Annotated in this window: 56 protein-coding genes and 2 other annotated features (1 of these 58 running past the window's edge); of the genes, 6 read left to right on the top strand and 50 right to left on the bottom strand. The window is 42.0% G+C overall.

The annotated features are described in order from the left end of the window. Positions 1-144: 144 nt before the first annotated feature. From ACH0BF_RS09800 to ACH0BF_RS09825, 6 genes are all read right to left on the bottom strand, one after another. Positions 145-573, bottom strand: coding sequence for an RDD family protein (locus ACH0BF_RS09800; protein ID WP_120033645.1), 429 nt, complete (start codon positions 571-573; stop codon positions 145-147). Between the two features lie 24 nt (positions 574-597). Further along, positions 598-2004: a M48 family metallopeptidase gene (locus ACH0BF_RS09805; RefSeq protein WP_120033647.1), complete on the bottom strand. Its 1407-nt coding sequence runs from the start codon at positions 2002-2004 to the stop codon at positions 598-600. 232 nt (positions 2005-2236) lie between these two features. After that, positions 2237-2485, bottom strand: a complete 249-nt coding sequence (locus tag ACH0BF_RS09810) for a hypothetical protein (RefSeq protein WP_120033649.1) — start codon at positions 2483-2485, stop codon at positions 2237-2239. Positions 2486-2573: 88 nt separating this feature from the next. Further along, positions 2574-3110 carry an MFS transporter gene (locus ACH0BF_RS09815; RefSeq protein WP_120033651.1) on the bottom strand — a complete coding sequence of 179 codons (537 nt, stop codon included), beginning with the start codon at positions 3108-3110 and terminating at the stop codon, positions 2574-2576. Then, positions 3107-4543: an FAD-binding oxidoreductase gene (locus ACH0BF_RS09820; RefSeq protein WP_340852980.1), complete on the bottom strand. Its 1437-nt coding sequence runs from the start codon at positions 4541-4543 to the stop codon at positions 3107-3109. The genes ACH0BF_RS09815 and ACH0BF_RS09820 overlap by 4 nt, the downstream gene beginning before the upstream one ends. A gap of 256 nt (positions 4544-4799) precedes the next feature. After that, the gene (locus ACH0BF_RS09825; protein ID WP_259455587.1) at positions 4800-6272 is read right to left on the bottom strand and encodes an N-acetylmuramoyl-L-alanine amidase; all 1473 of its coding nucleotides are present in this window, start codon (positions 6270-6272) and stop codon (positions 4800-4802) included. Positions 6273-6524: 252 nt separating this feature from the next. On the opposite strand from ACH0BF_RS09825, the gene ACH0BF_RS09830 reads away from it, so the two are divergent. Beyond that, positions 6525-6668 (top strand): acid-soluble spore protein N, encoded by a 144-nt coding sequence (locus ACH0BF_RS09830; protein WP_120033657.1) that lies wholly within the window; start codon positions 6525-6527, stop codon positions 6666-6668. Between the two features lie 55 nt (positions 6669-6723). On the opposite strand, the gene ACH0BF_RS09835 is transcribed toward ACH0BF_RS09830, so the two are convergent. Continuing rightward, positions 6724-7542 carry a squalene/phytoene synthase family protein gene (locus tag ACH0BF_RS09835; RefSeq protein WP_120033659.1) on the bottom strand — a complete coding sequence of 273 codons (819 nt, stop codon included), beginning with the start codon at positions 7540-7542 and terminating at the stop codon, positions 6724-6726. 570 nt (positions 7543-8112) lie between these two features. Here ACH0BF_RS09835 and ACH0BF_RS09840 point away from each other — a divergent pair. Further along, complete coding sequence (locus ACH0BF_RS09840) at positions 8113-9129, top strand: AI-2E family transporter (RefSeq protein WP_120033661.1); 1017 nt, start codon at positions 8113-8115, stop codon at positions 9127-9129. 268 nt (positions 9130-9397) lie between these two features. After that, on the top strand, positions 9398-10879 hold the full coding sequence (locus ACH0BF_RS09845; RefSeq protein ID WP_120033664.1) for an amino acid permease: 1482 nt from the start codon (positions 9398-9400) through the stop codon (positions 10877-10879). Positions 10880-10936: 57 nt separating this feature from the next. Here the strand turns inward: ACH0BF_RS09845 and ACH0BF_RS09850 are convergent, their stop codons facing one another. From ACH0BF_RS09850 to ACH0BF_RS09890, 9 genes are all read right to left on the bottom strand, one after another. After that, positions 10937-11458: a hypothetical protein gene (locus tag ACH0BF_RS09850; RefSeq protein WP_406909331.1), complete on the bottom strand. Its 522-nt coding sequence runs from the start codon at positions 11456-11458 to the stop codon at positions 10937-10939. Between the two features lie 103 nt (positions 11459-11561). Next, a complete protein-coding gene (locus ACH0BF_RS09855) occupies positions 11562-12770 on the bottom strand; it encodes a S1C family serine protease (protein ID WP_406909332.1) in 1209 nt (402 codons plus the stop codon). 206 nt (positions 12771-12976) lie between these two features. Beyond that, positions 12977-13189, bottom strand: a complete 213-nt coding sequence (locus tag ACH0BF_RS09860; protein WP_120033671.1) for a hypothetical protein — start codon at positions 13187-13189, stop codon at positions 12977-12979. 229 nt (positions 13190-13418) lie between these two features. After that, positions 13419-14834 carry a sensor histidine kinase gene (locus ACH0BF_RS09865; RefSeq protein ID WP_340852970.1) on the bottom strand — a complete coding sequence of 472 codons (1416 nt, stop codon included), beginning with the start codon at positions 14832-14834 and terminating at the stop codon, positions 13419-13421. Then, positions 14824-15498 carry a response regulator transcription factor gene (locus ACH0BF_RS09870; protein ID WP_340852969.1) on the bottom strand — a complete coding sequence of 225 codons (675 nt, stop codon included), beginning with the start codon at positions 15496-15498 and terminating at the stop codon, positions 14824-14826. Before ACH0BF_RS09870 ends, ACH0BF_RS09865 begins: the two co-directional genes overlap by 11 nt. Before the next feature lie 77 nt (positions 15499-15575). After that, positions 15576-16082, bottom strand: coding sequence for a DUF1648 domain-containing protein (locus tag ACH0BF_RS09875; RefSeq protein WP_340852966.1), 507 nt, complete (start codon positions 16080-16082; stop codon positions 15576-15578). Positions 16083-16320: 238 nt separating this feature from the next. Continuing rightward, positions 16321-16638 (bottom strand): hypothetical protein, encoded by a 318-nt coding sequence (locus ACH0BF_RS09880; RefSeq protein ID WP_120033677.1) that lies wholly within the window; start codon positions 16636-16638, stop codon positions 16321-16323. A 130-nt stretch (positions 16639-16768) separates the two neighbouring features. Continuing rightward, entirely contained in the window at positions 16769-18487 is a 1719-nt protein-coding gene (cysI, locus tag ACH0BF_RS09885; protein ID WP_406909333.1) for an assimilatory sulfite reductase (NADPH) hemoprotein subunit, read from the bottom strand. Between the two features lie 25 nt (positions 18488-18512). Then, complete coding sequence (locus ACH0BF_RS09890) at positions 18513-20333, bottom strand: assimilatory sulfite reductase (NADPH) flavoprotein subunit (RefSeq protein WP_340852964.1); 1821 nt, start codon at positions 20331-20333, stop codon at positions 18513-18515. Positions 20334-20696: 363 nt separating this feature from the next. Between ACH0BF_RS09890 and ACH0BF_RS09895 the strand changes: the two genes are divergently transcribed. Continuing rightward, positions 20697-21134, top strand: a complete 438-nt coding sequence (locus tag ACH0BF_RS09895; RefSeq protein ID WP_120033681.1) for a YueI family protein — start codon at positions 20697-20699, stop codon at positions 21132-21134. A gap of 146 nt (positions 21135-21280) precedes the next feature. Here the strand turns inward: ACH0BF_RS09895 and ACH0BF_RS09900 are convergent, their stop codons facing one another. The 5 genes from ACH0BF_RS09900 to ACH0BF_RS09920 form a co-directional block, all read right to left on the bottom strand. After that, positions 21281-21532, bottom strand: a complete 252-nt coding sequence (locus ACH0BF_RS09900) for a hypothetical protein (protein WP_340852961.1) — start codon at positions 21530-21532, stop codon at positions 21281-21283. Positions 21533-21570: 38 nt separating this feature from the next. Beyond that, the gene (locus ACH0BF_RS09905; RefSeq protein WP_406909334.1) at positions 21571-22656 is read right to left on the bottom strand and encodes a M42 family metallopeptidase; all 1086 of its coding nucleotides are present in this window, start codon (positions 22654-22656) and stop codon (positions 21571-21573) included. A 76-nt stretch (positions 22657-22732) separates the two neighbouring features. After that, positions 22733-23221, bottom strand: coding sequence for a dUTP diphosphatase (locus ACH0BF_RS09910; protein ID WP_340852960.1), 489 nt, complete (start codon positions 23219-23221; stop codon positions 22733-22735). A gap of 14 nt (positions 23222-23235) precedes the next feature. After that, positions 23236-23493 carry a DUF1294 domain-containing protein gene (locus tag ACH0BF_RS09915; protein ID WP_120033689.1) on the bottom strand — a complete coding sequence of 86 codons (258 nt, stop codon included), beginning with the start codon at positions 23491-23493 and terminating at the stop codon, positions 23236-23238. 79 nt (positions 23494-23572) lie between these two features. Then, on the bottom strand, positions 23573-25024 hold the full coding sequence (locus tag ACH0BF_RS09920) for an aldehyde dehydrogenase family protein (protein WP_406909335.1): 1452 nt from the start codon (positions 25022-25024) through the stop codon (positions 23573-23575). Between the two features lie 84 nt (positions 25025-25108). Between ACH0BF_RS09920 and ACH0BF_RS09925 the strand changes: the two genes are divergently transcribed. Next, a complete protein-coding gene (locus ACH0BF_RS09925; protein WP_142927218.1) occupies positions 25109-25402 on the top strand; it encodes a hypothetical protein in 294 nt (97 codons plus the stop codon). A 71-nt stretch (positions 25403-25473) separates the two neighbouring features. On the opposite strand, the gene rplT is transcribed toward ACH0BF_RS09925, so the two are convergent. The 21 genes from rplT to ACH0BF_RS10030 all read right to left on the bottom strand — a co-directional run bounded on the left by rplT (position 25474) and on the right by ACH0BF_RS10030 (position 46449). After that, entirely contained in the window at positions 25474-25833 is a 360-nt protein-coding gene (gene rplT, locus ACH0BF_RS09930; protein ID WP_120033696.1) for a 50S ribosomal protein L20, read from the bottom strand. A 32-nt stretch (positions 25834-25865) separates the two neighbouring features. Further along, a complete protein-coding gene (gene rpmI, locus ACH0BF_RS09935; protein ID WP_041097707.1) occupies positions 25866-26066 on the bottom strand; it encodes a 50S ribosomal protein L35 in 201 nt (66 codons plus the stop codon). 23 nt (positions 26067-26089) lie between these two features. Beyond that, on the bottom strand, positions 26090-26608 hold the full coding sequence (gene infC / locus ACH0BF_RS09940) for a translation initiation factor IF-3 (RefSeq protein WP_082028145.1): 519 nt from the start codon (positions 26606-26608) through the stop codon (positions 26090-26092). 72 nt (positions 26609-26680) lie between these two features. Next, positions 26681-26813, bottom strand: a sequence feature (ribosomal protein L20 leader region). Positions 26814-26932: 119 nt separating this feature from the next. Further along, positions 26933-28873, bottom strand: coding sequence for a threonine--tRNA ligase (gene thrS / locus ACH0BF_RS09945; protein ID WP_340852948.1), 1941 nt, complete (start codon positions 28871-28873; stop codon positions 26933-26935). A gap of 54 nt (positions 28874-28927) precedes the next feature. Next, positions 28928-29153: a binding site (T-box leader), on the bottom strand. Between the two features lie 63 nt (positions 29154-29216). After that, positions 29217-30149, bottom strand: coding sequence for a primosomal protein DnaI (dnaI, locus tag ACH0BF_RS09950; RefSeq protein ID WP_120033700.1), 933 nt, complete (start codon positions 30147-30149; stop codon positions 29217-29219). Continuing rightward, positions 30136-31536 (bottom strand): replication initiation and membrane attachment family protein, encoded by a 1401-nt coding sequence (locus tag ACH0BF_RS09955; RefSeq protein ID WP_340852946.1) that lies wholly within the window; start codon positions 31534-31536, stop codon positions 30136-30138. The genes dnaI and ACH0BF_RS09955 overlap by 14 nt, the downstream gene beginning before the upstream one ends. An 85-nt stretch (positions 31537-31621) precedes the next feature. Then, entirely contained in the window at positions 31622-32080 is a 459-nt protein-coding gene (gene nrdR / locus ACH0BF_RS09960; protein WP_120033702.1) for a transcriptional regulator NrdR, read from the bottom strand. A gap of 116 nt (positions 32081-32196) precedes the next feature. Further along, positions 32197-32574, bottom strand: a complete 378-nt coding sequence (speD, locus tag ACH0BF_RS09965) for an adenosylmethionine decarboxylase (RefSeq protein WP_120033704.1) — start codon at positions 32572-32574, stop codon at positions 32197-32199. A 285-nt stretch (positions 32575-32859) separates the two neighbouring features. Continuing rightward, positions 32860-33888 (bottom strand): glyceraldehyde-3-phosphate dehydrogenase, encoded by a 1029-nt coding sequence (locus ACH0BF_RS09970; RefSeq protein ID WP_340852944.1) that lies wholly within the window; start codon positions 33886-33888, stop codon positions 32860-32862. 203 nt (positions 33889-34091) lie between these two features. After that, a complete protein-coding gene (locus tag ACH0BF_RS09975; RefSeq protein WP_406909337.1) occupies positions 34092-34406 on the bottom strand; it encodes a DUF2178 domain-containing protein in 315 nt (104 codons plus the stop codon). Further along, entirely contained in the window at positions 34399-34608 is a 210-nt protein-coding gene (locus tag ACH0BF_RS09980) for a helix-turn-helix transcriptional regulator (RefSeq protein ID WP_120033711.1), read from the bottom strand. The genes ACH0BF_RS09975 and ACH0BF_RS09980 overlap by 8 nt, the downstream gene beginning before the upstream one ends. 130 nt (positions 34609-34738) lie before the next feature. Then, on the bottom strand, positions 34739-35341 hold the full coding sequence (coaE, locus tag ACH0BF_RS09985; RefSeq protein ID WP_120033713.1) for a dephospho-CoA kinase: 603 nt from the start codon (positions 35339-35341) through the stop codon (positions 34739-34741). 19 nt (positions 35342-35360) lie between these two features. Then, positions 35361-35993: a sporulation membrane protein YtaF gene (ytaF, locus tag ACH0BF_RS09990; RefSeq protein ID WP_120033715.1), complete on the bottom strand. Its 633-nt coding sequence runs from the start codon at positions 35991-35993 to the stop codon at positions 35361-35363. A gap of 69 nt (positions 35994-36062) precedes the next feature. Continuing rightward, positions 36063-36896: a DNA-formamidopyrimidine glycosylase gene (gene mutM, locus ACH0BF_RS09995; RefSeq protein WP_120033717.1), complete on the bottom strand. Its 834-nt coding sequence runs from the start codon at positions 36894-36896 to the stop codon at positions 36063-36065. Between the two features lie 30 nt (positions 36897-36926). Next, on the bottom strand, positions 36927-39554 hold the full coding sequence (gene polA / locus ACH0BF_RS10000; RefSeq protein ID WP_340852941.1) for a DNA polymerase I: 2628 nt from the start codon (positions 39552-39554) through the stop codon (positions 36927-36929). After that, positions 39529-41325, bottom strand: a complete 1797-nt coding sequence (pnpS, locus tag ACH0BF_RS10005) for a two-component system histidine kinase PnpS (protein ID WP_120033721.1) — start codon at positions 41323-41325, stop codon at positions 39529-39531. The genes polA and pnpS overlap by 26 nt, the downstream gene beginning before the upstream one ends. Then, positions 41322-42035, bottom strand: a complete 714-nt coding sequence (locus tag ACH0BF_RS10010) for a response regulator (RefSeq protein ID WP_340852937.1) — start codon at positions 42033-42035, stop codon at positions 41322-41324. Before ACH0BF_RS10010 ends, pnpS begins: the two co-directional genes overlap by 4 nt. Positions 42036-42198: 163 nt before the next feature. Beyond that, on the bottom strand, positions 42199-43137 hold the full coding sequence (gene mdh, locus ACH0BF_RS10015; protein ID WP_120033725.1) for a malate dehydrogenase: 939 nt from the start codon (positions 43135-43137) through the stop codon (positions 42199-42201). 82 nt (positions 43138-43219) lie between these two features. Next, positions 43220-44509, bottom strand: coding sequence for an NADP-dependent isocitrate dehydrogenase (gene icd / locus ACH0BF_RS10020; protein WP_406909364.1), 1290 nt, complete (start codon positions 44507-44509; stop codon positions 43220-43222). 86 nt (positions 44510-44595) lie between these two features. Then, complete coding sequence (gene citZ / locus ACH0BF_RS10025; protein WP_120033730.1) at positions 44596-45714, bottom strand: citrate synthase; 1119 nt, start codon at positions 45712-45714, stop codon at positions 44596-44598. A 279-nt stretch (positions 45715-45993) separates the two neighbouring features. Beyond that, positions 45994-46449 (bottom strand): DUF441 domain-containing protein, encoded by a 456-nt coding sequence (locus tag ACH0BF_RS10030; RefSeq protein ID WP_120033732.1) that lies wholly within the window; start codon positions 46447-46449, stop codon positions 45994-45996. 106 nt (positions 46450-46555) lie between these two features. Between ACH0BF_RS10030 and ytvI the strand changes: the two genes are divergently transcribed. Further along, positions 46556-47686 (top strand): sporulation integral membrane protein YtvI, encoded by a 1131-nt coding sequence (gene ytvI / locus ACH0BF_RS10035; RefSeq protein ID WP_120033734.1) that lies wholly within the window; start codon positions 46556-46558, stop codon positions 47684-47686. Positions 47687-47715: 29 nt separating this feature from the next. Here ytvI and ACH0BF_RS10040 read toward each other — a convergent pair whose 3' ends face one another. The 8 genes from ACH0BF_RS10040 to dnaE form a co-directional block, all read right to left on the bottom strand. Then, complete coding sequence (locus ACH0BF_RS10040; protein WP_120033736.1) at positions 47716-48102, bottom strand: FxsA family protein; 387 nt, start codon at positions 48100-48102, stop codon at positions 47716-47718. Between the two features lie 170 nt (positions 48103-48272). Next, a complete protein-coding gene (gene pyk, locus ACH0BF_RS10045; protein ID WP_120033739.1) occupies positions 48273-50033 on the bottom strand; it encodes a pyruvate kinase in 1761 nt (586 codons plus the stop codon). 28 nt (positions 50034-50061) lie between these two features. Then, positions 50062-51021 carry a 6-phosphofructokinase gene (gene pfkA / locus ACH0BF_RS10050; RefSeq protein ID WP_340852929.1) on the bottom strand — a complete coding sequence of 320 codons (960 nt, stop codon included), beginning with the start codon at positions 51019-51021 and terminating at the stop codon, positions 50062-50064. Between the two features lie 241 nt (positions 51022-51262). Beyond that, positions 51263-52213, bottom strand: coding sequence for an acetyl-CoA carboxylase carboxyl transferase subunit alpha (accA, locus tag ACH0BF_RS10055; RefSeq protein WP_120033743.1), 951 nt, complete (start codon positions 52211-52213; stop codon positions 51263-51265). Further along, entirely contained in the window at positions 52210-53082 is an 873-nt protein-coding gene (gene accD, locus ACH0BF_RS10060) for an acetyl-CoA carboxylase, carboxyltransferase subunit beta (protein WP_120033745.1), read from the bottom strand. The genes accA and accD overlap by 4 nt, the downstream gene beginning before the upstream one ends. Before the next feature lie 76 nt (positions 53083-53158). Next, positions 53159-53767, bottom strand: coding sequence for a FadR/GntR family transcriptional regulator (locus ACH0BF_RS10065; protein WP_340852924.1), 609 nt, complete (start codon positions 53765-53767; stop codon positions 53159-53161). A 4-nt stretch (positions 53768-53771) separates the two neighbouring features. Further along, positions 53772-55010: an NADP-dependent malic enzyme gene (gene ystJ, locus ACH0BF_RS10070; protein WP_120033750.1), complete on the bottom strand. Its 1239-nt coding sequence runs from the start codon at positions 55008-55010 to the stop codon at positions 53772-53774. A 106-nt stretch (positions 55011-55116) separates the two neighbouring features. Continuing rightward, a protein-coding gene (gene dnaE, locus ACH0BF_RS10075) for a DNA polymerase III subunit alpha (RefSeq protein ID WP_406909339.1) crosses the window boundary here: on the bottom strand, positions 55117-57671 show its 3' portion. It continues 799 nt past the right edge of the window; the window shows 2555 of its 3354 coding nt (coding positions 800-3354); the start codon falls outside the window, past its right edge; its stop codon occupies positions 55117-55119.

Raw genomic sequence — 57671 nt, forward strand, 5'->3', positions numbered from 1 at the left:
ACAGCCCCCATTCACAAGCAAAATAAAAAGGACTGTAGACAAACTCTAGAATTTCATTGAGTTTGTCTACAGTCTGAGCTATCTCTGAAAAGAGATAGCTTTTTATATACTTTTAAAGCGGACGTTTGCTCCTGAACCCAGCTCTTAGAGCGAGATGTTTTCTTCTATTTGAATGTCTTCAGTGGTTACATACGTGCCGGCAATAAAATCATGGATGGCGCGCTTGTCATCCCGCAAGCCGACCATGAAGGCGCTGATAATAAGGCCAATACCTAAAGTTAATACGTAAACAAGGCCGGCGACAATTGTTCTCAGCAACATAGCACCGATTCCTAGTTTTCCCCCATTTACTTTGGCGATACGGACGCCCATAATTTTTTTCCCCACCGTATAGCCGGACCAGACAACAGGGATAATTAAAGCGTATACGAGATTCAATATATTCGTAAACGTATCGCCATCCCAATCTCCTGTAATAAAATAACTAATAATGGATAAAGGAACCCCAATAATAAGTGCATCTAACAAATTGGCAGCTAATCTTCTCCAAAACCCTGCTGGTTGTCTAATCATTGAATGCTCTCTCCTTTTTTGTGATTAACTTTCTCTCTTTAATAATTCAATTATATTACGATTGCCTGTCTCAATTGCATACATTAATGCCGTCATGTTGCCGCTGTCTCTATACGTTGGATCAGCTCCTAGTTTTAATAGAGCCGCCACTGTAGATTCATCTTCGCTAAAAACAGCGTGCACTAAAGGAGTCGTCTCATCTTCTCCCTCACTTTGATAATTCGGATCTCCTCCTGCTTTTGCCAGACGTTGCACCATCTCTGCATTCCCTTGCTCGGCCGCCTTTGTAAAAGGAGTCATGCCATAATAGTCTTCCTGGTTAGGGTCTGCTCCAGCTTTTAGCAACTCATCGACCATTTCTTTATTATTATCAAGCACAGCCCAATGAAGCGGCGTATATCCTTGATTATCCATCGTGTGAACATCTTCACCTTTTGTAATAAAAGCAGCAACTGCAGCTGTATCTCCCTTTACCGTTGCTTCAATAATTGGCGGAATAGGCTCTGCATGAGCTTCCTCTTCTTCATAATTTTCATAGTCATCGGAAGCGATAAATTCATCAAATTTCTCGAAAGCATATATCATACCAGCCACAAATAAACCGAAAATCAGGGCAATCACTGGTATCCAGAGCCAAACGACCTTCGATGCTTTTCTTACAATAACTGTTCCCTCAGGCTCATTAAAGAACAAAGCAATCTCATTTATTCGTTTCGGCAAAGGCGGATGAGTAGAAAGAATCTCACTCAGCCAGACGAAAAAACCCGCTTCATGATTGATTTGATCTAAATATTCATCTCTATTCACCTGTTCGTAAAGCGTCTTACCGACCGCAAGGATAGTTAAACTCTTTTTAGCCGCCTCCCTATTATCTATATAATATGCAGCGTACCGGTCACATGTGTATTCACAAGCCCGTAAGTATAATTCAGCGATGCCCGGAATCCACATAGCAGGCAGAATAAACATTGTTTTTGACAGGTGATTTCGCTTAATGTGAGCCAATTCATGCGCGATAACAAACGTTAATTCATCACTATTTTGTTTCTCTGACAGTTCAAAAATCTCAGAGTATAATACAACCATGCTCCGTCCAAAAAAACGGGTGGCAAATGCATTCAATACGCCCTGAGACTCTAGGACATATACGTCAGGCACATGTGAAATCTCCATTTTTCGGCATAGTTCTTTTACTTGCTCATATACTTGCGGAAATTGTTTCTCTGTCAACTTGACAGCATTCGTCCGTATATACCCAATCGATAGGGCGTGCAAAAATAGCGAAATGGCCATCAAGACTAAAATAATTACAATACCCACAATAGAAATGATTAAACTGACATACGCAATAAGGCTTATAAGAAGAACAAACCAAAAATATTTTTGCTCATTTTTGTGGATGAGGCTTTTAAGTGGTACATCTTGATTCATTAGATTGTCGTAACTCCTTTATTTATCATCATCTTAGAATAACAGTGAAGGGAAGAATATACTATAGGAATATAGTGGTATATTTGGTTATAATATAGAAGAAAGGCAGACAATAAGTCTGTACTCACCATGGATAATCAGGCTCACTGCTATTCGTTTCAAACTATTTAAATAGTTTGATGAACACACGACTAATTCACTAGAGAGACAGAGCCATTCTGCCTCTGCACTTTTATAAGCAGAACGAGGAGTTGGTGAAGAATAAACGCTGATTCCTGTATTCCTTGCCAATATGATTGCCCGCATCATGTGGAGAGGATGACTGACAATGGCAAAGCTGGGCATCCCTTGTCTCCTTCGCAGGCTCTTTGCACTGCTTAAGATCTTCTTCAGCACTTCTTGATTGTTCATCAATTAAGATAGCTGCAGGGTGCCCATTATGCCCCAGCACATACTCACCCACCGCTTCTGCCTCGTCCATAACAGTGTGACTTCTTCTTCCAGCGGTAAGAACAATAGCCATTACACCATTGTTTTCATACAGCCAAACAGCAGAATGCCTTAATCACTTAGCTCATGTCTTTTTTTAACAAAATCATCCCGCTGATCACATAGACAAGGGATGCCAAGTAAAAGATCGTTCCGATCGTGAGGAAGTCAACGATATATCCCGTTAAAATGACCGCCACAGCTGCCCCAATCGACGTCCATGTATGATAACTGCCAATTTGCTTTCCTGCTGTCTCCTTCATAACGTGACGGGCAAGTGCTGTTTTTTCCGTATTTTTCTGCAAAGCACCGAGCAGACCCATGACAATTTGCAGAATATATACTTGCCATGCTTCGGTAACAAGCGGAAAAAACAATAGAGTAACAGCCGTCCCCCATGTATACGTAACAAGCAGCACTTTATCGCCTAGCTGATCAGCCATTTTTCCAATCATCGGATAAGCTAGAGCAGAAGTTAAGGCAAATAAGCCATAGGCCCAGCCAAATTGAGCATAGCTGTCGCCCACATTTCTCAATAGCAGAACATAAAAAGGAAAAATCATGCTGCCAGCCATTATCATTAAGCTTTGTGACAATATAAACCGTTGAAAATTCATTGGCCATACTCCCTGTAAAAAAAGTTCATGAAGCGCTCATCCGGATCATATTTTCTTTTCATGCGAAAAAACTCTTTGCTATGCGGATAAGCAGTATCAAACTGGTCCTTCGTTGGGTAGGAATAATAAGGCAAGTAATAACTGCCGTTATGCTGAAGGGTAATATCGATCATCTTACGGATAACTTCTTCCGTTTGCTTCATATCCTTTGAAGACCTCCCCTGATTAATGAGCAGAACAAGGGCAAACATATCTGCTTTCGCATAAGACAAGACAGCTTGTTCATCTTTTCCTACATAGCGGACGGTAATATTGAGCAAATTAAAATCCTTTTCATTTTCAAGAACATTCCGCAAATCATCAATATAGTCTGCAAATTCACTGACAGGAACAAAATATTCCTGAAGCACCTCTGTCCGACTGCTGCTTTCATACTCCATAAAAGCTGTTTCTGATCTCATCACATTATTTCTCGTTTCCAGCTTCCCATTTCCCTTTTTCATATACGTTCGCTGCAGTTCCCAAAATTTATCTTTCCCCCAGTCACTGTATCGGGATAAGCCAAGAAGTAATTTTGGTGCTGCAATGATCCGATCCTCTTTTAACTGATTATAAGCAGTCAATTTATGTTCATCTTTAGCATTTGTCCAGTCTGTTACATACATTTCTCGTAAAAAGGTGTCAGGTGCAACCGAAATGCGGGCAAGATGCATTTTAACTTGCGAGCTATTTACAGCGTTTTGAAAATAGGAAGAATATTGGCTGTAATCTATCACTCTTGTATGTGTTTCATACAGCTCATCCTTTGCTAATGAAAACGTAACATCGAGAATGATCCCAAATAGACCATAGCCTCCGATAACAAGTGGAAACAGCTCCTTATTTTCTTCTCTGCTCACGTTGATAATCTCACCTGCAGCAGTTAGCAGCCGAAACGATTCCACTGTATCAATTAATGAACCATAATGGATATCTCGGCCGTGGACATTGACACTCAACGACCCGCCAATTGTAAAAATATTTTGCGACTGCATGACTTTGACAGAGAGCCCGTATGGATTAATTCGTCGTTGAATATCATCCCATGTAGCTCCAGCTTGAACAGTAATCGTTTGCCTTTTCGGATCAAACTGAAGAATTTTATTGTACTTTTTCATATCAATGATCGTTCCACCAGGATAATAGGTATGACCTCCCTGGCTATGCTGCATGCCAGCAATAGAGAGTTTATCACCTGTTCGATTTGCCCGTCGAACCATCTCTTGGAGTTGCTTCTCCCCTTCTGCCTGCTCGATGCTTTTCACTGCCGTTGGCAACAATTGACCAGCATCACTTGCAATTGGCTGTGAGAATTGTTGCCCGTGCCAATAAACAGATCCTGTAAAAAGAAGCGTATATCCAATTAAAAAAGAAGCCATTGCTTTTTTCTTCATAAATAACGTCTCCTGAAAAAATATCTATATTTATCTTATCATAATCATTGGCATTATTTTTCTATCAGTGTAAAAAATGGAATCATTTGCTTAATATAGATGGATGACTTTTTAGTAACCCATTTAAAATGCCCCTTTAGAAACTTAATTAGGACATAACGGGCAAAAACGGATGAGTCTGGCTATGAAAATCCTCACAAAAAAGACGCCCTCTAAAAGCAAGATTTGTGAGCTTTCAGAGAGCGTCTTTTCAATATTATTTTGCTACGTTATAAAGAGAATCGACTTGATAACCTTTTTCTTTATAGTAATCTAGAATGCCAAGATAGATAGCTTTAGACGCAGCTGTACGCCAATAGTCTGATTTTAGCTTTTCATTATCTTTTGCGTTATCAATGAAACCAAGTTCAGCTAGAGCGGCTGGCATGCTATTATACTTAATCACATAATAATTAGCTGTTTTTACTCCACGGTTCTTCAACTGTAAAGCATCTACCATGCGCTTCTGAATTTTAGTCGCCAGCAGCTTACTGTCAGATACGTAAGGATTAGTTGCTGCTGCTGAATAGTAATACGTTTCCGTACCGTTGCCCGCTCCGTTGCTGGCATTCGCATGGATGCTGACAAATACATTGCCCTTTTTACTTTTAGCAAACGCCGTGCGGTCTGGTAGTGATGGGAACGTGTTACCTGTGCGAGTCATATACACTTTAAACGGTGTTTTTTTCAATAGTTCATTTGTTTTCAGTCCCGTATCTAAGACCACATCTTTTTCCTTGAGGCCGAATCCAGAAGCTCCAGGATCACTGCCGCCGTGGCCAGGATCAAGAACGATAATTTGATTAGCTAAACGCGGATCTACGTTGTCGATTACCCCAGGTTTCTCATCATTATCCTGGTTATTGTCTTTATCCGGTGTTGCTGGCTGATCCGTTGTGTTGCCTGGTTTCTCTGTATTGCTCAGATAGCTTTTATGAACAAATCCGATTATATTTTCTGATTTGATATACATCCAGCTCCCGATTTCATGGCTGCCGAGTACTTTGACACCCTTCTGTAATGAGCCGCTCTTTTGATAGCTTGTAGATGGGCCTGTACGTACATTTAAATTATTGGTGTTTACCCAAAATGTTTTTGTAAAGGTGGCCGTGTTTTTTATACGGAATTCAGGATTAATGGCACGTGCAAGAAAAACAGAGAAGTCTGCACGGATAATTTGCTCATTCGCTCCAAATGTACCATCTTCCATACCGCTTGCAATTCCACGGGACATTAAAGCGTTCGCTGCACCCGAAAGGCTTCCGCCAAACTCATAACCAAATGCTTTTGAGAGCATAACGGCCATTTCGCCACGTGTTACCTCTTTCTGTGGGAGAAACCTTCCACCGTCATAGCCTGATAGAATGCCTTTATCTACCGCTGATTGAATATACCCTGAAGAAAAATTGCTTGCTGATACATCTTTAAAGACGGTTTCACGTTTTGCTCCATCTAATTGCAAGGCACGTGCGATAAAAGTAGCTGCTTCTTGGCGGGTCACCACTTTCTCGGCAGCAAATATAGTTGCTGATGAACCATTTGCAATTCCTCCCTCAGCCAAGTAATTGACTTCTTTTAACGCCCGATTAGGTACATCGGTAAAGCCGCTCGCCTGGGCTGTCGTATGAAATCCAAAAAGAGGAATAATTAAGAAAAAGGCAAACGCCATAAAAATAGAACTCTTCTTCACAAGTTTGTCTCCCTTCACAAATTTTACCATTTTATTCTAGCATACAAATATACTTCTAAACATACAATTTTCGACTCTTATTGTACTTTTCGGTAATAAAGGGCTAATTATGTAGCTTTATTGTATCTTTGTAACAACAAAAACATCTTTGTAATGTTTTTGAAACAAAATATTTCGAAGGGAGGAAAATAGGAGAAAAATAAATTATTTCTCTTTACTTTGGCAAACCTATCTATCGAAAGGAGGGATATTATGAGTAAGCCTAAAACAAGCAGAAATCACTTTGCTTCCAATGAGACCGGTTCACCTCCAACTTCCTTTGAGGGCAACAAAGGAAAGAAAATGCAGGACACATCAGGAAAACATGCCCAAGTTATCCAAACAAAAGGGGAATAACTGCCTCTCATCAAAAAAAGGCAAAAAGCTGTGGAAACAGCTTTTTGCCTTGATCCTATTTCTCTATGACTTGACTCACCATTTCTGTTACCTCTGCTCTGCTCATTTTTTCTTTTCCTTTTTCTAAAGCATGGAGCGTCCCATGAGCAAGAGCGAGGGGGATTTTGCAAAAATTAAGAATAGAGCCGGATTTAATCCCTTCTATATAAACATCAGCTAAAGCCAAATTGCGCTTAGCATAATTGAACATATCTTCCAATTCCCAACCCTCAGGGAAGAAGCTTACTCCCCGTTCTCGATCTTCCGTATGGTTGCGAAGAATATTAACAGACTGTAATCCGCGTCCGTAAGCAATCGCTAATTGTTTGTCGGTTTCTGTGCCATCGTGCCATTTCCATATATCGGAGAGCATGACTCCAACAAGGCCGGCCACATAAAAAGTATAGTCGTCCAAATCTTTCTCGTCCTTTACTTTCCATCCCTTCATTGCCCAATCTGCCATGCCCTTGGCCATGATCGAAGTAGCACTTAGAACAGTGTCTACAACTGTTGCCGGACAGTACTTGATCCAATCACCAAGCCGTAAAGTAACCTCTGGCAGCAAGGCTTTATATGGCTCGACAATAGACTCGAACTTTTCAGTATTAAACGATCCTTTCAAAATCTGGCTGATAGAGTTTAGCAGGCTGTTTTTCGATGCTGGCTCAAGTTCCGGATGGTCTTCAATCTCATCGATTGCTCTCATGCATAAATAAGCTGAAGCCACGGCTTCCTGCACCCCTGGTGCAAGCTGACTGATCGGAATAAAGAATGTCCTGCTCGTCTCCTTTAGCACATTGATTGCATCTCTTTGTAAATGATTCATTTCGCTCATCTGTTGCTGCCTCCCACTATTTTCGCGGTCCTACGCTAAATATTCTCAAAAACCGATGTTATTTTCACTCATAACAATATTCTAACATAAAAGACCCACTTCTCATTACATTTGATTTTAGAGAAAAAAAGTTTAGTATAAAGTTTTTGCAAGCTGACAAGTGAACAATTGACTAAAAAGTCACTTTCTGCCCGTCCTTCTATTTTATCTATTATAATCGTCCCGGTAATTGAAAAATAGTCACATGCAGAATATGACTAAAAAACGTCATTTTCTGGTTGCTTTAAGAAGGAACTCTGGCCCCCCCTTACTCAATAAACATACAATAGATCATTTTCTTTTCTACTGTTTTAAGCTATGGTCTCTAAAAGAAAAAACGAGACAACTCCTGTTAACATACACTATTGATACATATATCTGATACGGCAGCCTTGTTAATTATTCCTATATGAAAAAAACCTCTTTAAATACTTGTAAACTTCCCCCCGCGAGTTGATAATGAAATAGAAAGAACAGAATGTAATTGGCTGTATTGAAAGGTGAGAAACTTGCTAAGGAGTCATAGTAGAGATGGATGAGATAAAAGGGTTTTTCCAAAAAAAAAGCGTTAAACGTATTATTATTGCCGGTTTGATTATTTTGATTTTATTTGCAATGAGAAGCATGATTAATTTACTCCTTCTTACATTTATTTTTGCCTTCTTAATGGACCGTCTCGTAGAATTTGCAGCTAGGCGCATCCCATTAAACCGCAGGCTTCTCGTTTTATTGATGTATTCCCTCATCGTGGGTCTATTAACATTTGGACTCGTGAAATACCTGCCGATTATTACGATAGAGATCGGCCAGTTAATTAAGCGCATCACCGCTTTTTATGCCCAGCCTCACGATAATGTTTTTATGAATTACATTGAAAAAGTCATCTCTAGTGATCAAATTAATGCTTACTTAGAGAATGGCGTATCTTTCTTGCTCAAATCATTCAGCGATATTAGCAAGACGAGCATTGATGTATTCATTTCCTTAATCTTAAGCTTGTTTTTCCTTTTAGAAAAACCGCGCTTACAAGAGTTCACCAAAAAATTTAAAGACAGTAAAATTGCTCCTTTTTATTATGAAATTGAATTTTTCGGAAAAAAGTTCACACGTACCTTTGGAAAAGTGATTGAGGCACAATTTATTATTGCCTTTATTAATTGCTTATTATCCGTGATCGCACTGTCGATTATGGGATTTCAGCAAATCTTCGGATTGGCGATAATGATTTTCTTTCTGGGACTTATCCCCGTTGCCGGTGTCATTATTTCACTCGTCCCTCTCTGTTTAATTGCCTATACGATTGGCGGTTTTATTAAAGTCGTCTACGTAATAATAGCCATCGCTATTATTCATGCAATCGAGGCTTATATTTTAAATCCAAAGCTGATGTCCTCAAAAACCGATCTGCCCGTTTTCTACACGTTCGTTGTCCTCCTTTTCTCGGAGCATTTCTTCGGTGTATGGGGGTTAATTATCGGGATTCCGGTCTTTGTTTTCTTGCTTGATGTTTTGGAAGTGACAAATAAAGAAGCCACCCGTTTGTCATAATATGTTTAACAGCTTTTTATTCTCCCCTCTCACCAAATGAGAGGGGATTTTTCATAAAGTTATCTATCAATTCATTTTTCACATAGTAAAAATACAACATTTTCCGACAAAAAAATACAAAAAACCTCTTTCTTTTTTACTCTTTTCGATTTATGATATGTATACGCTTTCAACATTTTGATGTTTACTACTTCTCTTAGCGGTGGTATTTAAGATAAAGCATAGTTACCATGCAACATTTGTATTTAATCATCTTGGAGGTAGAACTATGAGCAATCAATCATTACAAAATGGTAGCATTGGCCAAAACGGCGAATTAAAGAAAGGATTAAAAGCAAGACATTTAACGATGATCTCGCTGGGCGGCTCAATTGGTACCGGTCTTTTTTTGGGCAGCGGTTTTTCTATTTATTCAGCAGGCCCTGGTGGCGCCTTGCTTGCCTATCTTATTATTGGCGTGATGGTCTATTTTATTATGACCAGTCTGGCAGAGCTAGCAGCTCTTATGCCAACAAGTGGTGCATTCAGCACATACGCCACTAAATTTATCGATCCCTCTCTTGGCTTTGCACTAGGTTGGAATTACTGGTACAGCTGGGCGATTACGCTTGCCGCTGAGTTATCTGCCTCCACCCTCGTTATGAAATTTTGGTTTCCAAATAGTCCATCCTGGTTGTGGAGTGGTTTATTTCTATTATTAATATTTGGCTTAAATATATTGTCCGTTAAAGGTTATGGGGAAGGGGAATATTGGTTTTCTTTTATTAAGGTTACTACAATCATTATCTTTATTATTGTTGGCTTCCTTATGATCTTTGGTATTATGAATGGCGGCGATTCCGTTGGATTCAAAAACTTTACTATTGGTGATGCTCCTTTTCACGGAGGATTTCTAGCCATGTTTGGTGTGTTTCTAGCAGCAGGTTTTTCTTTCCAAGGAACTGAAATCGTCGGTGTCGCAGCAGGGGAAAGTGAAAACCCGCGCGAAAATGTGCCCAAAGCGACACGAACTATTTTTTGGAGAATTTTATTATTTTACGTGCTTGCCATTTTAGTCATCGGGTTAATCATTCCTTATACAAATGAAAATCTTAAAAGTGATGACATTATGGTAAGCCCATTTACGTTAGTATTTGAAAAGGCTGGTCTTGCTTTTGCAGCTTCCCTAATGAACGCGGTCATTTTGACAGCTGTATTGTCTGCAGGGAACTCAAGCTTATACGCCTCAACTCGGATTTTATACGCTATGGCAAAAGAAGGACAAGCCCCTCGGCTTTTTGGAGTGTTAAATAAAAGAGGCATTCCAGTTGCGGCCCTTGTAGCAACTGCATTAGTAGGTTTACTAGCTTTTCTTGCTTCCATCTTTGGAGACGGTGTCATTTATATTTGGCTTCTAAATTCTGCTGGCGTCACCGGTTTTATTTTCTGGTTAGGGATTGCAGCAAGCCATTATCGTTTTAGAAAAGCATTTTTAGCTCAAGGGTATTCACTTGATCAGCTTCCTTATCGGGCAAAGTGGTATCCATTGGGGCCAATTCTCGCATTCAGCATCTGTCTTGTCGTATTATTGGCACAGAACTATCAAGCCTTTCTTGGTGATCATATCGACTGGACGAATGTAGTTTCTTCCTATCTCGGTATTCCGTTATTCCTAATCGTCTGGTTTAGCTATAAATTCATCAAAAAAACAAAAGTCGTTCCTTTAACAGAATGCGAAATTACTATGGATGAAGATCCACAAGTTAAATAAGCTAAAAAAGAACCGTCTGGAGAATCTCCAGGCGGTTCTTCACATAGTATTTACTTATCAGTTCAGTTTGTGTTTCTCAAAGGGAAGATGATCGACTCCTAATTCCGCTAACTGCTCCTTTGCTTTGGCAATAAGGGCTTCCGCTTTTTTCTTCGTTGCTTCATCCAAATTGGCAAACAGGTCTCCCTTGTCTCCTCTTTCCGGCATCTTCACCCCTAGTTTTTCAAGCTGCACATGGGCCTCTTCACGAGTAATCGTTCCCGCTCGTTCCTTTTCCATAATGGCTTCGGTTTTTTTCTTCGTTGCTTGATCCAGGTTGGCAAACAGGTCTCCCTTGTCTCCTCTTTCCGGTATCTTCACGCCTAGCTCAACTAAATCAGATTTAAGTTGATCCATGATCATTTTTACTTTTTTCTCCGTTGTGTGATCTTCCGAAGCTTTTGCATTTGTTCCCTGCTGAACCGTAGACACCGATGAGGATGAATTGGTAGCAGCCAATACTGATGCTCCTGCTCCTCCTAAGATGCTTAAAGATAAAGCTCCTGTCATTACGTAACTGAATACTTTGTTTTTCTTCATTATAAATTCCTCCTTTATGAATGGGGCTGACACAACATTTACTTTATCCGTCAATAGTGAAAAGATGGTGAAAATTCAATGGGACGACTACTTTTTCGCTACTTTATTTTTCATTAAGCTTTAAGGTTATGCTCATTTGCTGGCCATTCCGATACAATCCTACTTTAATCTTTTCTCCTACTTCCGCTTTGGAATAGAGATATTTTCGAAAGTCGCTTGTATCGCTAACCTTCGTCCCATTGACTGACTGGATCACATCTTTAGCCTGAAGGCCAGCTGCTGCTGCGGGTGAAGAGGTCTCTATCACGGCAATTACTATTCCTTCCTTTACATCTGCAGGTAGATCAAGCTGGCTTTGCAGTACAGTAGCAGGAAGATCACCGACATCCTGCAGGCTAACCCCGAGATACGGTCTTTTCACTTTTCCATCTTTCAGTAGATGATCAATAATTGGAACCACATCTTCACTTGGAATAGCAAACCCTAATCCTTCCACGCCGCTTTCTGCAATTTTCATGCTATTAATACCGACAACTTGTCCAGAACTATTAATTAAGGCGCCACCACTGTTGCCAGGATTAATAGCGGCATCTGTTTGAATAACATTTAAATCCCACTGTCCCTCTGATGTAGAGACAGGTATAGTTCTATCCTTCCCGCTCACAATCCCCTGTGTTACTGAACTTGCCAAGTCGAGGCCAAGCGGATTGCCGATTGCGGCTACTTGTTCACCGAGCTTAAGCTTCGATGATTCACCAAAGCTGGCTACTTTGGTGATAATGCTGCTGTCTGTTTTAAGAACGGCTAAGTCTGTCAATGGATCGGTTCCGACAATTTCCGCTGTCGCTTTCTTTCCATTATTAAGCACTATTTCTACCTTATCTGCTCCTTCAACGACATGGTTGTTTGTCACGATAAAGGCATTAGCACCAGACTTTTTAAAGACAACTCCAGAACCAGTACCAGCCTCTTGCTCATTTTCTCCGATATTTCCATTTTCCTGAAAAAAGCTTGCTGACTGTTGTTGAAGATTCACTACGCCCACGACGGCTTCATTGATTGTATCAATCGCACTGACCAAGCTGGTAGAGGAAGCCGCTGTTGGCTGTATATTTAGGTCAGAACCAGCAGCTTGATCATTCTCCACAACAGCGGCCTTCTCTTTATCCACAGCCGGCACCTCTCCATTTACTCCAAGAATTGGCGATAAATATAAGACTGCAACCCCACCGGCAATGGCACCGGTAAACGAAGTCATCAGCGGCTGAAGTATCCCTTTTCTCTTGTTTTTTTCATTTGTCTCATCATACATATCTACTCTCTCCTTTTCACTGTCCTCTTTTTTTACCTATTACTGATGTTAAAAAACAATGGTGAAAAGACGGTGAAAAGATAAAAATAAATAAATTACATAGGAAGGATGGTTGGGAAGGTCAACGGGGGGAAAATTAGGGGTGTATGCATCTTTAAAAGCCGTATAGGATGAATCACTATACGGCTTTCATAAAGGAAAAAAATCTACTCTATTTCTTTAGATTGGCCGGCATCTTTAAGCAGTTCGCTAAGCCTTTCATTCCTTTCCCGATCAAGCTTTAGCTTTGCATTCATAAACTTAATCACTTGTATAGCGAAATAAATGCCGAATCCAACAAGGATTATATTAATAACTATAGGTAGAAGAGTAAGAAAAACAATCATCCCTTCCGACGCAAACAATGCATTATTGAACATCAAATACCTCCAGTAATTGGATGAATCATCCTTATTTAATATGCCAATTCCAATTTTATCAATTTTATTTTCTAAAAGCTAAAAAATTACCTATTAAATACTGAATAAAGAGCGCTCACTTGAAGGAGAATGGTCTAAACCAAAGGAGAGCTCATTGCTCTAAATGCTAGAGTAGTAGAGAAACACATAAAACAGGGAGATTCTTGTAGAACCTCCGTTTAAATTAATTCTATGATGAAAAATGCTTCTCGTTCTCCTCCTCGGCACGTATTGGCAGGCGCACGGTGAATACACTCCCTTGCTCAGGCTTGCTATCCACCTCAATAGAGCCTCCATGAGTAGAGACAATCCACTTAGCAATGGCGAGCCCTAGCCCATAGCCTCCCATCGATCTTGATCTTGATTTGTCAGAACGGTAAAAGCGATCAAAGATACGATCATAATCATCAGAAGGAATACCGATACCTGTGTCTTCTACAATTATAGTCAGCTCCTTTTTCTGCCCCTTTAAGAGAAGAGAAATTTCACCTCCGTCTGGCGTATATTTAATTGCGTTATCAAGCAAAATGTAGAGAAGCTGAGTAAGCCTTTCGCTATCACCGTTCACCTGGATGGATGGAGACGCCTCAAAATGCAGCCTGATTTGCTTTGCCTGGGCGAGTGACTGAACAGATCCAACCACTTTTTCAGCAGTCTTGAAAAAATCGAACGTCTCTTGCTGTCTTTCCATCATTCCCGAATCTGTGCGGGCAAGTGTCAATAAATCACTCACTAGCTTCGTCATTCGTTTCACTTCAGTCTTCATATTGACGAGCAACTTACGAGCAAATGGATCTTCGTTCATTGAATCCGTCATTTCCATAGCATTAATTGATGACAGCATAATGCTCAATGGTGTGCGCAATTCATGTGAAGCATCACCGACAAATTCCTGTTGACGGGCAAATGCCTTAGAGATTGGAATCATCGCCTTCTTTGACATATACCGACTAATAAACAAAGCAATGCCAAAAAACAAAACAGCTAACAAAGTAAGAATAACAAGGAGCCATTTAAATAAATGATAAGCAAATGAAATATCTTTTCCGATATACAGCATCCCAATAAACTGTCCGTTATAAAAAAGCGGCCGTCCATCAATCATCAACTTGACTGTTTGCGAATCTCCTATGCGATGCGGGCCTTTTCCTATTTCTTCTCTTTTCGGAAAAGTGATCTGTAGTGTTTCTTCACGGACGTCATTTTTTCTCGGAATCCAACCTTGTAAAAGCTGCAATAAATCCGGGCGAATCTGAGGAATGGTTTCCTGTCCCATAATAAGGTCTCCATCTGTATCCACTACATAATAAAAAAACTGATCGACTCCAGCTAAAACAATTTGTTGACTTTCAAGGCCTTGCAATTCTTTTATCGCATTGTCTGCCAAATAATCTAAAATAATTCTCGATTCGTGGTGAGTTAGCTCTCCAAGCTCTTTTTTTTGGTCCTCTAAAACAATTATATATACTAGAAAATAAACAATAATAACGAATAACGAGAGAAACAATACCATTAAACCGCTATAGAAAAAAGTAAGCCGAGATTGTGTATTCTTAAAGATATCAGCTTGTTGATGTTTCCGCCGCAAAAAACTCTTATTTTTCAACTTTGTAACCAACCCCTCTAATGCTATGAAGGAGGTGCTGTTTTCCTACGATGTCTAGCTTTTTCCGCAGCAGCTTCACGGTTGCATCTATCGTTTTTGTAGATACGTCCGCATCGTATCCCCAGATCCGGTCTAAAATCACTTCACGCGGCAACACCTGCCCTTTGTTTTGAACAAGCAAGTCTAACAATTGAAATTCACGCGGGCTTAACTGAATACTTTCATCACCATAGTGAATCATTTGGCTCGTTCTGTTAAGAAGAAGGTCCTGAATCGCTAATGTTTCTTCCAAGATTGGCGCATAATTTCTTCGGGATAGCGCTCGCAGCCGTGCAAGTAATTCATCTATTTCAAACGGCTTGATGAGATAATCATCTGCACCCGAATCAAGCCCTTCCACCCGATCTTCCACTGTATCCTTCGCTGTCAACATGAGTATCGCTCCCGAATAACCCTCTTTTCGTAAACGGCGGCATACGTCTATTCCGCTTCCATTTGGCATCATCCAATCGAGTATTAATACATCATAATGGGAAGCAGCTGCATAGTCATAAGCGTCCTCCCCCTCCTTTACCCACTCTACCCGGTAGCCTCCTTTTTTCTTTAGCATAAAAGCAACTAATTCGCCAAGCTGCTCATCATCTTCAGCTAAGAGGATATTCATGTTGTCTCCTCCTTTCTCTTCTCTTTTTATGCTAATCCCTTTTAATGAAAAACAAGTGAAAATGGCGCCTATCTTTCTTACAGTTCATTGCCCCATTTTCTTATTTTACGGTTTCGATAAAGAAATACACCAAGCGTGCCAAATAGAACAACTAGAAAGACAGGCAGTTCAAAATAGCCTAATCCTACTTCCTTTCCATATGACCATTGAACACTTTGCCAACTAGTATAGATAAGAAAAAGAATAATCTCCGTTTTAATGGTATTTAGCATAAGTCTAGTATTAGCAAACATTTGGTCCTTATTTTCCTCTGTTAGATGAGGAATGTTATAAAGACTCGGCTTTCGTTCCAAAACTGTCATACCTGCCCAAAGAATAAAAGTGATGAAGGGAAGAAACCAGATCATCCCTTTGCTTCCCCAGCCGTCCGCTTCTCCTTTGGCATTAAAATGAATGGGTACTTGTTCAGGCAATTGGCTCCATTGTGTAAACAAATAGATGACATTAGCAAGGATAAATAGCAGCGAAACAACAGTAGAGACTTTTTCAAACATTGTTTTGGCTAATTGGTTGTTATCAGTCATTTACTTCCTCCTTTGTCATGCTCATTCTCGGATGCTTAAAACCGTATCTAGCTTAGCTTATTTTGTTACAATCCGTTTTTCTTCATAAAATGATAGCCGCTGTCTGCTGCATTCTTGACAACAAGGTGACACTATTCATTTCTTTTTTCTAAACAACCTGTCCATCCTACAAAGTGCTTATCAGTTAACAATCCGCAATCAACATTCTTCTTTCCGGATTTTTTATTCCTTTTTCTTTTCATGTCTTTTTCATTCTTAAAAACAGCTCTTCAATCATTGGCCAGTTTTTTACCCATGTAAACAGCCGGACAATATGGAAAGGTGCCACCATCACCACAATGAGAAGGGTGAGAAAAAATACAGCCATGCTCACAAATTTCACATATCCTGTTTCCTGATAAGTCATTGCTTTCAAACTGACAAAAGCGCCAACGAGCAAAAAAATCATTCCGACAGCAAACAAATACTCCACAAAGTTGCTTAAAATAAAAGAGAGACCGACAAATAACATCCCTATAAAAGAAAAGATGACAGATGACAAACTATAGATTTGCATATTTTCTCCTTTTTTATTAATTGTACCAATTATTCCGCCTCATGGGTATCACACAACAAAGCAGGATGCCCAGACGGCATCCTGCTTTGTTTTAAAAATTTTATAACGTGCGGATTTTGCATTTTTTCTGTCAAGCGTGGAAATCAGTACCGGAATGAACTTCTTTAACGATGCCAGCCCGAATCACATAATCTCCAAAGCGTTCGCCTTCCTGACGCTCTTTAGCATATTGAGAGAGAATCGGACGAAGCAACGCCAAAATCTCTTTTTCCCCAACATTTTCTTTATAAAGCTTACTCAGGCGGTTTCCTGAAAAACCGGCTCCTAAATACATATTATACTTTCCAGGAGATTTGCCGATAAAGGCAATTTCAGCCAGAGCTGGACGAGCGCAACCATTCGGACATCCCGTCATACGGATCGTGATCTCTTCTTCATGCAAACCGCTCTCTTCTACAATGTCCTCAATTTTTTCAAGTAAACTAGGAAGATAACGTTCTGCTTCCGCCATGGCGAGGCCACACGTTGGAAGAGCCACACAGGCCATTGAATTTCTGCGTAATGCTGAATAATGCTTGCCGTCTGTAAGTCCGTATTTCTTAATCAGCTCCACAATTTGATCTTTTTTCTCATTCGACACATTAGCAATGACAAGATTTTGGTTCGGCGTCAAACGGAAATCACCCGTATGAACTTTAGCAATTTCTCTTAAGCCGGTCATGAGTGGATATCCCTCTATATCAGCTACACGGCCATTTTGAATGAATAAGGTAAAATGCCAGCTTCCATCGCTTCCTTCTACCCATCCATAGCGATCCCCATTATGATTAAAGTGGAAAGAATGTGCCTCTTCAAGCTCCCACCCTAATCGTTTATGAAGCTCTTGTTTAATAGATTCCAGTCCCAATCTGTCAACTGTATACTTAAAGCGGGCATACTTTCTAACAGAGCGGTCACCGTAATCACGTTGAATAGTGATTACTTTTTCAGCTACGTCAAGAATCTTTTCCGGCGTACAGAAGCCAATCACTCTAGCCAGCTGCGGATATGTGTTTTTGTCGCCGTGGGTCATCCCCATTCCGCCGCCAATCGCCACGTTGAATCCAGCTAGTTTTCCCTCTTCTACCACTGCCACAAAACCAAGATCCTGGGAGAAGACATCTACATCGTTGGAAGGCGGAACCGCGATGCCGATCTTGAATTTTCGGGGTAAATAAAGCGCTCCATACATCGGTTCTACTTCTTCTTCCGGAGTGCCTGCCACTTTTTCCTCATCAAGCCAGATTTCATGGTACGCTCTCGTACGCGGCGAAAGGTATTCGCTCAATTTTCGTGACCACTCATACACTTCTGAATGAATTTCGGACTGATAAGGATTAGGGTTGCACATAACATTTCGATTCACATCTCCACAAGCGGCTAATGTATCCATTAGCACTGCGTTAATTTCCTGGATGCTTTTCTTCATGTTCCACTTTAGAATTCCATGCATTTGAAATGCTTGGCGAGTCGTTAATTTAAGTGTGCCATTGCCATATTTTTGAGCAATGTCATCCATGGCAAGCCACTGTTCTGCTGTTGCCACTCCACCTGGCGCACGCACGCGCACCATAAATTGATAAGCGGGCTCAAGCTTCTGGCGCTCCCGTTCATTTCGTAAATCCCTGTCATCTTGCAAATAGCTGCCGTGGAATTTCATCAGTCGATTATCATCATCAGGAATGCCTGCGGTAATGGGATCTGCCAACGTTTCTGCAAGTGTGCCACGCAAGTAATCGCTCTCTCTTTTTATTCGTTCGACATCACTTGGAGGACCTTCTGGCGCCTTTAATACTTTCTCTTCGATCATTTTCCTAACTCCTTCCCCTCAAGGCTTAATATACATCGCGCTGATAACGCTTTTGTTGCTGCATCTCAGCAAGATAAGCCTCTGCTTGCTCCCGGCTTCTGCCGCCTTCCTGTTCAATAATTTGAATCAGTGTTTCATGGACGTCATGCGCCATATTTTTTTCATCGCCGCAAATATAAATGACTGCTCCTTCTTCAAGCCATTGATAAAGCTCTTTGCTCTGTTCTAGCATGCGATGTTGGACATAGACTTTTTCCTCTGTATCACGTGAGAAAGCAACGTCCATTTTCGTTAGAACGTCTTTTTTGAGCCATTGCTGCCACTCTGTTTGATAGAGAAAATCCGTTACAAAATGCTGATCACCGAAGAATAACCATGTTTTCCCTTGAGCAGCCAGCTCCTCTCGTTCTTGTAAAAACGATCTGAATGGAGCTGCTCCTGTGCCAGGTCCAATCATAATAATCGGTGTATCCGGGTTTGCTGGCAGCTTAAAGTTTTGATTGCGTTGAATATAAACTGGCAAATAATCCCCAGGCTGAACCCGTTCAGCACATTGTATGGAGCATACGCCCTTACGGCTGCGTCCGTTACTATCGTATCTGACGGTTCCAATCGTCAAGTGTACTTCATCAGGATTCGCTCTTAAGCTGCTGGCAATGGAATAAAGCCGGGCCGGCATTTTACGCAAAATCGAAACAAATGCGCTAGCTGTTATGCCTTCAAAGCTAAAATCTTGGATTAGATCAAGCAGATCCCGTCCTTCAATGTAAGTTCGTAGGTCTTCCTCTTGTCCTGGTGCTACTAGCTGCTGCAGTTGATGATCTGAAGTAAGTTCAGCTGCTTTTTGAATAAGCGGCTTCGTCAGCACTGTGATCTCATAATAAGAGAGGAGTGAATCACGCAATGAACGTGTTTCTCCTTGCTTGTTCAGCGTGACCACTTCATCAGGATTCCAATTCATTTTCCCGATGATTAAATCAACCAGCTCCGGATCATTTTCAGGATAAATACCTAAGCTGTCTCCCGGTTCAAACTCAAGATTTGACCCTTCAAGCGATAGTTCAATGTGTCTCGTTTCTTTATTTGAACCGCGTCCATTTAAATTAATATTTTCAAGAACCTCGGCCTTAAAAGGATTCGTCCGTGAGTAGACCGACTGGCCTGCCGATGTTCCCGCTCCTATTGAAGCAAGTGGAGAAACAGCTTCCTCAGCTTTTGCTTCACCTAAACTGCTTAGGACGCCTTCCAGCCACTCGGCAGCAGGTTCATCATAATCCAAATCACAATCAAAGCGCGGATAAAGGCGCTGACCGCCCAATTCCTCTAAACGTTTGTCGAAATCTTTCCCAGTCTTACAGAAAAATTCATACGAGCTATCGCCTAAGGATAGGACAGAGAAACGTAAATCCTTCAGCTGGGGAGCCCGTCTTCCATGAAGAAATTCATGGAATGAAAGGGCGTTATCCGGTGGGTCTCCTTCTCCATGAGTACTTACCAAGAGCAGAAGATTTTGAACTTTTTTAATATTATTTGCTTTAAATTCATTCATTGGAGCAAGAGTTACTTGGAATCCACGTTCTTTTAGCTTAGCTGCTACATTCTCAGCAAGCCCCTGGGCGTTGCCTGTCTGAGAACCAAAAAGAACAGTCACTTCCTTAGACAGGGCCGAACCATTTTGTTGAGGGACAAGTTCGCTTCCTGTCACTTGTGGCAAAACAGTACCAGCCATTCCGGCAAGATATCCGCTCAACCACATTTTTTGGGGTTCCGTCAGCGTTGATAAAAGACGATTAAGGAGCTCCGACTGCTCCTGACTAAAAGGACTGTTCATTACTTGAAGTTGCAATGATATCCACCTCACAAAGGAATATAGATGATCAATCATTTAGCCTCGAAGGATAAATGATTGTATTCGCCACAATCAGAAAAGCGACAAAAGGAATGAGCAAAACAATTTCCTTTTTTTTGACGCGGCTATGTACTAGTAAAAAGAAGCCATATCAGCGTCTTAATGATTAAGTTTTATAATATATTCATTAATCCTATATGTCAAGTAGGTTTTATGTCCGCACCTTGTGGTTTTCTCCAATTATTTTGACTTTTTTGCCTTTCAATGCTACACGTTAGAAAATGAATAACTCGATCACTCCCCAATTTAAAGATAGGCGCATATTCTTTATTATATTATTAAAATACAAGGAGTTAGATGATGACTAAAAAAAGTGTAGAGGATATTTTACAAGAAGGGATGTACGGCAAAAAAGAAATTAACCCAGAGGAGCGGCGGAAGTTTCTTGGCACATTGAGAGAAAGAATAATAGCTGCACTCCGGCAGAGCCAGGTAAGGGAAGCGGAGGTTTATCCGGAGTTCATTGAGTTGATAAAGAAACATCCGCAGGCAAAACTGTACTTAAACGGCTCCATTGACATTACTTATTTAAAGAAATATATTACCGCTGCCGAAAAGCACAGGATCGATTATACGATCGTCATTAACAAAACCCATGATACAGACATCGGGCTAGTTTTTGCTTATGACTATGCTATCGATAAAGAGGAGATTTATCTTTCTAGACCGCAAAAGCAACAAAAAAGCGTAAAAAAAAATAAGCTTGCCTCCTTTTTTAATTGGCTGAGGCGCAAATAACAAGCTTCTTATACAAATTTAGGCGTATCCATAAAAAAGCTGTCATGAAAACACATGACAGCTTTTTTGCTTGAGAACAGGGTTAAATAGTTTTACTGGGCCGCTTTAACAGATTAATGAACCGCTTCCTCTAAAATACGAGCCACTCAGTCCGGTTTACGTGCTGGGCGAGCGCCTTCCGCTTTTCTTTGTCCAGCTGCAGCGACCATCGGCTCGAGGTCACAAGCCCATCCAATCAGAAGGTTAAAGAACAAACTTCTGGCTGGCTCGTCTTGTGCTTGTCGCCGATAAACGGCCGCTTCCGCTTTTCTTATTGTCCAGCTGCTGGCGCTAGCGCGTACGGCGGTTTCGGTCTCTCTGTCGGAGTCTAAAAAACGCCTCCTTGTCGAGCCCTCCAACCTCCTATCGCGCTGGGCGAGCGCCTTCCGCTTTTCTATTAGTCAAACTTAATTTTGTCGACGGTTTCCTGATCCAATCGCAGGATGACTTCGCCGATAAGTTTGACAGCATTTTCGTAATCGTCACGGTGAAGCATCGCTGCGTGTGAGTGGATGTAGCGGGTAGCAATCGTAATGGACAAACTTGGTACTCCGCCTGAGGTCACATGAATCGCACCTGAATCTGTTCCGCCACCTGCCATTGCATCAAATTGATAAGGAATATTTAATTCATCCGCTACATCTGTTACGAAATCACGTAACCCTTTATGGGAAACCATGGAGGCGTCATACAGAATAATCTGTGGACCATCGCCCATTTTGCTCATCGCCTCTTTGCTGGAGACTCCTGGCGTATCACCAGCGATGCCCACATCCACGCCAAATGCAATATCCGGCTGAATGGCTTGAGCAGATGTTTTCGCTCCACGCAATCCTACTTCTTCCTGTACAGTTCCAACGCCATATACTGTGTTTTTATGTTGTTTGCCTTTAACATATTTCATGACATCAATAGCAATCGCACAACCGATACGGTTATCCCACGCTTTGGCAAGCAGCATTTTTTCATTGTTCATTACCGTGAATTCAAAATAAGGCACGACCATGTCGCCCGGACGCACACCCCATTCTTGTGCTTCCTCTTTGCTGGAGGCACCAATGTCGATAAACATATCCTTGATATCTACCGGCTTTTTACGCGCTTCAGGAGATAAGATATGAGGTGGTTTAGAACCGATGACTCCCGTAATGTCACCTTTTCTCGTCACAATGGTCACGCGCTGGGCAAGCATGACCTGACTCCACCATCCGCCGACTGTTTGAAAGCGGAGAAACCCCTTGTCATCAATTTGTGTGATCATGAAGCCAACTTCATCCAAGTGGCCGGCAACCATAATCTTTGGTCCGTTCTGTGCACCCGACTTTTTGGCAATTAAACTGCCGAGATTATCTGTCGTTACTTCATCCGCGAACGGCGCTATGTATTTTTTCATAACGGCGCGGGCTTCACGCTCATTTCCAGCAATCCCTTTAGCGTCCGTTAAATCTTTGAGCATCGATAATGTTTCGTCCATTTTCGCCATACATCATTCCTCCTATAAAAAATATGGATCCGTTTTCATTATACGTATTTTTTCAGATATATACAAAAATTACCGCTTAATATCCTTGCTGTTGCCGCTCGTAGTTCACTTCATTTTTCGAAACATATGCTTTTTCCACTTCTTCCGCCGAGAATCCGAGCAGGCCGCCCAGTGTAAAGTACTCTTGAAGCATTTGCTGATATGCCTCCGCTGATTTTTCCTGCTTGAATGATTGAACAGCCTCATAGACGAGTAGAAACTGGTCGGTTATTGAGCCTTCCGCTTGTTTATCCTCTGCAGTTGCCTCTTGCTCTAAAGAACATGTCAGGCCAAGTGATAAAATAAAGTGCACGCCATCCACAAATTCCTCCAAGATCACTTCACGTGCACTTGGTTTTTTTAGACTCCAAAATTTAAAACAGCGTGTCTCATTGGCAAGTTCGCCAATTTCAACAAGCAAAGCAAGTACCTTTTTATCGAACAAGTCCGCTTCTTGTAGGCCATGCTCCGCTTCAATATATCCATCGAGCGCCCGCTGCATGCGGAACAACTTAGCTAAATCCATCTTTCTTCCTCCATTCATGAAAAGTAAATAAGCAGGCTGAGGTCAATAAGCGCTAAGACAGGCATCCCATACTTAAACGAAGGATGCTTCGTCTTGTGACGATGTGTCTGCATGGCTACCCAACTGCCGATCGCTCCTCCAATAAGCGCCAACAGCCACAGTGTACTCTCGCGTGTCCGCCATTTTCCCTGCCTCGCTTTTCGCTTGTCATTTCCCATTGCAATATAGCTAATTAGGTTAATAAGAACAAAATAAATAAGCACACCCTTCACTCCTCTCTGTTAGTTTAACAAAAAAGTCCGGACAGAGTGAGGATGTGCATGGAAGAAAGATCATTTTTATATGGTCACATTAAAACGGATATTCTCTTGCCTTTGTTTGAACGGATATCCACTTTGTTGTCGTAAATTCATGAAGAGCCCATTCTCCGCCATATCGGCCCAACCCGGAAGCTTTTTCACCGCCAAAGGCAACGATCGGCTCATCATTCACTCCCTGGTCATTCACGTGAATCATTCCGGTCACTACTCTTTTTGCCACTTCTACTCCGTGTTCAATCGATCCAGCGTGCACCGCGCCACTCAGTCCATACTCGCTGTCATTAGCGACTTGGATTGCTTCTTCTTCATTTTCCACTACAATAATGCCTACCGCTGGGCCAAATATTTCCTCTTGAGCAATCGGCATATCATTTGTTACATCTGTAAGGATCGTAGGGGCAAATACACTTCCTTTCACCTCTCCCTGCAGAGCATATTTAGCTCCCTTGGCCAAGCTTTCGTCAATTAGCCTTTGAATGCGCTCTACTTGCTTATGGTTAATAAGAGGACCTACCACGACCTCTTTATCTTTCGGGTTTCCATATTTAATTTGCGACGCTTTATCTACAAATTCTTTTAAAAATGCTTCATAGACAGGTCTCTCCACAATAATCCGGTTTAAAGACATACATATTTGCCCGCTGTTGAGAAACTTGCCAAAGGCTGCAGAGCCAGCTGCTTTCCCAATATCGGCATCTTTTAATACAATCATTGCATTATTGCCACCTAATTCCAAGGCAACACGCTTAAGATGCCTTCCGCATAATTCTCCAATATGACGGCCCACAGAAGTAGAACCTGTAAATGAAATAATCCGCGGAATTGGATGTTCAACAAAAGCATCTTTAATTTCTGAAGAACTAGAAACAGTAATGTTTAACAATCCTTTCGGGATGCCTGCTTCTTCAAAAATTTCTCCCATAAAGAGGCCGCCTGAAATCATTGTTTGCAAATCAGGCTTCAGGACTACTCCATTTCCTGCTGCTAAAGCGGGAGCAAGTGAACGCATCGTTAAATGAAATGGAAAGTTAAAAGGACTAATAATACCAACGACTCCTGCGGGATTCTGATAAATCCTGTTTTCTTTTCCAGGGATCACAGAGGGCATAATTCTACCTTGCATACGAACAGGAAAGGTAACCGCCTCTTTCATAATCCCAATCGCTGCATCTACTTCAATATTTGCTTTTGTATAAGAGGCTCCATTTTCCTCCACTAAAATATGAACGATTTCTTCTCTTCTTGCTTTTACTAACTCGACGGCTTTTTCAATGACGGCTGCCTTTTGATAAGGATTGACCTGTTCCCACTCTTTTTGCGCCTTCTCTGCCGCACGATATGCTTCATCGATATCTTCTTTGTTAGCCAATCGAATTTCTGCTAATGTTTCATCATTGTAAGGGTTTTTATCTGCGTAGACCGTTTGGCTGTTTCCTTCTTTCCATTCTCCACCGATAAGTTGTTTGTCCCAGTTTTTGTACATCTCATCCCATCCTTTTTCCTTGTTGTCTGCTTATGCTCTTCCTTGCATATTAACTATTTTGGCCGTTCTTTAAGATTTTTATTTTTGTTCACTTATTGCCTTGTGTATAACGAAAGTAAGACGGGAGAACAATACAAAGAAGAACGAACGGAAGCAGGTGAAGATCCAATGCCGCGGGAAAGAGAAAATATCCAAACGAACAACGGCGATCCGCATTTTGACGGGAGATATGAAGGCATTATTGCTCACCCTGAGGGCACGTCGCAAATGGGCATTCGCGTAGACCGAAAACAGTCTGAAAGTGCTTATGAAGTCACAAGTTTAAAAAAGGACCCGGAAATGGAACGGTTTAAACAGTTCTTTGACGGAAAAGAATAAAAGCTTTTATTTCCTAGGGAAATCACAAAAAAACAGACCCGTTGAAAGCGGGCCTGCTTCTTAAAAATATCTTATTTATTTAACTGAGCTTTAGCTGCTTCAGCTAATTGGTTGAACGCTTGTAGATCATTCACAGCTAAGTCAGCAAGCATTTTACGGTTTACTTCGATACCTGCAAGCTTTAAACCATGCATTAAACGGCTGTAAGAAAGACCGTTCATGCGTGCAGCTGCATTGATACGAGTGATCCAAAGCTTACGGAAGTCACGTTTTTTCTGGCGACGGTCACGGTAAGCGTATTGCAGGGATTTCATAACCTGCTGGTTGGCTACTTTATATAAACGGTGTTTAGCACCGAAAAAACCTTTTGCTAATTTAAGAACTTTTTTACGACGTCTGCGAGTTACTGTTCCGCCTTTTACGCGTGGCATAATATTTCCCTCCTAAAATATAAGTCCTGATCTTACTTAAGATTGTCTAACATATGACGAATGCGTTTGAAATCGCCTTTAGATACAAGAGTTCCTTTGCGAAGCTTACGTTTTTGCTTTGTAGATTTGTTGGCAAATAAGTGGCTAGTGTAGCCATGAGAACGTTTCAATTTACCAGAACCTGTTTTCTTAAAACGTTTCGCTGAGCCGCGGTGAGTTTTCATTTTTGGCATTTTCGTATTCCTCCTCAAACTGATTACTTTTCGTTTTTAGGTGCTAATACTAAGAACATACTGCGGCCGTCCATTTTCGGTTTCGTCTCCACAGTAGCTACTTCTTGACAAGCTTCAGCAAAACGGTCAAGTACGCGTTGGCCAATCTCTTTATGAGTAATGGCGCGTCCTTTGAAGCGAATGGAAGCTTTAACTTTGTCGCCTTTTTCTAGAAACTTGATCGCATTGCGCAGTTTTGTGTTAAAATCATGTTCCTCGATTGTCGGGCTGAGACGCACTTCTTTCAAGTTAATGATCTTTTGATTTTTACGAGCTTCTTTCTCTTTCTTCTGCTGCTCGAACTTAAATTTGCCGTAGTCCATAATACGGGCAACCGGCGGTTTTGCGTTTGGCGCAACAAGCACAAGATCAAGGTTAACGCGTCCAGCAATTTCGAGCGCTTCGTTCTTTGACTTAACACCAAGCTGCTCTCCATTTTGATCGATTAGACGAACTTCACGGGAGCGAATCCCCTCGTTTACAAACATATCTTTGCTAATAATGAGCCACCTCCAAGGTTTTTGAGAATAAACGTTTCTATTCCAGAATACACAACTTAGCACCTAATTGCTTTGACACAATAAAAAATGCGGGTATGATGTACATACCCGCATTAAACAGCGTAAATCAGCTATTTGTTCTTACGTTCAAACCTGCCAACTGCTTATGCGTCAATCAGGTGAGAAGCGGGTGCTCCTGCTTAAATTGTATATTCAGTTCACCATAGCATTATATCATAACGAATATTCTTCGTCAACTCATCGAAAGCAATTCAACAGAAACAATTCTAGCAAAGTTTATAAAATTAAGCAACATCTTTTTAAAACTTATGCTTTTTTTGCTTCTTTCTTGATCATTTCAATGAAATCTTCGAAAGCAACCGTCTCTGATTTTTGCTCCCCATATTTACGAACGTTAACAGAATCGTTTTCAATCTCTTTGTCGCCGACAACAAGCATATACGGGATTTTCTGCATCTGTGCTTCACGAATTTTATAACCGATCTTTTCATCACGGCTGTCGAGTTCTACACGGATACCTGCTGCACGCAGCTTTTCTTGGACTTCTTTAGCATAGTCAAGATGAACATCAACAGAAACCGGGATAACTTGCACTTGTACCGGTGCAAGCCAAGTCGGGAAGGCACCTTTATATTCTTCAATCAAGAAGGCAACAAAGCGTTCCATTGTAGAAACAACACCGCGGTGAATAACAACAGGACGATGCGGCTTTCCATCTTCGCCGATATAAGTCAGATCAAATCTCTCTGGCAGCAAGAAATCCAACTGTACAGTGGATAGCGTTTCCTCTTTACCGAGAGCTGTTTTTACCTGTACATCAAGCTTCGGACCATAGAACGCTGCTTCACCTTCTGCTTCGAAGTAATCCAGCCCCATTTCATCCATCGCTTCTTTCAGCATGCTTTGCGCTTTGTTCCACATTTCATCGTCATCATAATATTTTTCTGTATCAGCTGGGTCCCGATAAGACAGACGGAATGAGTAATCATGTAAATCAAAATCTTTATATACTTCTAAAATCAAGTGCACTACACGTTTAAATTCATCTTTAATTTGATCCGGACGGACAAATACGTGGGCATCGTTTAAAGTCATACCGCGGACACGCTGAAGGCCGGAGAGCGCTCCTGACATTTCATAACGGTGCATTGTGCCGAGCTCCGCGATTCGGATTGGCAGTTCACGATAGGAGTGGATGCCATTTTTATAAATCATCATGTGATGCGGGCAGTTCATTGGGCGAAGCACAAGCTCTTCATTGTCCATGTCCATAATTGGGAACATATTTTCCTGGTAATGATCCCAGTGTCCGCTCGTTTTATATAGCTCTACATTCGCCATAACAGGCGTATACACGTGGTGATAGCCAAGGCTTTCTTCTTTATCGACGATATAACGCTCGATAATGCGGCGGATCGTTGCGCCTTTTGGCAGCCACATCGGCAGTCCCTGTCCGACTTTTTGTGAGCTCATGAAGAGATCGAGCTCTTTGCCGATTTTGCGGTGATCGCGCTCCTTTGCTTCCTCGAGCATTTTTAAATGATGTTCCAAATCTTCTTTTTTGAAGAAAGCAGTGCCATAAATACGCTGGAGCATCTTATTATCACTGTTGCCGCGCCAGTAGGCACCCGCAATGCTCAACAGCTTGAATTCTTTAATTTTATTCGTAGACGGCACATGCACGCCGCGGCATAAATCAAAAAATTCCCCTTGCTCATATATAGTCACTGTTTCATCTTCTGGAATAGCATCAATTAGCTCAAGCTTATATTCGTCACCAATCTCTTCATACAGTTTTTTAGCTTCATTGCGGCTTACCTCTTTGCGGACTACCTCTAGATTTTCACCCACAATTTTCTTCATTTCTTTTTCAATTTTTGGCAAGTCTTCCGGTGTAATAGACTCATCAAGGTCGATATCGTAATAGAAACCGCCTTCGATTACCGGACCAACACCGAGCTTTACTTTCTCTTCGCCATACAAGCGCTTGATGGCTTGTGCCATTAAATGAGCGGTACTGTGGCGAAGAATTTCCAAAGCATCTGCATGGTCAGGTGTAACAATTTCCAAGCTGCCATTTTCTTCAATCGGTGTGCGTAAATCGAGCAACTTGCCATCTACTTTTCCAGCAAGTGCCTTTTTCTTTAAGCCCGGGCTGATTGACTGGGCAATTTCTTCTGTTGTTGTTCCTTTTGGAAACTCCTTGACTGATCCATCAGGAAATGTAATATTCAGCATTTCAGACATCGTCCACACTCCTTATTTTTTGACAAAATAAAAAACCTCGCCCTTCAATAATAATGAAGGGACGAGGTTTATATCGCGATTCCACCCTACTTTTCAACAAAAATGTTGAAATCTCCAGATCAGATAACGGCTGCTGCCGGCGGTCCATTACTAACATTGCTGCGTTCACGGCCGAAGTTCAAAGGCGGTAAGCATATTCCTCGTGTTAGGAAAGTTTCAGCCTTGCTTTCCCTCTCTGGAAACCGTAAGAAAATACTCATGTCCTTATCAAAACTTGTTGCATTATTTACATGTATGTCCGTATTATATGCCTTGCCTATTGAAAAATCAATAGGGTGGTTCTCTATTTTCGACGATTAATCCCTTTCATTTCGACAGGAATAGTCAAAAACTTAATTCGTTCCATTACCCGCTTGGCCTTCATCTCTTCCCTCTCTCCCCGCTGGGAATGAGCTAAGTGATGTTCAAGTTCACTGTAACTGAAATTAGACGTTAAAAACGTTGGCAGTCGTTCCAGCATGCGGAATTGCAAAATCGTCCCAAGAATTTCATCACGCATCCAGCTCGACATCGCTTCAGCGCCGATATCATCAATCATCAATACAGGTGCCTTTTTGACAACTTCAAGCTTCTCATTCATAGATTGATCATTTAAAGACTGTTTCATCTCCCGAACGAATTCCGGAAAGTGAACAATTAAAGACGAAACATTTACATTGGCCAGTTCGTTAGCTACAGCTCCTAATAAATAAGACTTCCCTACACCGAACGGCCCATAAATAAATAACCCTTTCGCCTCGTTATTCTTTGTATATTCCTCTGTAAAGTGCTGCGCCTGTTCAATCGCCGGCCATCGGCCAGAATCCCCTAAGTCGAGGCTAGAAAAGTCCGCACTTAAAATATCTTTCGGAACGTACAAGCTTTTGATTAACTTTTCATTTTTTCTTTGCTCGTCATCGCGGATTTTGCGCGGACAACGGTGGTAATCGATATCGATGCCTCCACGGCGCCAAACGAGCTTTGGCTCAAAGCCTTTCATCACGTTCACACACTCGCTTAAACTTGGACATTTTTCACAGGAAAAGCTTTGGGTTTTATATTCATAAAGTTTCATTAAATTTCTATCTAGCACGTCCGGCGTTATTTGACTTTGATGCTCAAGCAAAAATGATTGGACTGCCGGGTCACTTAAAATTTCCTGGCGCGTTTTTTCATAACGAGCTTTAAAGTCCGGAGATTTTGTCAATTTGTTCAACGTTTCATCAATTCGTTTCATCGCTGCTCGTCACCTGCCTTTTCAATCTCCTGTTTTTAATTTTTTCCTCAAGCTCCCGCCGTTTCGCTTCCAACTCTTCATTCTTTTCAGAAGCAGGCTCTTTTGCTTTCTCTTCTTCATAGAACCAGTCAGGCAGTTTTTCCGTACGTATGACTCGTTGTTTCGGTTGTTGCTTGTTTTTGGCCCATTCCGCATACTGGCGATGTTCATTTTTCGCAAGTTCCATCGCATCTCTTACTGTTTTTACTTTTTTCCGCGCCCAATGGGAAGCAATTTTTTCCACGTAACTTTTCGTCAATTTCATGTCAGTCTTTAACATGACATATTGGATCAGTACATTTGCGACACCTGCTGGCAATTTATGCTGAAACAAAACACCCTCGATCACTTGCATATCCGAACTTGAGGGGAGGCTTCCTGAAATATCGATGAGTAGCTGCCGCGGAGATACGGTCTCCAAATAATAAATCAGTTCTTCTTCTTTTGTCTCCGGTTCGCTTTGGATAGTACGCAATGCCGCCGGTTGAGCTAGATGAATAAGCTCAGGAAGCTTCTCATCCCGCTCCAACTGGTACCAATCACGTGCTGATTTACGCAACACTTCAATATCAATCTCGTCTTTTTCATCTACTGCTGTAAGCAGTAAATTTTTCATTTCTAGCGGTTCAATGCCATACAGGTAAGCCAGCTTTACGATCGTTTCTTTCACAAGAGGTGTCATTGCTGACTTGGATACCATCATGCCTTGAAGGGAGCTTTCCAGCAAGCTGAAATCAAACTGATCCACTTTTAGAGAAACCCCTCTTCTGTCCGGCTTAGTCATAAACAGCTTGTCTTCAGGGAGAAGGCTGTCTTCTATAACATCCTGATCTAGTGGTGGCGGACCAGCAGAAAACACTTCTTGGAAGTCTTTTGTGATTTCTATATGATCCTCTGTACAGGACACGTCATCAGAAAAAAATTCTTTTAATCTTAAAAAGTGGGCACGGCCGATTTTACGATAAAGAAACACATTAAGCATGCCGTCGTTAAAGAATTGTTCTGGTGTGAGCGGCGGCTGAAGTTCATATACAAATTCACGCAAATCACCATTTTTTCGAATGAATGTTTTTAGTAACCCCAATGCTTCCAGCTTTAGACGTGCCTCATAAATTTCCTGAAGATTTTTATCAAGAAAGTTCATTAAATGATAATGATTAGCTATTCGAGAACGAAGTCGATTTTCTTCTACCTCTGCCCAGAGAGTCATATATAAACTAAAACAGGTGGTGCCGAGGAGCGGTTGATACAAGAACGTTAAAATGCGCCGGTCGGCTTCATGGAGGGTGCCGTGTAAACACACTATGTATTCATCCACCGGCTGTATTTCGTTCCAATGTCTTTTCATGTTAACCATCTAACCTTTCAGTGTTGAAACTTCTTTTGCTGACCGATGAAAAAAAGCTAGAGAACGGGTCGTTGCCTCCAGCCTGCTATTCTTCTTTTTTAATTAACTCTTTCAATTCATCCAAAAATACATTAATATCCTTAAATTGGCGGTAAACAGAAGCAAAGCGAACATAAGCTACTTCGTCAATATCTGCCAGGCGGTCCATGACCATTTCACCAATCTTTTCCGATTGAATCTCTGAAAACCCACAACTTCTGATTTCTTTTTCTACATCCATTGTTAATTTTTCAAGCTGTTCGAGTGAAACCGGACGCTTTTCACAGGCTTTGATGAGCCCGCGCAGAAGCTTTTCGCGATTAAACTCCTCCCTTGTACCTTCTTTCTTTACGACAATTAACGGTAAATCTTCCACCTTTTCAAAAGTCGTAAACCGGTAAGCACAAGATTCACATTCACGGCGTCTGCGGATGGAGCGCGCTTCATCTACAGGCCTTGAATCGATTACACGGGTGCCATTATGCTGGCAGGCCGGACACTTCATTCTACCAACTCCGATTATAAATTGATTACTCTCATCATATTAAAAAGAAACAAAATGCACAAGGCAAGATCCCCTAAATAAATGAAAGAGGTGTATGCTTGTGCATACACCTCTCTTTATAACACACTTGCTTCTTGCTTCATTTGTACAGGGCCCATTCCCCGAGGCATTTCGATTTTTTCCTGTGTTTCTGCCTCTAACGCCTCTGCAATGTAATTAGCCGCAATGTTTGGATCAAGGTCTCCGCAAGTATAGACATCAATGCTTGCGTAGCCATGTTCTGGAAAGCTGTGAATCGTTAAATGCGACTCGGAAATAATGACGACTCCACTCACGCCTTGAGGAGCGAATTTGTGAAACGCCACTTCCCGGATTTCAGCACCTGATTTTAATGCAGCATCCACAAAGATTTGTTCAATAGTTTCCATATCATTCAATTTTTCAAGATTGCATCCCCAAAGTTCTGCAATTACGTGACGACCCATAGTATCCATGATCGCTTCCCCCTTTTACAATTTTTAGAAGATTCGTTGTAAAAGTATAACCACCACGGGGGAAAGTTAGTCCGAAGAGGTCCTAACCCTTTAAGCGGTTATTTATTTCACGAAGATTAGTATACTGTGAACAGTTTAATTTTGCAACATCTTGTCAGACATTTTTCCGAAGGATTTTTTTAGAAAATTCTACATACAAATAAAGGAAGCAACTAAATCCCGCAGACAATTATCTGCGGGATTCATTTACTCTTACACGATTAATCGTATTCCTTTATAGACAAATTATGCAGTTACTTCAACTTTTTTTTTCATATTTTCAGCAACATAGTTCACTAAATCAACGACACGGCAAGAGTAGCCCCATTCATTGTCATACCAAGCTAGAACTTTCACTTTTGTTCCTTCCATTACGATCGTCGATAAACCGTCGATAATAGAAGAATGAGGATTTGTATTGAAATCAACAGATACTAATGGTTCTGTTGTAAATTCAATAATCCCATTTAGTGGGCCTTCAGAAGCTCTGATGAAGGTGTCATTTACCTCATCTACTGTAACTTCACGCTTCAAATCAACAACAAGGTCAACTAAAGAAACATTGGAAGTTGGTACACGCAACGCCATGCCGTGAATTTTTCCTTTTAATTCAGGCAGAACTAGCGATAATGCTTTAGCCGCTCCTGTAGATGTCGGAATGATTGATTGGGCACATGCACGAGCACGACGTAAATCTTTGTGTGGATTGTCGATGTTATTTTGATCATTTGTATAAGCATGAACAGTAGTCATTAGACCATTTTCAATACCAAACGTATCATTAAGTACTTTTGCCACTGGAGCAAGGCAGTTCGTTGTACAAGAAGCATTCGAAATCACTTCATGTTTTTCGATATCTAAATCGTCCTGATTAACGCCCATAACAATTGTAACATCCTCGTTTTTGCCAGGAGCCGTTAGTACAACTTTCTTTGCGCCAGCTTCCAAATGAAGGGCTGCTTTTTCACGGGCATTGAATTTACCTGTTGCTTCAATTACAATATCAATGCCAAGTTCTTTCCATGGAAGCTCACGCGGATCGCGATTATTAACCAATTGAACGCGCTTGCCATTTACAATCAAAGCATTCTCTTCTGTTTGCACATCTCCATCAAACTTGCCATGATTTGTGTCATACTTTATTAAATGGGCAAGCGTCTCTGCAGGATAGCTTGCATTTACCGCAACAATATCAAATTTATCCTCTAAAATTGCTTTGCGGAAGACCATTCTCCCGATACGTCCAAATCCGTTAATTGCTACTTTCGCCTTCATACACCGGCTCCTCCTATATCAATAAATGTTATACTTAATTGTTTTTTTATCTGCAATTAGTATAACATATTTACCTCCAAGTGGAAGCCTAAAAACCACAAATTAATAAGTTTAACTATTCTGAAAAAAGCGAAGATAACCATATAATTGTGACTATCTAACTAGCACGACTCCTATCCATCTGCGCTGCTTTTCTCACTCCTTTAATTTTGGTTACTAAAGTACACACTAGTAACGATAAGCGAGAGATTATGAGCTACCCAGATGCCGGTCATAAGGAAAAATGAGAAAGAAATGCCGTCAAAGATAATAATAAGAGCCCAGGCAGCGAGAAGAATAACTGATGTAGCATTCCAGGCGGCTGCTTTGGAACGAGCTGTTACATATTGCTGGCGTTCATCGAACAATCGTTTTTTCCTACCGACCCGGCGGTTGATAAAATAAATAATAATGATACACAGAACTCCAAGTAGTAAACCTGACAAGCCAGTCAAATTATTTACTAACGTTTCACTCAATATTCTCATCCCCTTCAAAAATAAATAAGTCTTCAATGCAGCAATTAAATAATTGAGCAAGCTTATGAGCCAAAACGAGAGAAGGATGGTATTTTCCTTTTTCCAGGGAAATAACTGTTTGTCTTGACACATTTAATTTTTTTGATAATTCTTCCTGTGTAATATTTCTCTCTGTGCGTTTTTCACGAATCTTATTTTTCATTTGTCCTCCTAACTCAACATAGTAAAGTAAGCTTTACGTAAAGTTTACTTTACTATCATTCTAATGTCAAGCGCACTTTACAAAGATAGTGTTTTAGCCTAAAAAAGAACCCGTCCATTATAGAGACGGGTTAAGGGGTCAGTTGCCATTCTTTGATGATTTCTAAAAGCTGCTCTTTCGTTTGCATAATGGAGCCATTATTATCAATTACCGCATCCGCTCTTTCGACTTTGTCAGCGAGCGGGAGCTGAGAAGCGATGCGGGCTTTAGCAGCTGCCTCATCTAAATGATTGCGAGCCATCAACCTGTCCAGTTGCGTGGCTTCACTTGTATAAACGACAATCACTTTTTCGACCATCCATGTCAATTCACTTTCGAATAAAAGCGGGATATCCATAATAATCGTTTGTTTTCCCGCTGCAACAGCTGCATCTTTCTCCGCAATCATAAACTGGCGCACAGCAGGATGAACAATGCTATTTAGCTTCTCCCGCTGCTCTTTATCGTTAAAAATAAGCTCTCCGAGTCGGCTTCGGTCTAGGGAGCCGTCAGGTAAAAGTATCCCTTCGCCAAATGTTTCAACAATTTGTAAAAGAGCTGGCCTACCCGGCTCAACTACTGCTCGGGCAGCCACATCTGCGTCCACTACTGTGTACCCCAATTCTTGTAGCAAGCGGCTCACCGTGCTCTTTCCGCTTGCAATGCCTCCGGTCAATCCAATGATTGCTGCCATGACTTCCTCCTCTTAACGGTTAAATTTTCAACGTTCCTAAGATGATTAATAAGATGCCGGGAAAAAAGGAAAGCCGCTGTACCCATTGAATCCCTGCAAACTTCCGGCCACAAGCCAGCCCTCCTGTAATAAACAGAAGGTTCATCACAGCTACAGCTGCCGCAAGTACAAGCGCCGGATAGCCAAGCATAGCCGCTCCAATTCCTGCACCGAATGCATCTAAAGAGAGAGCAAAGCCGAGCAGCAGGGCCTCCAAACCATTAATTGTGCCAGATTGATCCAAATCCGCAGCCGTTGGACGTTTAAAAATATGAACAACCACACCAAGCCGTTTCAACTCTAAATGGATAAGCGGCTTCTCTTCCATCTGCTCATGCACTTGTCTCTCCCGGAAAAATTGCCAAAGGACCCAAGCCCCGAGCACAATCAAAATAATACCGCCAAGTCGGCTGGCTGCTTGCTCACTGAACCATCTGCTTAGCCAATGGCCTGCCCCCATGGCAACGAGAAGCACTACCGCTGAACAAAGCGATAAAATAATGGAAGATTTAACCGGCAATTTTAGCTTTTTTAATCCGTAGGCAAGGCCTGCACTGAAACTGTCTAAACTGACCGCTGCTGCCAGCATAAATAACGAAATATACCCATCCATCAAACAGCTCCTCCCCTGTCAAAACGTTACTGTAGTATATGGAAGGAGGGATGGGAAGGTTCAATTTTATTAGCTTGGAAACGGCTGACAGTTTGGACAAAGATGCGTGCCGCGACCGGCTGTTCTTATTTTAACAATCAGTTCACCGCAACATTTACAAGGCTCTCCTTTACGGTTGTAGACAAAATGAGTTTCCTGGAATGTACCGGCCTGCCCCTGGCTGTTCACATACGATCGGACAGTACTTCCTCCTTTATCTACCGCTTCTTTCAATGTGGAAATAATCTCTTTTTGAAGAACAACAATCTCTTCTTCATTGAGTGAATTAGCCTTTCGTTCAGGGTGGATTCTTGCCCGGAAAAGAGCTTCATCTACATAAATATTGCCGAGACCCACAAACACTTTTTGGTCAAGCAGCACTGCCTTAATAGTTCTCTCAGTTTTCTTCAGCTTACTTTTTACGTATTCAACCGAAAAGTCCTCGGAAAACGGCTCAGGGCCAAGCTGTGACAGCGGCAGGGAATTATACTCCTGTCCCCGCTGAAATAAATGCATCGTGCCAAACTTACGTACATCCCGGTAGTGCAGCTCAGAGCCGTCTGTAAATTTAAATAATACGTGTGTATGAGGCTCTTCTTCTTCCCCGCACCCATGCAACCGGTATTTTCCTTCCATTCGCAAATGAGAAACGAGTGAATAATGATCAAGGGTAAAAATTAAAAATTTTCCTCTGCGCCCTATGTCATGAATCGTTTCACCGATCAAAGCATCAGCAAATTGCTCTGCCTGTTCTGGTTGTTTAATAATATTTGGCCACCGGATCTCCACCTCTTGGATGGTTTTACCGACGACAAGCTGTTGAAGAGTACGCCGGACAGTTTCTACTTCTGGCATTTCAGGCAAGTAGATCTCTCCTCTCTATGTTGTCTTTTATTATTTGGCATCGTACCATGTCGGTCCGTATGAATAATCAACCTTCAATGGAACCTTTAGTTGAATGGCCTGTTCCATTACTTCTGGGACAAGCTGCTTCATTATTTCAATTTCCTCTTTTGGCACTTCAAAAATTAATTCATCGTGTACTTGTAACAGTAGCTTGGAACGAAGCTTTTCATTCTCCAGTCTCTCGGCCACATCAATCATCGCTTTTTTAATAATATCAGCTGCACTTCCCTGAATTGGCGTATTCATCGCTGTTCGCTCTCCAAAGCCTCGTAAATTAAAGTTGCGGCTCGTGATTTCTGGAATGTAACGGCGGCGTTGCATCAGTGTAGTAACAAAACCTTTTTCTTTCGCCTCGCGGATGATGGAATCCATGTATTCTTTCACACCCGGATAAGTTTGTAAATAACGATCAATAAAGGTACCTGCTTCTTTTCTTGTGATGCCGAGACTTTGAGACAAGCCATAATCGCTGATCCCGTAGACGATACCAAAGTTGACTGCCTTTGCCTGCCTCCGCATATTGCTGTCTACTTCTTCCTGTGACACGTGGAACACATCAGCGGCTGTTGCTGTATGAATATCAAGGTCATGCAAGAAAGCATCGATTAATTTTTCATCATCAGCGATATGAGCAAGTACACGCAATTCAATTTGCGAGTAATCGGCGGCAAACATCACTGAATCAGGCTCTGACGGAATAAAAGCCTGGCGGATCTTTCTGCCTTCCTCCAAACGGATGGGGATGTTTTGCAAATTAGGTTCTGTTGAGCTTAACCGTCCTGTTTGCGTCAACGCCTGGTTGAAGCGTGTATGAATTTTGTGTGTATCAGCATCTACTACTTTAAGAAGCCCTTCAATATAAGTCGACTGAAGCTTGCCGAGCTGACGATAATGTAAAATATGGTCTACAATTTCATGGGACGGCGCCAGTTTTTCAAGCACATCCGCCGAAGTAGAGTAACCTGTTTTTGTTTTTTTTATAGGTGGCAGCCCCAATTTCTCAAATAAAATTGTCCCAAGCTGCTTCGGCGAATTAATATTAAACTCGGTGCCTGCAAGTGAATAAATCGTCTTCTCAATATCAGCCAGCTTGCCTTTTAGCTCTTCGCCCATTTCCTTCAGACGGTTTATATCTACTTGAACACCTTCTGACTCCATATCAGCAAGAATGAGTGCGAGCGGCAGCTCCAGCTCATAAAATAATTCAAGCTGTTGGTTTTCTTCAAGTTCTTTTAGGCAAACCGCTTTTAATTCCTCAATTGCTGCTGCTTTTGAGGCGATATGCTCGGCATATACCGATCCTTCAGGAAGTTGGCGTTTGGCTCCCTTTCCATATACCGCTTCATCTGATTGAATAGATGAGATGCCATGCAGCTTCGCTACGGCAGCGAAATCTTCCGGTGACTCAGATGGGTTGAGCAAATAAGAAGCAAGCCAGATATCAAAGTCAATTCCCTTGAGCTCAATTCCATAGCGCCTTAATCCAATAATAGTACGCTTTGCATCATAAACAGATTTTTTCTTCGTTTCATCCTCTGCCCATTTTTTAAAAACGGCTGACTGAAATGCCGCTTCTGCCGGAATAAAGTACGTTCCCTTTTCCCCACTTATCCCAAAACCAGCTATATCTGCCCGGTGATAGTTTTCAGTAATCATTTCTAAATAGAAGGAATCCTCTCCACTAAAAAGATCGTCTGTCAGTTCTGTCACAGACTCATAATGTACGTCTTCATGAGCAGAAGCTTCTTCTACCGGACGGTCCAGCTTTTCCAGCAGCGAGTTAAATTCAAGTTCCTTAAATAACTCATATACTTTTTCATTATCCGCTTCATGATATTCCAGGTTGCCTATCGAAAAGTTAATGGGAACCTCACGAAGAATCGTCGCCAGCTCTTTGCTCATTAAAGCGAGATTCTCGTGCTCGCGTAGTTTTTCTTGCAACTTTTTCCCACTCACCTCATCGATAGATGCAAGTAAGTTTTCTACAGAACCAAATTGCTTTAATAGCTTGATCGCTGTCTTTTCTCCAACTCCAGGTACACCCGGAATGTTATCAGAAGAATCACCCATTAAACCCTTCATATCAATGATTTGTTCTGGTGTTAGCCCATACTTTTCCTCAACGTGAGCAGGAGTATATTCTTCAATGTCGGTAATTCCTTTTCTTGTAATACAGACGGTAGTCGCATCAGAGGCAAGCTGAGTTAAATCTTTATCTCCTGAATAAATTTTAATTTCATATCCATCTTTTTCCGCCTGAAGCGACAAGGTCCCAATAATATCATCTGCTTCATAATTTTCCAGTTCATATTGAGCAATACCGTAAGCTTTCAGCAATTCACGGATATAAGGAAATTGCTCAGACAGCTCAGACGGTGTTTTTTGCCGGCCGCCTTTATAATCGCTGTATGTTTGATGCCGGAAAGTTGTTTTACCGGCATCAAAAGCAACAAGAAGATGTGTAGGTTGCTCTTCCTTTAATACTTTTAAAAGCATCATAGCAAAGCCATAAACTGCATTGGTATGGACACCTTTGTTGTTATTCAATAAGGGCAAGGCGAAAAACGCCCGATAGGCAATGCTGTTGCCGTCAATTAATACGATTTTTTTCTTCAAAGCGGTCATCCTCCTCTTGCTTATTTAAGAAAACGGTAAACGTGGTGCCTTCATTGGCTTTACTTTTTACAAAAATCTCCCCATCATGCGCCTCGATAATATGTTTGACAATGGCTAATCCAAGACCAGTGCCTCCTGAATTGCGGCTTCTCGCTTTATCTACCCGGTAAAAACGCTCAAAAATCCGTGGTATCTCTTCCGGATTTATGCCAATGCCATTATCTTCTACTTCAACGATTACCCGGTTCTCTTTATCAAAGGCCCTTACTTCTATATGGCCTCCTTCTTGTGTATACAAGATAGCGTTTGTCAATAAGTTAAAAAATACTTGTTTTAGCCGACTGGCGTCTCCAGTAATCCATAAATCTTTCTCCAGTTGCAGTGACAAATCAATCCGCTTAGCTTCAAAGCGATTTTGCAAGGAGGGAATCACTTCTTTTATCACTTCATCTATAGACAAGTTTGTTGTGTGAAGAGAAATTCCCTTTTGTTCAATTTTCGATAATTCCAACAAATCCATAACAAGAGTTTGCATTCGTTCACTCTCTTTTAAGATAATGTTCAAAAACATCTTCAGTGCCTCTTTATCTTCGAGCGCCCCGTCCAGCAAAGTTTCGGTAAAGCCTTTAATGGAAGTAATAGGCGTTTTCAACTCATGGGAAACATTTGCCACAAAATCTTTGCGCATTTGCTCCAGCTTTTTCAAACTTGTAATATCATGAAAGACAATCAATATGCCTTTCCATTCAGCATTCGTTCCAATGATCGGCGCACCGGACACTTCAAAATGCTTTCTTTCAATCCCAAGTGGCAATAACAGCTGCCTGCGTATATTTTGCTCGGTCATGAACACTTCTTCAATAATATCAATGACTTCCGATTGTGGGATTGCCTCATGATACCTCTTTCTTATTAATCGTTTGTTTTCCAAATGGAAATGTTTTTTAAACGATCGATTCACCATAATGATGAAACCGCGATCATCTATTAGAAGCAAACCGCTTTCCATATTTTCAATTAAGGTCGATAGCCGATTTTGATGAACTTCTTGCGCTTGCATCATTTCCTGCAAATTCCGAGCAAGAATATTAATGGAAGTATTCAGCGTCCCTACTTCATCCGCAGGAATTTCATGCGTTCTGGCCCGATAGTTCCCTTTTGCAAGCTCTATCGCTACTTTCGTTGCCGATTCGATTGGTTTAGTATAGCGATTCGTAATTTTGGTACTAAACAATGTGAGCAGCACGAGAGAGACCCCGAGAGAGAAAAGCAAAATAAGCCAAATTTGCTGGTAAATATCATCAAGATCCTTCACTTTTGTATTTACTACAATCATTCCATCGATTTGACCCGCCTGATTCTCTATCATTCGCCAATGATAATGTTCACCAAACTTGCTAGCAAGCGATTCTTGATAAGCAGTGGAGGGATCGGTATTAGCCAGCCTTTTAACGACCTTTCGATGATCAGATCTAGATGGATCGTCAAAAGCCCCGCTGTCAAAAATTAATCGGCCAGAGGGATCGGCAAGGGAAATCCGTACATGTAGCTGTTTGCTCCAATCTTTTATAGTGTCCTCGTTCAAGGACTCCAGACCACCTTGCCGAGTAATCTGTCCGGCTAATAGTTCTGTCTCTTTTTCCAAACGTTCATTAAATGTGGATAAATAATAGCCTTTGAACATCTGTCCCAGCATAATGCCAAGTGCCACCAGAACAAGAACAATTAAAGAAAGAAGAGCAAGCACAAGCCGGGTACGGAACTTAATCATGAAGGCTTTGGCTCCTCTAATTTATAGCCTAATCCGCGGATCGTTTTTATGTACTCGGGCTTTCTCGTATTATGTTCAATTTTCTCACGCAAATGGCTGATATGCACATCAACAATTCGTGTATCACCGGCAAAATCATATTTCCAAACAGCACTTAACAGCTGATCACGTGTTAATACACGTCCTTTATGCTCCATTAAATATAGAAGTAACTCAAACTCTTTCGGTGTAAGCTCCAGTAAGTTCCCTCGAAAATACGCTTCATATTTTTCTGGATAAATAACGATTTCTGAAACGGTCAGTCCGTTCTCCTGTCCATTTGTTTCTTCTACTTTCGGCATATGCTGCAGCCGGCGTAAAATAGCCTTCACCCGTGCCAGCAATTCTCTTGGACTAAATGGCTTTGTCATGTAATCATCCGCACCTAGTTCAAGGCCAAGTACTTTATCAAACTCTTCATCCTTTGCTGTCAGCATTAAAATTGGTGTGGACACTTTTCTCTGCCGAAGCTCCTTACATACTTCCATTCCATCCAGCCGTGGAAGCATCCAATCCAGCACAAGCAAATCTGGAAGTTCCTCCAATGTTTTTTTGAGCGCTTCCTCCCCATCATATGCTGTGATAACTTCATATCCAGCCTGCTCTAAGTTGTATTTAATTAGCGTTACAATAGATGGCTCGTCATCTACCACTAAGACTCTTTTGTTCATTTTGCCCTCCCTGGAAAGTAATGACCGTTCTTTCTCAATTATACCTTAACCTTCTATTGTTGAAAAAGGAAGAAACGCGACTCCTTCGATGTCGGTCTTTTACGATAAAAATCAATACAAAAACCCCCAGGGGAAACTGGGGGTTTTTGTAAATACCTATTTATCAAGAAAGAACACTCATCACATTACGCACAGAATCAACTGATTTTTGCAGCGCCGCCTTCTCATTCTCTGTTAGCTCAAGCTCAATTACTTTTTCAATGCCATCTTTACCGAGAATTGTCGGTACCCCTAGATAAAGGCCCTCGTGTCCATATTCACCTTCAAGATAAGCAATAGCAGGAAGAATGCGGCGTTGATCTTTCAAAATAGCCTCTGCCATTTCTACAAGGGAAGCAGCTGGTGCATAGTAAGCAGAACCGTTACCTAAAAGAGAAACGATTTCACCGCCGCCTTTGCGTGTACGTTCAACAATGGCCTCAAGACGATCTTGCGGAATCAATTTTTCTAAAGGAATACCGCCTGCGTAAGAATAACGTACAAGTGGGACCATGTCATCGCCGTGGCCGCCAAGAACAAAGCCTGTAATATCTTTTACAGACAAATTTAACTCTTGTGCAACGAATGTACGGAAACGAGCGGTATCAAGAACGCCTGATTGGCCGATCACGCGGTTTTTCGGGAATCCTGATTCTTTAAACACAGTATAAGTCATCGCATCGGCAGGGTTCGTTAGCACGATAATATGGCAATTTGGAGAGCTTTTCGCAATTTCAGCTGTTACAGCCTTCATCACTTTTTGGTTTGTTTGTACCAGGTCATCCCGGCTCATCCCTGGCTTACGAGCAATTCCAGCTGTAATGATGACCAGATCAGAATCTTTCGTATCTTCATAGCTGGATGTACCGATGATGTTCGTATCAAATCCTTGCACAGGACTTGCTTCAAGCATATCAAGGGCTTTGCCTTTGGTTGGGCCTTCCGCTTGTGGAATATCAACTAGTACAACGTCTCCTAGTTCTTTCTGTGCAAGCAAAAATGCCGTTGTTGCTCCTGTAAATCCCGCACCGATGACAGAAATCTTTTTACGTTTCAAAGACATGTGTGAGTCCCCCTTAAAATTAGGTATGGTATGGAATACATATAACACCGTTCCTTTGTAAAAAGAACGGTGTTGATACTAATTAAAGGTTCTTGATTAATTCATCAGCAAACTCAGAAGTTTTTACTTCTGTTGCGCCTTCCATTAAACGGGCAAAGTCATAAGTAACTACTTTAGACGCAATGGTTTTTTCAACAGATGCAGTGATAAGATTAGCTGCTTCATTCCATCCTAAGTGTTCAAGCATTAATACACCTGAAAGTAGAACAGAAGAAGGATTTACTTTATCAAGTCCTGCATATTTTGGAGCTGTTCCGTGTGTCGCTTCAAAAATAGCATGTCCTGTTTCATAGTTAATATTGGCTCCCGGTGCAATTCCGATTCCACCCACTTGTGCAGCAAGTGCATCAGAAATGTAGTCACCGTTTAAGTTCATTGTTGCTACTACATCAAATTCTTTTGGACGAGTTAAAATTTGTTGAAGGAATATATCAGCAATGGCATCTTTAACGATGATCTTGCCAGCAGCTTCTGCATCAGCCTGCGCTTTGTTTGCTGCTTCTGTTCCCTGTTCTTCTTTAATTTTATCGTACTGAGCCCAAGTGAATACTTTTTCGCCGAATTCTTTTTCAGCTAATTCATAGCCCCAGTTTTTGAACGCACCTTCAGTAAATTTCATAATGTTACCTTTATGTACTAAAGTAACAGATTTGCGGCCTTCTTTAATAGCATAGTTGATCGCTGCTCGTACTAAGCGAGTAGTTCCTTCTTTAGAGATTGGCTTAATACCAATACCTGAAGTTTCAGGGAAACGGATTTTATTTACACCCATTTCATTTTTCAGGAAGTCGATGACTTTTTCCACTTCATCTGAACCTTCCTTGTATTCAATACCAGCGTAAATATCTTCTGTATTTTCACGGAAGATAACCATATCAGTATCTTCAGGGCGTTTGATCGGAGAAGGTACTCCGTCGAAGTAACGAACAGGACGCAAGCAGACGAATAAGTCTAATTCCTGGCGAAGCGCTACGTTTAAAGAGCGGAATCCGCCGCCGATTGGTGTTGTTAATGGACCTTTAATAGCAATCAAATATTCACGAATTTGCTCTAGTGTTTCTTCCGGAAGCCATTCGCCTGTTTTGTTAAATGCTTTTTCTCCGGCATATACTTCTTTCCATTCGATCTTCTTTTCACCGTTATATGCTTTCTCAACAGCAGCATCAAGTACACGGGAAGCTGCTGCCCAGATATCAGGGCCAATTCCGTCCCCTTCAATGAATGGGATTACTGGATGGTTTGGTACATTTAAAACTCCATTTGATACAGTAATTTTTTCGCCTTGTGACATGAAAAATACCTCCAATTCCATAATCAAAGGTTAGAGGCATACGCCCTCTAACCTCTGTTACTCAATTTATATTACACCAATTTTTTGGGTGTTTGTAAATATTAGAATTACTTGCGCTTACCGATCGGTACGTACTCTTGCATACCAGGACCTGTGTATTCAGCACGTGGACGGATTAAACGGTTGTTTGAATACTGTTCCAAGATGTGTGCCAACCAGCCAGATACACGGCTTACAGCAAAAATTGGCGTGAACAAATCATGCTCTATGCCCAGGCTATGGTAAACGGATGCAGAATAGAAATCCACATTTGGCGGAAGTTTCTTCTGCGTTGTTACAAGTTCCTCAATTTGTGTGGACATCTCGTACCATTGTGGCTCTCCAGTTAATTCTGTCAATCTTCTTGACATTTCCTTCAAGTGCTTCGCACGCGGGTCGCCTTGACGGTATACACGATGGCCGAAGCCCATAATTTTTTCTTTATTGTTTAACTTGCTCAAGATATACGGCTCTACGTTATCAACGGAACCGATCTCAGTGAGCATTTTCATTACCTGCTCATTCGCCCCGCCATGAAGCGGGCCTTTTAAAGCAGAAATGGCTGCTGTTACTCCAGAATAAACGTCAGATAAAGTAGCTACACATACGCGAGCTGTAAATGTAGAAGCGTTTAATTCATGGTCCGCATGCAGAACGAGCGCTTTGTCAAACGCTTCGATTTCGACAGCCTCCGGTTCTTTTCCGGAAAGCATGTACAGGAAGTTCGCTGCTAAACCGAAATCTTTGCGTGGCGCTATCGGCTCTTCGCCTTTACGGATGCGGGCAAACGCAGTTACAAGCGCAGGGATTTTTGCTTGCAGACGAACTGCCTTGCGGTAATTTGCTTCCTCGCTCATAACATCCGCTTCTTCATCGTACAAACCAATTAATGAAACAGCTGTGCGGAGGGCGGCCATTGGATGGACTTTATCAATTGGATACATTTTAAAGTGGTTAAGTACTTCTTGAGGAAGATCATAGCTGTCTGACAATTGCTGCTTCAGCTCATCTAGCTCTGCCTGTGTAGGAAGTTTTCGGTGCCATAGCAGATAAATAACTTCTTCAAAGCTTGCATTTTCAGCTAAATCATCGATGTTGTAGCCAGCGTATGTAAGAGTGTCATCAATAATAGAGCTTACTGAAGATGTTGTTGCTACTACTCCTTCTAATCCACGAGCGGTCGTCATAATCATTCTCTCCTTCGACTGTTAATTTCCCCCATTGCCTTTTTTGAAAGCATTTTTAACTGAGTTCTTGCTCAGTAAAGTTTCATGTAAAACACGAACATTTTTAAAGATTGCGCTTTCACCTGATATTATAAACAATAATTTAATGTTTGTGAATGAAAAGTGTCTAAAATTCTACAAAATCGCCATGGTTTCTCAACAAAACACGGGGAAAAAACATGTTATACTAAAAAATTATTTTCTTCCTGTACTCATTATACATGGGAGCGGCTAAAATTTCTATTGAAACCACTCAAGAACTTTCATAACCGTGTAGGCGATGCCTGCGCCGATCAATGGACCAACGGCCACGCCATTAAAAAGAGCTACCGCTGCAATCGTTCCAAAGACAAGTGCGGTCGTAATATGAGGATCCTCCGCCAGCAACGTCACGCCGCTTTTGCCGAGAAGGGCTACAAGCATACCAGAGATGAGAGCGATCCATGCATAAGGAGACTTTAGAGAATCCCCCAGCTCCCTAAACCCAATTTCTCCTGTCGCAATCGGCACCAACACCGCAATAGTAATGACTGCTACTCCCCAGTTGATTCCCTTCGTTTGAACAGCCGCAAACAGCTTGTCATCTAAACCAATCACTTTCAGTACGAGCAAAACAATAACAGCCAGAAGAAGCGATTGATTTTTCGCAATGAGCGCGATGGCAAGTAACATCAGTAAGAATAGATAAGGCTGCATATCTCTACCCCTTTCTTTTATGCAATTTTTGTCGTTATAATACGAGCCATTTTTCTTTCTCTCCCCTGATCAGATTGATACAATGTGAGGCATAGGAGGTGAAGCCTTGAATTCATCCAACTGGCATAGGTTGATACGCTTTCTGATTGTAATTATTTCCACCGCGTTACTTTTACTCTCTTTATATTATGTTGCAAAAATAACGTACCCATTTATCATCGGCTTTGCAGTTGCTTTTCTTATTCAGCCATTCGTTCGTTTTTTGGAGAAAAAGGTGAGGTTGCCACGAGCTGCTGCTGCCGGCACAGCTATCCTTCTTATTTTGGCTATTTTCGCTGGTGGAATGACGCTTTTAATCGCTGAAATTGTTTCAGGCGCGAATTATTTCGCCTCTGTTGTTCCCCGCCACGTTCACGTTGTAGTGGAGCAAATAGAAAACCTCTTCGCTTCTCAAGTGATCCCAATATATGAACGGGCAGCAGGGCTGTTTCATTCTCTTGATACCGGCCAGCAGGAGACCATCTCTACAAACATTCGCCAAGCAGGGGAACAGTTCGCCTCAACAGCAGGAGAGTTTATCCAGAACTTCTTTTTGAAACTCCCAAAATTAATCTCATGGGTCCCTAATTTCGCGACCGCATTAATTTTCTCATTTCTTGCTGCTTTTTTCATTACTAAAGATTGGGAGAATCTTCAGAAGCGGACGATTCATTACTTACCCGTAAAAGCAAGGACAAGCTTGATTAACGTGTTTGCCGCTTTAAAAAGGGCGTTATTCGGCTTTTTGCGCGCCCAATTGACACTCATTTCGATTACGACCTTTATCGTTCTTGTAGGATTGCTTATTTTGCGGGTAAATTATGCAATTACACTCGCTCTTGTTGCGGGGCTTGTTGATTTGCTTCCTTATCTCGGGACAGGCACCCTATTCGTGCCATGGATTATATACGAATTTATTGCCGGAGATACTGGCCTAGCCATTGGTTTAACTGTTTTATACGTGATCATCATTGTTCAGCGTCAGATTATGGAGCCTAAAGTATTGTCCTCCAGCATCGGCCTGGACCCTCTAGCTACGCTGATTGCCTTATTTGTCGGCTTTAAGCTTGCTGGTTTCTTCGGTCTGATTCTCGGCCCTGTTACACTCGTTATTATTAACGCTCTCAGCAGTGCAGGAGTATTTACAGATTTACGAAACTATATTACAGGAGAAGATGTGCCACCTCCGATGAAATAGAAAAGCGTCAGCCGCTGGCTGACGCTTTTCTATTTCATGATAATGACATTTCCATTTTGAAAAGAACGACGAAATAGTTTTAATAAGAGTGGTTTAACCCATTTTCTTGTGAAGGGAAGCAAAAGTAAAAAACCTAAAATATCTGTAATAAAGCCCGGGGCTAAAAGCAACAAGCCGCCGACCAATATGCATACGCCATCGATTACCGTATCACCAATGAACCGGCCGTTCTGAATATCTTCACGCAACTTTATAACCGCCTGCATTCCTTGTTTCTTAGCAAAATAAGCTCCTAAAAAACCTGTTGTTAAAATCAACAGAAATGTTGGCCAAACTCCTATAGTTTTTCCTGAAAGCATCAGTAGACTAATTTCCAATGCCGGAGCAACAATAAAAATAAATAATAAATATCGCAACGGATTTTCCCCTTTTTAAACAATTTATGTTCTTCTTTATTGTATCATCCCTCCCCAGCCGTCCGCAAAAATAGACGCATCTATTGTCTCTTCATACACTTGTTACTTATAAAAAAAGCTGTTCAGCAGCCGACAATCTGTCAGTTGCTGAACAGCTTTCATTTTCTTAATTAAAGGACATTGGCATGCCCGTTATAAACAATGCCTCTGGAGGCATCCACAGTAATTTCTTGTCCATCCTTTAAAATCGACGTCGCTTCTTCTACTCCAACTAGGACCGGAATGCCCAAATTGATACCGACAACAGCACCGTGGCTTGTCAATCCACTTTCCTCTGTAATCAGCGCTGCACATTTTTCGATAGCCGGCACCATGTCTCTGTCGCTGCCGATCGTTACAAGGATGTCCCCTTCTTCTATCCTTTCTAGTGCTTCTGATGCGTTTTTAGCAACGACGACCTTGCCATAAGCCGATTTTCGCCCAATCCCTTGGCCTTTCATTAAAACGTCCCCAACCACATGGATTTTCATCAGATTTGTCGTACCCGATTCGCCTACTGGAACACCGGCTGTGATGACGATTAAATCTCCGTGCTTGACGAGACCCGTACTTATGCTTTGTTGTACAGCGAGCTCAAGCATTTCATCTGTTGTCTTTACTTTAGGACCGATATTTGGGAATACTCCCCAGACAAGTGCAAGGCTGCGTGAAACTCGTTCACTGGATGTAACCGCGACAATCGGTGCTTTTGAACGATAGCGTGAAATCATTCGAGCAGTGTGTCCACTCTCCGTTGGCGTCACAATCGCTTGTACATCTAAATTGTTTGCCGTATGGGCCACTGATTGTCCGATCGCATCGGTCATTGTATGTCCACTTACTTTGCTACGTATAGATAAGATTTCTGAGTAATTTAAAGCCGTCTCTGTGCGATCTGCAATGCTGTGCATCGTTTGTACCGCCTCAAGAGGATACGTTCCTGCAGCTGTTTCCCCAGAAAGCATAATCGCATCTGTACCATCAAAAATAGCATTGGCTACATCACTTGCTTCCGCACGTGTCGGGCGCGGGTTACGCTGCATGGAATCAAGCATTTGTGTCGCCGTAATAACCGGCTTGCCGAGAGTGTTGCAACGCTGAATTAACCTTTTTTGCACGAGCGGCACTTCCTCGGCAGGAATTTCCACGCCAAGATCTCCGCGTGCTACCATCAATCCATCCGATACCTCAAGAATGCTGTCGATATTATCGACTCCTTCTTGATTCTCAATTTTAGGGATGATTTGAATATGGCTCGCTCCATGCAGTTCCAGCAACTCATGAATCTCGAGAACGTCAGAAGCGCGACGAACAAAAGAAGCAGCAATAAAGTCAACGTCTTGTTCAATACCGAACTTGATATCTTCTGCATCCTTTTCAGTAATTCCTGGAAGATTGATCGATACACCGGGCACATTTACACCCTTTTTATTTTTTAGCGTGCCACTGTTCAGTACTTTTGTTTGGATTTCGCCTGCTGATCTATCGATGTCTGTTACTTCAAGGGCAATTAAGCCGTCATCCAACAGGATTTTTCCTCCCGGCTTAATATCCTCTATCAATCCCTCATATGTAACCGAAAATTTTTCGGATGTTCCGAGCACTTCATGCATAGATACTATCACTTGACTGCCAGCTGTTAGCTCTATAGCATCATTTTCCATATTATGTGTGCGAATTTCAGGGCCTTTCGTATCTAACAAAATACCGATTGTTTTTCCGGTCTTCTTTGCAGCTTCGCGAATATTTTTGATTCGCTGTGCATGCTCTTCGTGATTCCCATGGGAAAAATTCAAACGGGCAATATTCATGCCAGCTTCCATTAACTTTTCGAGCATGGACGGGCTTTCACTTGCCGGACCAATCGTACATACAATCTTTGTCTTTCTCATCTTTTGAGAGCCTCCTCGTGAAAATCAATTAAATAGATAACTCTTTAGCTAATCGGGAAATATTTAGATCCAGCTTATGTGGAAGAGCTAGTGCTTCTACAATGTCATAATCAACCAGCTCATTGCGCTCAATGCCGACTGCACGGCCGCCTTTTCCTGCTATCAACAGCTCGACAGCTCGAGCACCAAGCCGGCTTGCAAGCATCCGGTCGGCAGCTGTTGGAGAGCCCCCTCGCTGCATATGGCCAAGCACAGATACCCTCGTTTCAATTCCAGTCATTTTTTTTACTTTCTCAGCAAAGTCATTTCCACTCATTACGCCTTCAGCCACAATAATAATACTGTGTCTTTTTCCGCGCTCAAGCCCATTCAACAGCCGGACTTTGATCGCCTCCATATCAAGTGGTTCTTCCGGAATTAAGATCGTTTCCGCCCCGCCAGCAAGGCCGGCCCACAACGCCAGATCTCCGGCGTTTCTTCCCATTACTTCCACGATAAATGTGCGTTCATGAGAACTTGCCGTATCTCGGATTTTATCAATTGCATCAATGATCGTGTTTAAAGCCGTATCAAAACCGATTGTGAATTCGGTGCCCGGAATATCATTATCGATTGTCCCGGGTACACCGACACACGGATAGCCAAGCTCAGTAAGTGCTTTTGCCCCGCGGTAAGAGCCATCGCCGCCAATCACAACAAGCCCTTCTATTCCATGTTCTTCCAACTGTTTCAATCCTTTTTTCTGCCCTTCTGCTGTTTGAAATTCGGGGCATCTTGCCGATCGGAGAATCGTTCCTCCCCGATGAATAATATCGCCAACTGAACCTACTTCCATCTTGTGAATATTGCCTGAAATTAACCCTTGGTATCCTTGGTAAACCCCATATACTTCCAGGTTATGATAAATCGCTTCACGGACAACAGCACGAACGGCTGCATTCATTCCCGGTGCGTCACCACCGCTCGTCAACACTCCGATACGTTTCACATGGATCCCTCCGTCTCGCCTGGATATGTATCTTTTTACAGACATAGCTAAACAGTTCTTATTGTTTGGCTCATTCTCTACTTGTCTCTTCTAAAATAACAGAAAGGTCTGACCTTCACAATGTTTATGGAGTTCCATGATCAATTAGATAGGGCTATATTTTATAAACATTTAAAAAAGAACGTGCTTTTGCCTTTCGCTGCACGTTCTTCTTTTCCCGCTGTCTATTTGCACGAAACAATCAGAGTGTGTACTCTCCGATCTGTTTATATTTCATATAACGATTGTCCAATAATTCCGGAATCGATAAATGAAGAAGCTCTTCAAGAGCCGGCTTCAGCGTTTGATCAATTAATGCTGCTTGTTGGGCAACATTTCGATGGGCTCCTCCGCTCACTTCAGGGACAATGGCATCAATGACTCCTAAGTCTTTTAAATCTCCTGCTGTGATCTTCATTGTTTCTGCAGCCCTTTTTGCCTGAGAGGCATCTTTCCAAAGCAGAGCCGCAGCCCCTTCTGGGGAAATAACAGAGTAAGTGGAATTTTCCATCATAAATAATTTATCGCCGATGCCTAGACCAAGGGCTCCTCCGCTTCCGCCTTCGCCGATAACAATACAGATAATAGGCACTTCCATGCCAGCCATTTCAAACAAGTTTTTCGCAATTGCTTCGCTCTGTCCTCGTTCTTCAGCGGCCTTCCCTGGGTAAGCACCTTTCGTATCGATCAGACAAATAATCGGGCGCTTAAATTTTACTGCCTGGTTCATTAGACGAAGTGCCTTTCGATATCCTTCCGGGTGCGGCATGCCAAATGTCCGCTTAATATTTTCCTTCGTGTCCCGTCCTCGCTGATGACCGATAACAGTTACTGGTAGGCCGTGATATTTAGCTACTCCACCGACAATCGCTCCATCATCGCCAAACAATCGATCGCCATGAAGCTCCATAAAATCGGTAAATAAATAGCTAATATAATCCAGCGTTGTCGGCCGTTCCGGATGCCGGGCCATTTGTACACGGTCCCATGGTGTCATGCTTTCATAAATATCTTTCTCAAGCTTTTTCAAGCGTTGTTCCAGCTTTTCAATCTCTTCCGTCAAATCAACATCCGAAGTTGAAGTAAACTCTTTTAATTCAGCAATCTTTCCTTTTAGTTCCATCACTGGTTTTTCAAATTCTAAACCAATCATGCCAATTCACCACCCGGTTGATGTATGTCCAGTAAAAAGGCGATCTTTTCCTTGATTTCATGACGATGAAGTACTGCATCCAGCTGGCCATGCTTTAATAAAAATTCGGCTGTCTGGAAATCTTCCGGCAGCTTTTCGTGGATCGTCTGCTCAATAATCCGCCTGCCTGCAAATCCAATCAATGCGCCTGGTTCTGCGAAATTATAGTCTCCAAGGGAAGCAAAACTTGCGGATACGCCGCCAGTGGTAGGATGCGTCATAATGGAAATAATCAACCCGCCATTTTCGCTAAAACGTTTTAAAGCTACACTTGTTTTCGCCATTTGCATTAACGAAAGCACACCCTCTTGCATTCTGGCTCCACCTGAGGCAGTGAAAATAATAAACGGTACTCCCCGGCGTCCTGCTTCCTCAATTGCTCTCGTAATCTTTTCGCCAACCACTGATCCCATACTTCCCATCCGGAAATTAGCATCCATAATGGCAACAACGGCTTCAAAGCCTTCCACCCGGCCAATGCCGGTTAAAACAGCTTCATTCATTTTTGTTTTTTGCCGGTCTGCCTCCAGCTTTTCCAGATACCCCGGGAAATTCAGCGGATTTGTTGAAGAAAGTCCGGCGTCGAATTCCTCGAATGTTCCCTCATCAATAAAAGAATTACAACGTTCAATTGCCGTCATTCCATGATGATGGCCACACTGCAAGCAAACACTTAAATTTTTCTTTAGTTCTTTTGTATACATGATCTTTTTGCAGTTAGGGCATTTTTGCATAATGCCTTCAGGTACGTCTTGCTTACTAGCTTCTGTAGGTATCGTCGCATACTTTCTTTTTTTTGGTTTTTGTTTGTTAAATAAATCTTTAATCAAGTTGCATCCTCTCCCTGTAAAAAGCTTGAACCTAGTTATCTGACTTTATGAGACGGACAGCAAAAAACAGAACAGCCTAAAGCTGTTTGTAAGCGTCAATAACATCTTTTATGTTTCTAGTCTTCACTATAGAAATCAAATGGATAAAAGCCTCTTTATTCGTTAATAGTCTATCCTCTTTGTGAATTGCCGCGGCATAATCAGATACGATCAACCAGATCTTTTTTAAAAGCGAATTACCGCTTATATCCATTAAGAAAGCAAAAAAGCTCTGCTCCGTAAACGATTCGTCTTTTATTCTTTCAGCAAGCTCTGACATTAATTCCTCTAAATGTGGAAGTAAGACAACAGAGGATAAACAGCCGATTTCCATAATCTCTTTCGTTAGCCGAACATCTTTTTGAGTCTGTTCTCTTTGCAAAATAAATGTGCTTAGCAATTGAACGAGCTGATGATCGCTGAAATCACGAAGAAATGTTCCCTCTCCTCGTCTTGTTTCAATCAATCCAAGTAGTTCCAGAGCCCGCAATGCCTCTCTAACAGAGGACCGGGCAGCAGACAGCCGCTCAGACAGCTCCCTCTCAGATGGCATCTTGTCCCCCGGAGTCAAGCCGTCTGCTGCGATCATCTCACGGATTTTGTCTACCACTTCCGCAAACTTTGATTGCGGTCGTTCATTTTCCACAGCTTTATTCACCTTTTCCGATAAGAGACAACTGCATCGTACGTTGGCGAATTTCCTCAGGATCAGCTTTCAAGCGGGCTACACCCGTTTCCATTGCTGCCTTTGCCACTGCCGATGCTACCGCTGGAGCTACACGCGGATCAAACGGACCTGGTATCACGTAGTCAGCATTTAGTTCGTGATCCTCAATCAGTCCCGCAATAGCCTCTACAGCTGCCTGCTTCATTTGTTCATTGATGTGCGTCGCGCGTACATCAAGTGCACCACGGAAAATTCCCGGAAAAGCGAGAACATTATTTACTTGATTCGGGAAGTCTGAACGCCCAGTTCCAATCACACGGGCTCCTGCCATTTTTGCCTCTTCCGGCATGACTTCCGGTACCGGATTTGCCATCGCAAAAATAATAGGTTCTGGATTCATTGTTTGAATCATTTCTTTTGTGAGGGCGCCGGCAACAGATACACCAATAAACACATCCGCCCCCTTAATGACGTCCTTAAGTGAACCTTCCTGACGGTGAACATTCGTATACTTGGCCACTTCTTCTTTCACAGGGTTCATTCCTTCTTGACGCCCTTCATAAATAGCCCCACGAGAGTCACACATAATGACATCACGCACTCCATAGCTTGTAAGCAGCTTGATGATAGCAATGCCAGCTGCTCCAGCACCATTGGCCACTACTTTAATGTCTTTGAACTTTCTTCCCGTTAATTTCAGAGCATTCAACAGACCTGCCACTGTGACGATAGCCGTTCCATGCTGATCATCGTGGAAGATGGGAATGTTCGTTTCCTTCTTAAGGCGTTCCTCAATTTCAAAGCAATGAGGAGCTGCAATATCTTCTAAATTGACTCCTCCGAATGTTGGCTCCATCAGCTTTACAGTTTCTATGATCTTCTCTGGATCTTCTGTATTTAAGCAGATTGGAAACGCATCTACGCCAGCAAAACTTTTAAATAACACTGCTTTCCCTTCCATAACAGGCATCGCTGCCTCTGCCCCAATATTTCCAAGCCCAAGAACGGCGGTTCCGTTAGAAACGACCGCTACCGTGTTCCCTTTAATGGTATAATCAAACACTGTTTCAGGCTTTTCATAGATTTCCTTACATGGCTCTGCGACACCCGGTGAATAGGCCAGGCTTAAATCTCTTGCATTTTTCACTTTTGTTTTAATGCCAGTAGACAACTTTCCTCTATTAACCTTATGCATATGTAATGCTTCTTCTCTAAGTGACATCTTTTTCTCTCCCTATTTCGGCAATTCTAACCGCTCTCAGTGGTCAGACCACGTTTTTGTCTATTACACACAATAAACTATCAGCGATCAGTTGTAAAGTAAAGAATTATTTAAGTACTACATTCTCGCTGCCGACGAGCTTTCTTAATTCCTCCAGCAGCGATTCTGCCGGCTTAACGGCGCTTCTTCCATGAAGCTTAACCGTTTGCCGGTTCTTTTCATAATGAAGAACAACAGGCACATTTCCTTTGGAAAAGCTGATCAGCCGGTGAATATCCTCAAGAATTAAATGTTCATCCGGTACCTCTGGTATTTTTATGTACAGCGTTTTTTCTCTTTCTACCTGCCACTCTTCCACCTCTTCTAAGCTGTACACCTGATTCACTATCAATTGTTTACGGCCGTTTCGTTCTTCCGCATTTCCTGATAGATAAAGAATAGCACCTTTTTCTAGAAGAGTGGAATACCTTCTATATGAAGTTGGGAATAAGACACCTTCTATTTCACCGCTGTTATCTGAGCAATGAACAAATGCCATATTTTCTCCCTTTTTCGTGCGGATGACTTTTACTTCGTTTACAAAAACACCGACAGACACACTGCGGCTGCCAGCAGACAATCGAACAATTGGAAGAGCTCCCTCTTGCTCAAAAAGCTGCTTATACTGTTCTATTGGATGAGCAGACAAGTAGAAACCGATGACTTCCTTTTCAAATTGAAGTTTATCTTCCATGCTCATTGGCTCTGCCTGTGCATATTTTGGTTTTGGGAAGAAATCATCTCCTATAAATAAGTCCTCCACGCTTGGACTATCCATTGGCTGAATCAACTGAGCATGTTCAATCGCCACGTCAAGTGTGGCCAGAAGGACAGCTCGATCTTCATTAAACTCATCAAATGCACCTGCAAATAAGAGGGCTTCTAGCGCCTTACGATTCACTGCATGAATAGGCACACGCAGACAAAAATCAAACAAGTCCGTAAAAGGTCCTTTTTCCCGGGCATTTATAATTGTTTTCAGTACACTTGCCCCAATGCCTTTGATAGCTGCAAGGCTAAAGCGGATGCTGTTTCCTTCAGCTTTAAAGGGATAAAAACTGTGATTAATAGACGGCGGCAGTAAAGAAATTCCCATCTCCTTCGCTTCTGCTACATATTGTCTCACTTTCTCTTCATTGCCGACAGCGGAGCTTAACAACGCAGCCATAAAGATGGTTGGATAGTGAGCTTTTATATACGCCATTCCGTAGGAAATAAAGCTATAGGCTACCGCATGGCTTCGGTTGAATCCATAATTCGCAAACTGAACGATTAGATGGTAGATTGCTTCTGCTGCTTCTTTGCTGTAGCCCCTCTTCACTGCTCCTTCTATAAAATGATGGCTTTCGCTGTCAAGCACGTCCTTTTTCTTTTTGCTAACTGCCCTTCTCAATAAGTCCGCTTCCCCTAGAGAAAAACCAGCGAATTTTGAGGCAATCTGCATGATTTGCTCTTGATAAATAAGTACACCATACGTCGGCTCTAAAATGTCCTTTAAGTCAGGGTGGGGATAATGGACCGGCTGTCGTCCATGCTTGCGCTCTATATAACGAGGGATACTTTCCATCGGACCTGGCCGGTAAAGCGCATTAACTGCCACAATATCCTCAAAACGGTTCGGCTGCAACTTCATCAGTACGTTTCGCATTCCCGCTGATTCCAATTGAAAAATCCCTGTTGTCTTTCCTTCTCCGAGCAATTGAAACGTTTCTTTATTCTGTAAAGGTATATTCTGCAAATCTAGCCTTTTTCCTTCAACATAATAAATGGAATCAATCATTCTTTCCAGAATGGTCAAATTGCGCAGACCGAGTAAATCAATTTTTAACAAACCAAGTTCTTCGAGGGCATCCATTGGAAATTGGGTCAGAAGCACATGATCATGTCCCTCTTGCACAGCAACGAGTTCCGTTAAAGGCTCTTCCGTGATAACCATTCCGGCGGCGTGTGTGGATGTATGGCGCGGTAGCCCCTCAAGTGTCAAAGCCGTCTGATAGATTTTTTCGTGCTCTCCCGTTTGGTGCACCCACTCACGAAAACGGTCAGAGTCCGCATACTGCTGCTTAAGTGTCACCCCTGGCCGTGATGGGATGATTTTGGAAAGCTGTTCAAGTTCCTTTGAGGACAAACCGAACACTCGGGCTATATCGCGGATAACTGCCTTTGCCGACAATGTGCCAAACGTAATAATTTGTGCCGCATGAAGCGTCCCATATTTATCAGCAACGTAACGAATGACCTCATCCCGTCGGTGATCGGGAAAATCAAGGTCGATATCCGGCATGGTTACGCGCTCTGGATTAAGGAACCTCTCAAATAACAACCCATGTTCAAGCGGATCGACTGTTGTAATGCCGAGCACATAAGCTACGAGCGAGCCAGCGGCCGATCCTCTTCCCGGCCCTGTCAAAATATGATTGTCTTTTGCGAATTTCATAAAGTCCCAGACAATAAGAAAATAATCACAAAATCCCATCTTTTTAATTGTTTCAAGTTCATAAGAAAGCCGCTCTGCATAAGATGGCTTCCCGGAAGCTCCTATTTCCTCCAGCCCTTTATGGCAAAGCTGTTCTAAATATTGAGAAGCAGATTGGCCCTCCGGCAGCGGATACTTAGGAAGCA

The sequence above is a fragment of the Pseudobacillus sp. 179-B 2D1 NHS genome, from assembly GCF_045370945.1.
In the GTDB taxonomy this organism is placed as follows: domain Bacteria; phylum Bacillota; class Bacilli; order Bacillales; family Domibacillaceae; genus Pseudobacillus.

What these genes read in the sequence shown, in the direction of transcription:
- ACH0BF_RS09800 (WP_120033645.1), bottom strand. Translation starts at nt 573, where the DNA reads ATGATTAGACAACCAGCAGGGTTTTGGAGAAGATTAGCTGCCAATTTG.
- ACH0BF_RS09805 (WP_120033647.1), bottom strand. Translation starts at nt 2,004, where the DNA reads ATGAATCAAGATGTACCACTTAAAAGCCTCATCCACAAAAATGAGCAA.
- ACH0BF_RS09810 (WP_120033649.1), bottom strand. Translation starts at nt 2,485, where the DNA reads ATGGACGAGGCAGAAGCGGTGGGTGAGTATGTGCTGGGGCATAATGGG.
- ACH0BF_RS09815 (WP_120033651.1), bottom strand. Translation starts at nt 3,110, where the DNA reads ATGAATTTTCAACGGTTTATATTGTCACAAAGCTTAATGATAATGGCT.
- ACH0BF_RS09820 (WP_340852980.1), bottom strand. Translation starts at nt 4,543, where the DNA reads ATGAAGAAAAAAGCAATGGCTTCTTTTTTAATTGGATATACGCTTCTT.
- ACH0BF_RS09830 (WP_120033657.1), top strand. Translation starts at nt 6,525, where the DNA reads ATGAGTAAGCCTAAAACAAGCAGAAATCACTTTGCTTCCAATGAGACC.
- ACH0BF_RS09835 (WP_120033659.1), bottom strand. Translation starts at nt 7,542, where the DNA reads ATGAGCGAAATGAATCATTTACAAAGAGATGCAATCAATGTGCTAAAG.
- ACH0BF_RS09840 (WP_120033661.1), top strand. Translation starts at nt 8,113, where the DNA reads ATGGATGAGATAAAAGGGTTTTTCCAAAAAAAAAGCGTTAAACGTATT.
- ACH0BF_RS09845 (WP_120033664.1), top strand. Translation starts at nt 9,398, where the DNA reads ATGAGCAATCAATCATTACAAAATGGTAGCATTGGCCAAAACGGCGAA.
- ACH0BF_RS09850 (WP_406909331.1), bottom strand. Translation starts at nt 11,458, where the DNA reads ATGAAGAAAAACAAAGTATTCAGTTACGTAATGACAGGAGCTTTATCT.
- ACH0BF_RS09855 (WP_406909332.1), bottom strand. Translation starts at nt 12,770, where the DNA reads ATGTATGATGAGACAAATGAAAAAAACAAGAGAAAAGGGATACTTCAG.
- ACH0BF_RS09860 (WP_120033671.1), bottom strand. Translation starts at nt 13,189, where the DNA reads ATGTTCAATAATGCATTGTTTGCGTCGGAAGGGATGATTGTTTTTCTT.
- ACH0BF_RS09870 (WP_340852969.1), bottom strand. Translation starts at nt 15,498, where the DNA reads ATGAATATCCTCTTAGCTGAAGATGATGAGCAGCTTGGCGAATTAGTT.
- ACH0BF_RS09875 (WP_340852966.1), bottom strand. Translation starts at nt 16,082, where the DNA reads ATGACTGATAACAACCAATTAGCCAAAACAATGTTTGAAAAAGTCTCT.
- ACH0BF_RS09880 (WP_120033677.1), bottom strand. Translation starts at nt 16,638, where the DNA reads ATGCAAATCTATAGTTTGTCATCTGTCATCTTTTCTTTTATAGGGATG.
- cysI (WP_406909333.1), bottom strand. Translation starts at nt 18,487, where the DNA reads ATGATCGAAGAGAAAGTATTAAAGGCGCCAGAAGGTCCTCCAAGTGAT.
- ACH0BF_RS09895 (WP_120033681.1), top strand. Translation starts at nt 20,697, where the DNA reads ATGACTAAAAAAAGTGTAGAGGATATTTTACAAGAAGGGATGTACGGC.
- ACH0BF_RS09905 (WP_406909334.1), bottom strand. Translation starts at nt 22,656, where the DNA reads ATGGCGAAAATGGACGAAACATTATCGATGCTCAAAGATTTAACGGAC.
- ACH0BF_RS09910 (WP_340852960.1), bottom strand. Translation starts at nt 23,221, where the DNA reads ATGGATTTAGCTAAGTTGTTCCGCATGCAGCGGGCGCTCGATGGATAT.
- ACH0BF_RS09920 (WP_406909335.1), bottom strand. Translation starts at nt 25,024, where the DNA reads ATGTACAAAAACTGGGACAAACAACTTATCGGTGGAGAATGGAAAGAA.
- rplT (WP_120033696.1), bottom strand. Translation starts at nt 25,833, where the DNA reads ATGCCACGCGTAAAAGGCGGAACAGTAACTCGCAGACGTCGTAAAAAA.
- rpmI (WP_041097707.1), bottom strand. Translation starts at nt 26,066, where the DNA reads ATGCCAAAAATGAAAACTCACCGCGGCTCAGCGAAACGTTTTAAGAAA.
- thrS (WP_340852948.1), bottom strand. Translation starts at nt 28,873, where the DNA reads ATGTCTGAAATGCTGAATATTACATTTCCTGATGGATCAGTCAAGGAG.
- dnaI (WP_120033700.1), bottom strand. Translation starts at nt 30,149, where the DNA reads ATGAAACGAATTGATGAAACGTTGAACAAATTGACAAAATCTCCGGAC.
- ACH0BF_RS09955 (WP_340852946.1), bottom strand. Translation starts at nt 31,536, where the DNA reads ATGAAAAGACATTGGAACGAAATACAGCCGGTGGATGAATACATAGTG.
- nrdR (WP_120033702.1), bottom strand. Translation starts at nt 32,080, where the DNA reads ATGAAGTGTCCGGCCTGCCAGCATAATGGCACCCGTGTAATCGATTCA.
- speD (WP_120033704.1), bottom strand. Translation starts at nt 32,574, where the DNA reads ATGGATACTATGGGTCGTCACGTAATTGCAGAACTTTGGGGATGCAAT.
- ACH0BF_RS09970 (WP_340852944.1), bottom strand. Translation starts at nt 33,888, where the DNA reads ATGAAGGCGAAAGTAGCAATTAACGGATTTGGACGTATCGGGAGAATG.
- ACH0BF_RS09980 (WP_120033711.1), bottom strand. Translation starts at nt 34,608, where the DNA reads ATGAAAAATAAGATTCGTGAAAAACGCACAGAGAGAAATATTACACAG.
- coaE (WP_120033713.1), bottom strand. Translation starts at nt 35,341, where the DNA reads ATGGCAGCAATCATTGGATTGACCGGAGGCATTGCAAGCGGAAAGAGC.
- ytaF (WP_120033715.1), bottom strand. Translation starts at nt 35,993, where the DNA reads ATGGATGGGTATATTTCGTTATTTATGCTGGCAGCAGCGGTCAGTTTA.
- pnpS (WP_120033721.1), bottom strand. Translation starts at nt 41,325, where the DNA reads ATGATTAAGTTCCGTACCCGGCTTGTGCTTGCTCTTCTTTCTTTAATT.
- ACH0BF_RS10010 (WP_340852937.1), bottom strand. Translation starts at nt 42,035, where the DNA reads ATGAACAAAAGAGTCTTAGTGGTAGATGACGAGCCATCTATTGTAACG.
- mdh (WP_120033725.1), bottom strand. Translation starts at nt 43,137, where the DNA reads ATGTCTTTGAAACGTAAAAAGATTTCTGTCATCGGTGCGGGATTTACA.
- icd (WP_406909364.1), bottom strand. Translation starts at nt 44,509, where the DNA reads ATGGAATTGGAGGTATTTTTCATGTCACAAGGCGAAAAAATTACTGTA.
- citZ (WP_120033730.1), bottom strand. Translation starts at nt 45,714, where the DNA reads ATGACGACCGCTCGTGGATTAGAAGGAGTAGTAGCAACAACATCTTCA.
- ACH0BF_RS10030 (WP_120033732.1), bottom strand. Translation starts at nt 46,449, where the DNA reads ATGCAGCCTTATCTATTCTTACTGATGTTACTTGCCATCGCGCTCATT.
- pyk (WP_120033739.1), bottom strand. Translation starts at nt 50,033, where the DNA reads ATGAGAAAGACAAAGATTGTATGTACGATTGGTCCGGCAAGTGAAAGC.
- accA (WP_120033743.1), bottom strand. Translation starts at nt 52,213, where the DNA reads ATGATTGGTTTAGAATTTGAAAAACCAGTGATGGAACTAAAAGGAAAG.
- ystJ (WP_120033750.1), bottom strand. Translation starts at nt 55,010, where the DNA reads ATGTCACTTAGAGAAGAAGCATTACATATGCATAAGGTTAATAGAGGA.